Raw genomic sequence first — 43,053 nt, 5'->3', positions numbered from 1 at the left:
GGTACCACCAGCCAACGCCTAAAGCGGAACGCTCGTTGTGCTGGTATTCCTCATGCATGTCTTGTCGTTCTTTATCGAAGGTGTGACGGCCTTCGTAGGGGGCTTTGCCAGGACAGAACTCCGGTCCTTTTTCCATATAGACACGTATGGCTTCCCATTTGCCCAAGCCATGAGCAGGAGTCATTACGCCTTGTCTCACAAAGTGCACTACGTCAGCTCTGGAATCGTCGAACGCCATACCAAAGGTATAGGCGCTTGTTACCCCCACTCCAGTCACACCTGTACTGATTGAGAGCCAAGATACTGTCTCTTCCCATGGTTGAATGACAGGAGCGTCAGAACCTTCGGGGAAAAAGCAGACTTCACGACGTTGGCGGTTGAATCGAATTGGACGGGTACGGGACTTCGCTCTGGTAGTGCTCAAGATAACGTAAGTACCCAGAAGCGCGGCTATTCCTCCTCCCCAAAGACTAAAGGTCACACCGAAATGGAACATACCTGCAGCTCTGTCCCAAAAGGATTCGGAAAATGGATTTCCCCAAGTAGTAGATCCTGCAAGCAACGGCAGAACAATCAGACATGAGAAGATGAACATCATACCGAGCCCAATCATTGCCCTGGCTTGGAAAGCCTTGCCGAAATTACTACTGCCCAAGTCGAGGAATGTCTCGTTGACTTCAACGAAGCTTCCGCCGAAATCCATGGGGATTTGCCCGGTAGGCACCGGCAGTGGCGACAAAAATAGAGCCTCTCCAGTAGCAAAACAACGAGTTTCACCGGCGGCAGGGCGCTGCTGTTTAATATCGAACTCGTCGTGCTGCGCAGAGATAGGTGTCATTCGGAAAACCATAAAGGGTGTTCGGCCTAGGACGCGCCCACTGTGGGCTCTTTAGCCGGTTCGGAAAATTTCACCTTGAAGTAATCCAGCAGGTTCTGGCCTTTCGCAAATGCTTTTCTGATCTCAGCACTTTCCTTCATCAACTCATCGCTAGGTACCGCATGTTCTTCAATATGACGTGATAGTGACCAATCCAGTACTTCCTTGGGGAATCCTGCTTTGGGGCGGTTATTGATCCAGGCTGCGATGTAGCAGGGTATCGTCCAGCCACTGAAAAACTGAATTGTCAAAAAACCCCATATATATCGAAGGAATGAATGATGAGAACGATATCCTTGTCTGCACATATGGAAATAGGCGACTGAGCCTGCTTCGAATTCATCTGTTTGCCCCTTGGGTAATGCTTGAGGCCCTTCTTCCATATAGACACGTATGGCCTCCCACTCAGCTATGGCTTGGTTCAAGTTCCCGCTCGGAACGCTGACCCAAAGCACATCGCCATTTTTGTCACGAAGTCCGATCATTAGTTTGAATTCGGGGATTGCAGCATATTGAGTGATCAGTTTGCTAACTGAAACGCTTGCAATTACTTCTTCCCACGCAACATAACGAGGGGACATTCCCTTCTTGGGAACAAAAACAACTTCCCGACGCTGGCGATTGAAACGTATTGGAGGTTGATTGCTGACTTGGTGAATGGCAAATAAAAACACGCAAAGGTAAAGACTGGCAAGCGCACCCACAAAACCCCAAACCGCAATGCTTGTAAAGAAATCCAGCCAGCTACTCCAGAACGGCTCTACATCTCTTCTTATCCAAGATCCAAGCCCCGTTGTAAAAAAAAGAAAAATCAACAGGAACATCACCGCCCCGATTCCAGCTCGGGCCATAAACTCAAAGCTTCCTCGAGAAATAGCAAAGTCTAAAAAAACTTCATTGGCATAGCGGTGCAGTTGGCGCGCACTGAAAGGCAACAGCCCTGTAGGGACGGGCCTAGGTGATAAGTAGACAATCTCCGTGCCGGAGTCACTTTCAAAGTCTCCGGCATGAGGTAGTCGGTCGTATTTATGCTTCAAGGACGTGGCTCATCGTTTCCATTCAGTTATTTATCGATTCTTCTGTCTTGTTTACGTTTAGATTTGCCTTGAAATAAGTCATGAAATCTTGTCCCTGAGCAAAAGCCTTCTCGATCTTGGCGCTTTGCTCTTTCAAAGCTTGGCTTGGCTTCGCCCACTGCTCAGGCGGAAGAGATTTCGACCACTCAGAAATGGATTCAGGTAGAGATTTCATACTGAAACGATGGTCCCATTCCGCTACCCAGTACGGAAAACGCCACCAGGTGATCAGGTGTGTCAGGTACCACCAGCCAACGCCTAAAGCGGAACGCTCGTTGTGCTGGTATTCCTCGTGCATGTCTTGTCGTTCTTTATCGAAGGTGTGACGGCCTTCGTAGGGTGCTTTGCCAGGGCAGAACTCTGGACCTTTTTCCATGTAGACGCGTATGGCTTCCCATTTGCCTAGTCCATGAATAGGAGTCATGACCTCCTGTGTAAGAAAGTGCACCGTATCGGCCTTGGGATTATCTATGGCCATGCCAATGGTGTAGCTACTGATTACGCCTACTCCTGTAAACCCGGTGCTGACTGAGATCCATGCAACCGTGTCTTCCCAAGGCTGGATCACTGGTTCGTCGGAGCCATCCGGGAAGTAACAGACTTCTCGGCGTTGACGGTTAAATCGGATAGGTCGGGTACGGGCTTTGCGTCTGGTGGTGCTGATAATCGCGTACAGGCCGATCAGCGCTGCTCCCCCTCCACACCAGAGCGCTAGTGATAGTCCAAACTCAAAAAAATCGTTGAAGTAAAACCAAAAGCTTCTACCGAATGGGTTTATGAATGCTGCGAAGCCCATCAAGGTTGGGAGAACAAATAGACAAACGATAACTACCACTGTAGGGAGCGACACAGCTAATCGTGCTTGGAAAGACTTGGTGAGATTGCTACTGCCCAAGTCCAGGTAGGTGTCGTTGACTTCAACGAAGCTTCCGCCGAGATCCATTGGGATTTGCCCGGTAGGAACAGGTCGCGGTGAAAGGAACAATGCTTCGCCATTGAGGACGCGACGAGTTTCACCAGCGACAGGGCGTTGCTGTTGTATATCGAACTCGTCGTACTGCGGAAAGGTTGGTGGCATGCGGAAAGCCATGAAGGATAATCGACCTAGGACGCGGTCACTGTTGGCTCTTGAACCGGTTGGGGAAATTTCACCTTGAAATGTTTGCTTTGAAGTACGACATGAAATCTTCTCCGTTGGAGAAGGCTTTTTGAATTTTCAAGCTTTCTTCTTGTAGTTCTGTACTAGGTTTCGACCAATGCTCAACTGGCAGGGCTTTAGACCATTCAGTAATACTTTCCGGCATAGCCTTCATGCTGTATTGATGATCCCACTCTGCTATCCAGTACGGTATTTTCCACCAAGAAACAATGTGTGTGAGTAGCCACCAATATTTTCCAATTAAGCTTCTTTCTCCAGCGTTAACTTCTTCTTGCATGGTGTTGCGTGCTTGTTCGAAAGTATGTCGGCCTTCATGGGCTGCTTTTTCCGGGCAATGTTCAACGCCATGTTCCATGTAGCTTCGTATGGCTTCCCATTGTCCTAGCCCATGAAACGGAGACGGAATAGTATCGTTAATGTAGTAGGCTACCCCGTTGGCTTTATCTTCTATGGCTATTCCAAGGGTAAAGGTTTTAACGACTCCAACCCCGGTTGTGCCTGTTCCTGCCGATAGCCAGGCTATCGTTTCTTCCCAAGGGCGAATTATAGGTGTGTCCGACTTTTCTGGGATGTAGCAAACTTCGCGCCGTTGACGATTAAATCGAACTGGCGTTGTTTTTGATTTTTTAAGGGTTGTTCCCGCTATTACGTATATCGCAATTAAAGCGGTGGCTCCTGTTAATCCAAGTGCCAGATAAAAAACATAGTCAAATACGACTTCTGCTCTAGACCAGAAGGTCACTCCGTAGGGGTTTCCCCACGCTGTTGTACCCGCTAGAAACGGCGCAAATAAAAAAAAGAAAAATGCAATGAACATGGTGTTAGCTATCATGATTCGCGCTTGAAACGCTTTTCCGGAATTACTGGTTCCGATGTCAAGATAGGTGTCATTGACTTCGATAAATTTTCCACCTAGATCCACTGGCAATTGACCTGTAGGGACTGGCAGTGGTGAAAGAAACAATGCCTCTCCCGTGGACATTACCACTGTGGCTCCAGCTTTTGGGCGCTGGCTACTTACGTCGATATCACGGTGTTTGCTCTTAAAAAACATCAAATTTTACCAGTGGTGGCAGAGGTTTCCGAAAGGCTTAAAACGTCGCTTGATACTATGACCCAAGGTGCATCTGCTTTTCGTGCTCGAAACGCGATCACTTCTGACATGCTTTTGCTTTTACCCTGTTCTACAAACAGGGTTTCAATCTGGAAGCGTTTTTCGCGAACGACTTCATTTTCGCCAGGGACAGGATGATATCGCAATTCCATTGCCAATCCATGCTGTGCGTTTGATTCGTGTTGAAAAATTTCTAATCCTATCGTAAGCGGCTCGTGGGGGGCGCTCAATAATTCGAATTGATAAGACAGTTGCTCGCTCCAAGGCTCCCAATCATTTCGCTGCATATTTGTTAGCCAGTAAGCGGAAACTCCTATGCCGGTTTCATCTAGATCTCGTACAGCGATACCAGGAAACTGCAATACAACCATGGGCTTGTTTTTTATTGTCTTCAGTTCGGCTCGCGGGCTGGCTAAGTCCGCTACGCGTACTCGTTCGTCACGTAAACTGTGGTTAGCATTTTTATGCCCCCATGCGCTTTCTGATAGCCATTTGTCCAATTTGCTTTTGTTGTTGTAATTGTAGATTGCTTCTCCTGCAAGTTGCAGTGCAGTCAGTACAAAACCTATCAAGTTTACTCGCATTGCGATCGTTATTAATCGCACACCTGACGTAGTCCAGGCAACAGCGCCAGTAGCTGTTCTGATTAACTGATTCCCCGTCGCGACCGCAGACCAGCCATTTAATGCAAATTGTCCCGTATCGCCGACCAACGTCATGCTCGCACCGATCAGTGTCGCTTTGTCACCAGTCCTCAATGCTTCGGACCATCTGGCGACAGATCCTTTTTCACCGAACATGCTGGTTGCAGCGGCAGCAAAGCCAAGCGTATATGCAAATATACCGAGGCCACCAACGAGTTTACCCAGTCTTGCTGCGTTTTTTGTTTTCCCTGCGGCACTGGCGTAGTTGTCCATTACGGTAGAAATAACAGTGATGGAAATTCCTTGCGCAGCGGCAAATATTCCGCCAGTAGTTGAGGTCAGAGAGTTAATAAATGCCTGTATGTCATTGGCGTCGAGATCTGGTTTTCTTCTGAATTCTTCGTATACAGTTATAAAGCTAATAATTTGTACAACTGCAGCAGTGGTTGCAAATAAGTCGCCGCCTGCGGATAGAAAAACATTTTTTCCGAGATTTTCGAATTTTCTCTTGTTTCTGAAATCATCTACCATTCGATTGAATTCGGTTTCTTGGGCTGCAGTAAGATTTTTTATCTTGTAACCTGCTTTACATGGTCCGTCACCAATAGGGCTTATTGCAGAGCTAACACGATTCTCTAAAGCCGGGAGAGATTTTTGTAATGACTTACGTTGGGTCGAATACGGTTTGTGACTACCTGCTGGTACAAGACCTTTACGTTCCTTTGCGAGTGTTTGCTTTATTTTGTGCTTGAGCGATTTCATTTCTTTGCGAATCGAGACTAGTTTGTCTACGTCTTGCTGGAATGCGCGTATTTGATTGGCTGATGAGAATTCTAATGTGATGCCGCTTTTGCCAAATGCTTTTAAAACATCTAACCATGTCGCGCCGGGTATATGGCGTAGTACCTTTGCAGGATCTAGTGGTGCGCCATTACGCATGGCAGCCATCGCTTCATCTAATGCGTTTGCTAATCCTAATTGTTTCGCAGGATCATAAGCATTGCTGACGGCTTGACTGAAGGTTATTCCGCTTTCACTTAGTTGGAACGTTGCGGGTAGGGCAACTCTTACCAGATTGTCGAATTTTCCACTAAGCGCTTTCATATCCTCGTAGTCTTTTTTTGATAGGAATAGATCGCGAATAGACTTGGCTGCAGAGAGCATCTTTGCCTGCATGTCTTTTTGGTCGGTGCGGCTGAGTGTGTAGAATGCATTAACGCCGAAACCTGGATTTTCTTCTCGAAGTTTTGCTATAGTTTCTGTTGACTTGTCAGTTCTGCACACATCTTTGAGGCAAGCATATTCCGTGCTTAGTGCTTCGTCCATTTGATTGGAATAATTAGTATCGAAATACCAGGCGGACTTATGGAAGCGTTGGTCTTTAAGTAGACTGCTACGGTCTTCAGTAATTGCATCAAGTCGTCGGTTCCAACGCTGTAGCTGTGTTCGTTGCTGCTTTAAAAACGCCTCCATTGCGGGTCGGTCAATGAGGTCGTCAATACCATCCTGCCCCATTTTTGCGCCATACAAAGCGTCATGTGTATTATCATCCAGACTTTCAATGAAGTCTTTGTAGCGAGCATATAGTGGTTCGCCAAGGTTCTGTCGCATTCGCATCTTGGCGGCAGCTGTCGCACTTTTTAAATTGCCCGGACCGCTCCACGAAGTCTGATACTTAGCATTGATGTATTCAGAGATACTTTTTCTTTGGGTTTCATCGGTATCTTTTCTGATATTTTCAAAGCGGGGATCCTGCTTTGCAGATTCAGCAACACTGTTGCCATCAATTGTATAAAGCGACTCAATGTAAGATCCAAACACATATTTTTTCTGATTGGCTTCTGCTTCACTCCAATCAATGATCCAACTGGACACCAAATCCTGATGTTCTGCCAGATCGCGAAGCACACCCAAGTCATCTTGGACGACTAGGTACAGATGATCGTGCTCATTTTCTGCCTTAACCTGTTTTTTCAAGGTGCCCATTTGGGTCTTCTTGAACAGTTTGATCTGTTCCCAGAGATAGTCTTTGCTTTCCTCTGGTTTAGCCCCTGTAGCTGCCGGTGATTTACTCGGCTGCTCCGCCACTTCCGCAATCCATTTCTCCGCCTGACTCGGCGTCAGCAGATTAGCCGCGCCTTTCTCCGGATCAGCCTTGGTCAGGTCCACTGCCTGCATGAAGTATTCACGCTCGGACTTGTGCTTGATGACCTGCGCGCATTTGGCGGCGGTCCATTGCACTTCGGAGTAGTTGACGTAGAGCTTGCTCGAACGCGGGAAGACCAACACGGCTTCGCCTACGTTGCTTTCGCGTTTGTTGGCGGTGATCTCGCCTTTTTCCCACAGCAGTTGGGTCACGATGCCGTTCTGGATGCGGTATTCGTGCATGACGGCTTGAGGTTTTTTGTCGACGATGACGTAGAGCCAGCCGTCGCGGATCAAGCGAATGCCCAGTGGACGGGAAGTGGTCTTGTACGGCATCGCCAGTGCACTGGATGGGTCGAGCCGTTCGACGAGGCCATAACGCAGCGGGATGAGCTGGATCTTGGCCTTCATCAGGGGGCAGCCACCCAGGGAGCACTTGCCGTCGTCCTGGCTTTTTGCAACGTTGTTTGGGCTTTTGCCGGCCGATGTTGGCGTGGTCATCCTTGATTCCTGTGCAGGGTTTCGGCCCGTTCCTGGGCAATATCAGCGACCCGTTCGAGTCTCTGAGCGGGCGTTTGTTCCGACGGGGTCTTGAGTATCGCATCCAGGTCCGGATGCTCCTCCAGCGCTCGCTCGCCGAGGAACCCGTGAATGTTGGCGTAGAGGGTGATGTCGAGTTCGGTGTTGAAGCCGCGATCGTAGGAGGTCGAGGCCAGTGCGTGCAGGTGTTCCCAGCGGTGCAGCGGCATCGATTGCGCCTGATAGGACGGGAAGTATTCGTGCATGTGCTGGTCGAGACGCAGGACGATGCTGCGGAAATTCACTTCATCCAGTTGGCTGAGTTGCTCGTCGCTCAAGCGATAGCGTTTGCTGTGGTTCGGCTCAGGGGCTTTGCCCGGCCGCTGGTTGATGTGCCAGCAACCCAATGCCGCGTCGGCGGTGACGATCTGCGAGCAGGGGCCGAACAGGGTAGGGTCCTTGATGCTCTCGGCGTGACCGAGCAATGCGTGGGCCACGGCAGGGTCGGCGACGCGCAGCAGGACTTCTTCACCCTGAGGGTGCATGACGCTGGTCAGCCAGCGGAAGTGCTCGACCATTTGTGTCCAGGGTTGATCGCTGAACACCAGGTAGCCCCACTCCTGGCGGGGCTCGGCGAGAAACTTCGCGAGGATGGGATTGCTCTGTGCGTTGATCTGAACCAGGCACGGCGAGACGTCGCCCAATTCCGCCCACTGAGTGCCGAGGTAGAGCGGCTCGAACACCGGGTCATCCGACCATTGATAAAGGTGCTGGGGCAGTTTCTCGACGCTGACGCCATCCAGCAACAATCCGACGGTGCCATTCCACGGCAGGCCTTGGGGCAACCCGTTTTCCAGCGTCCAGTCGGACTTAAGCATTTTGCGCCTCCAGTTTGGCCTTCTCGCAAATCGCGCAGATCGGCTTCTTCTGCATCAACGCTTGTCGCTGCGCGGGCACCAGCAATTGCCCGGCCTTATCCGCATCCGCCTGCTTCAACGGCCCCGGCAATATCGGCGCCGCCCCCGTCCCGCTGCCCGGTCCGCCACCGGAGTTCATGTTGATCGCCGGCCCGCTCATGGTGACGCCGCCTGCATCGATCTTGATGAAGCTGCCGCCGCCGATCAGGGTCAGTTCGCTGCCGGCTTCGAGCACGATTTTCATGCCGCTGCTCAGGTGGATTTCCTGGCCCGCGTCGATGAATTGCCCGGTGCCGATCTTGATGTGCTGGTTCACGCCCACGGTCAGGTGGTCGTTGGCGCGGGCTTCGACTTTGCGGTCTTCATAAACGGTGTGGTGTTCTTCGGCCTTGAATTCGCTGTAGCTGTTCTTCTCCACGGTGTCGTGGCGTTCGTTGCCGACGCGGATCTTCTGGTCGTGTTCGACGTTTTCATCCCAGTCGCGCTGGGCGTGGAGGAAGATCTGTTCCTGGCCTTTCTTGTCTTCGATGCGCAGTTCGTTGAAGCCTGCGCCACCCGGTGAACTCAGGGTTTTGAAGGTGGTGCGGGTCTTGTTCGCCGGCAGGGCGTACGGGACGACGTTTTCCTTGTGGTACAGGCAGCCGCTGATCAGCGGTTGGTCGGGGTCGCCTTCGAGGAACGTGACGAGCACTTCCATGCCGATTCGCGGGATGGCGATGCCGCCGTAGTGAGCGCCGGCCCAGGCGGAGGAGACACGCAGCCAGCAGCTGGTCTTGTCGTCGGCCTGACCTTCGCGGTCCCAGTGGAATTGCACTTTGACGCGGCCGTACTGATCGCAGTGGATTTCTTCACCTTTGGGCCCGGTGACCACGGCGCTCTGGCTGCCGAGAATGCGCGGTTTTTTCTGCGTCAGCGGCGGGCGGTTCGGCACGTCCCACGGGGTGGCCTGGAAGCGGTTGCGATAACCCTGATGGAAGTCGTCTTTCAGGTTGGTCGTGCTGCTGGTGACCGACTCTTCCAGCACTTGCGGCTGTTTGCCTTCGTGCAGGACTTCGGTCAGCAGCCACAGGTCGTTCCATTTAGCTTTCGGGTGTTGGGTCAGGGCCAGGAAATGGCCGCTGACCAGCAACGGCTGATCGCTTTTGCCTTCGGCCAGCTGGAAGTCGCTGCGGTGACGTTCGAGGGCACGTTTGGCCAGGTGCTTGCCGCGTTCGCGGTCGATGAAGCGACCAGGGTAGTCGTAGTCTTCGAGGTCGGGCAGGGCGTCGCCACGGTGTTCGCTTTCGAGGTTGATGCGCGGTTTTTCGAAGTCGTAGTCGCGGCGGGTGATGCGGCTGGTGCGGGTTTCCAGGCGCAGGTCGAAGCGCTTGATCACCGGGTCGCTGGCGACCATGCCGGAGTCTTGCTGATAGGCCACGGGCGCGAGTTTCGGGAATACCGTCTGGTCATCGCCGAACACCAGTTTGTGGGCCGTGGCGCTGTGCTCGTAGTGGTAGTGGATACCTTCTTCCTCGCACAGGCGCTGGACGAATTGCAGGTCCGACTCATCGTACTGAACGCAGTAGATGCGCTCGGGATAAATCGCCCCGACTTTGAACTGGTAGGCATTGCTCTGGATGCCGTGCTCTTCGAGGACGAGGCCGATGATTTTCGGCACGGTGAGGTTCTGGAAGATGCGCTGGTTGATGCGGTGCGCGAGGTAGGACAGTTGCGGGCGCAGGGTCACCGCGTAGCGGGTCAGGCGTTTGCCGGAATCACCCTGGGCGGCGCGATAGATCTGGCCATGAATGCCGCTGCCATCGGGCGAGAGCTGCAAAAAGGCCGGTTTGTGCAGCAGGCTTTCGAGGTCCAGGGACGGCTTTTCACTGACCAGTTCCACCTCAAACACAAACGGCTGGCTGATGGCTTCCCGACCTTGCAGGGAAAGCACCTGGAAGTCGTTGGGGAGACCTTCGATGGTCAGGGCAAAGTGAGTCTGATTGGCCGGCGCGAACATCCCTTGTTCCTCGTGCTGTGGAGCGGCGTTCGTCGACAACCGCAAGGCGGATCAACGCACGCGAAATTCTGGAGGGGCGTAAACAACATCGACCAGCAGAGCTGGCCGATGCTTGTAACGATCAGCCGTAATTAAACGACTGGAGCACGCCAGTCATCGGAACCCGAAGTACCGGATACTTCGTGGGTCCAGGTGATTTTGCGGTAGGTGAACTGCACTTCTTCCAGGTGGGTGAAGTGCGAGTTGCCTGGATCCTGGCAGTTGTGCATTTTGTTGTTGATGGCGACGATGATCGCGTCTTCCAGTTTGGTGGTGTAGTAGTGCTCTTGAGTACCTTGAGCCGAAGTACGGTACCACTGGATAACGATTTCGCTCATGCGCTCGCCGGAGGTCAGAGCCGCTTGCAGCAGAGGCGAAGCCTTGTCGTAGACCTTGGTGATCACGACTGGCTTGTGTACGCGCTGACCGGTCGGTTGGCCGGATTGCGGGTCACGCGGGATGATCACGTCGTGGGTGAACGCCTGAACCATGACCTGGTCTTCGTGACCTTCCTGGTAGGTGTTGCCAACGGAGTCGGCAGTGAAGGCGCCGGCAGTGATCAGGCCTTGTTTTTCGCCAGTGACGGACATGTACGCTGGTGTTGCCATGGATGCTCTCCTTGCTGAATAAATTAAGGTGCCCGGGAGGCGGTATCGCCCGGTGGGTGCATGACTGTTATCAAGGTCCGTGCCAAAAACTATAAAAGACATATAAAACAAAGCGTTGAGATGGTTTTGCGACTGTTTTTAAAACCCCGCGCAAGGATCTACGCGTAATGTGCGCAAGAACTTGCGCAGCACTGCGCAACTTCTTGCGCACTCGGCTGGAGGCCCTGATTAGCCGGATGTTGTGCAGTGAAACCGGAGGATTTGCTCGGTCGATTGCGCAACTTCTTGCGCATCAAGGCGGTTGGCCATCACTGAGAGAACCCGTGTAACAAGTGCAACGAACTGCGCAGCCGGGTGGTCAAATCTGCGCTGAGATAACCGTACATTTCCCACATTCAAGGAGCGCGACATGAAAATCCTGATGGTTTTGACGTCCCACGATCAATTGGGCAATACCGGTAAGAAAACCGGCTTCTGGCTGGAGGAATTCGCGGCACCGTATTTCGCTTTCAAAGACGCCGGCGCTCAGCTGACGCTGGCGTCGCCCAAGGGAGGCCAGCCGCCACTGGACCCCAAAAGCGATGAGCCCGATGCGCAGACCGCTGCGACGGAGCGTTTTCGCAAGGATCCGGCGGCCCAGTCTGCATTGGCGTCCACCGCGTTGCTCGGCAGCGTGCGAGCCGAAGATTGCGATGCGGTTTTCTATCCGGGCGGACATGGCCCGTTGTGGGATCTGGCTGAAGACAAGGTTTCGATCGCATTGATCGAGGCGTTTTACACGGCGGGTAAACCTGTCGCTTTGGTCTGCCATGCGCCGGGCGTGTTGCGTCACGTCAAGGGCGCGGATGGCCAACCGCTGGTCAAAGGCAAGCGTGTGACTGGCTTCACCAACTCCGAGGAGGAGGCGGTGCAACTGACCGACGTTGTGCCGTTTCTGGTGGAGGACATGCTCCAGGAGAAGGGCGGGATTTATTCCAAGGGGGATGACTGGGCGAGTTATGTGGTGACCGATGGCCTGCTGCTGACCGGGCAGAATCCGGCGTCGTCCGAGGCAGCGGCTGAAGCGCTGCTAACGAAGCTGAAATAACCACGAACCTTGTAGGAGCCGGCTTGCCGGCGATAAGGCCCTAAAGAGCAATACAAATCCAAGGGCCCCATCGCCGGCAAGCCGGCTCCTACAAGGGGGGGGGGGATTAACGGAGCGTTGCGAAGCATTCCTCGATCGAGCGCCGTTGCGTCTCGGCATACAACCCCAACTCATCGATGGTCGATCGTCCCAGGGCTTGCTCGAATGCTTGCCGGTTCGAATGCTCGCCGTAGTGGGTTTGCGCGGCATCCCCCAGGTTTGACTGGAAAATCCCCGCCGCGCTGACCGGCAGGAAATCTTCGTAGACCAGCGGTTCAACCCGCAAATAGCCACCGCTGAGCAGATCTTCCAGCGACAAGGATTTAAGCGCCGGCGCTCCGACGCCTTTCTCCGTCACGAAATAGCGAAAGTACGCCAGTTCCTGTAGGCGCATGCCCTCGACGGTGTCAGGGAATTCGCTGAAGTGCTGCGTCATCAGCGCGTTATAGCGTGCGGCGTTGCCTTCGTTGGGGAAGTCCCCGAGTTCGTCGCGAGCAGCATTGAGCAAACGGTCATACAGCGCTCGTCCTTTAGGTGTGAGCGCCGCGCCGCGCTGCTCGATTTCACCGAAACGGGCGCTGTGGCTGCCGCGAGTTTCGGCCTGATCGGTGAAGGCGACAGGCTCGTCCAGCGCCTTGAAACTGGTCTGACGCAACAGGATCGGGCACTGCCGGCGGGGCGGGCCTTCGATCACCGCTTTAGGGGTAATGCCGTGGGCCGGCATTTGCGCCTGCACGATGTCGATGTCCAGCGTGCGCGGCGTCAGGTGATTGATGTGCGGGCCCTTGAACGCCACCACGTCGGCGATCAGGCGATGCTGGGCGCTGAGTTTCTGGTACTGCTCGGCGGTGACCGTCGCGCTGTGGTGCCAGCGGAAGGTTTCCAGCGCTTGCTCGACGAAGTCCTGGGCCTCGGGCTCGGTGAGGCCACCTTCGGTTTCGGCACGATCAATGAGGTTCAATGCTTTTGGCGTGAAGATCGAGCGCTTATTCAGCACCGATTGCGCAAAGGCGCGCAGCCCCAGGTCTTCGATCAATTCCAGACGCAGCAACGAGGTGAACACTCGAAACGGGCTGACTTGCAGTGCGGCTTCATGCACCGCGCGGAACGCCGTGGAATGCACCGGCACGCCGGCCGGGGTCAGGTCGTAATAGCCGACCGGTTGCATGCCCATCACCGCAAACAGCCGGGCGAGGGTGGCCAGTTCAGCGGCGGTGCCGACGCGGATGGCGCCATGACGCTCCAGGTCCAGACGCTGGATTTCGCCGGTGCTGTTCAACTGTCGGGCGATCTGCGGGTCGCTTTCCAGTACATGGCGGTTGGTCTGTTCCACCAGTTCCATCAGCGCGCCGTACAGCGGCACTTCTTCGCGGTACATGTCGGACATCGCTTTGGAGAAGCGTTGGCGGATCAGGTCAGGGCTGACAAAGCTCGGGTGGCTCATGAAAAAATTCCTGGCGCGGTGACGTAAAGGATGCGGAAAAGATCGCAGCCTTCAGCGTCGCCGACAAACGAAGAATCTTACGGACTTCATTCTTCCAAGGACTGCTTGCTCAATGCATCCTCTGGTCCTGAGGGCTTTCCGAGCGTTGGGATGCCAAAAACTCCCGATATAACCGCGCCGTACTCCCTGGCTCTTCGACCATCGGCATATGGCCGATGCCGTCCCAGATTTCTACACGCAGATCCTCGATGCCTTTGCTCCAGATCGCCACGCTGCTGACATCGATCAAGCGGTCCTTGCGCCCCCACAGCAGCAGCGCCGGGCACTTGATGTCGGGCAGTTTTGGCTCCATCGGCGGGCTGGCGCGAAAATCGCTGAAGATTTCTGCCAACTCATCCCGGGACTGTTCATAACGCTGGGCGATGGCGTCGAGCACCACGCCGGGCACCCACGGTGGTTCGGCCATGGTCATGGCGTAGAAGCGCCGGAATTCTTCTCGGGAGTGAACCAGGAACGGGTTGTGCCCCTGGGCCAGGTGGCGTTCCAGGTCACTGATTTCGGGGGCGGTGACACCGGCCGGGTCGATCAGGGCGACCGACGCGATGCGCTCCGGGTAGGTGGCTGCGAGCCAGGCCGCCATGTAGCCGCCCATCGAGTTGCCGATCACGTGGACCTTCTCGACGCCGCAGACGTCGAGCAACTGGATCATTCGTTTGGCCTGCAAGGGAATGTCATAACCGCCGCCGGCCTTGAAGCCGGTTTCGCCATGCCCCGCGATGTCGGGAATGATCACCCGGTATTTGCCGACAAAGTGCCGGGCGAAACGCAGCCAGATGTTCTTGTCGGCGCTGTAGCCGTGGAGCATCAGCACACTGCTTGACGCTTCATAAGGCCCGCCTTGCCAGGTCGAGACGGTCATTTCGGCGATGGGCACGACGATTTTGTGTAGCCGATACAGCTTGGCTTCGGCCGCCATGTTCAAGTCATAGAGCCAATAACCGATGGCCGGGTAGCTCAACCAGCTCCAGGCCGCGAAAACTGCGATAGCGACAACCAACAAAAGCATCAGGCGTCTCCCTTCTCTCTGATCAGGACAGCATGTGATCGGCGGGTTTCAGTGCCCGGGTCAATCGGTGGTAGCTGAAACTGAACCCCGGAAACATGGCGATTACATGACCGCTCTTGCTTTGATACCAACTGTGGCAGCCTCCTGACTTCCATACAGTGCGTTCCATCTCCCGGTGGATCATTTCAGTGTAGGTACGTTCTGCCTCGGGGCGTACTTCGATGCTGCGCAAACCCTGTTCTTTTAACGTGCGAATGCAGTCGAGGATGTAATTCATCTGCGATTCGATGATGAACAGCGCCGACGTGTGGCCGATGCCGGTGTTGGGACCGGTGACGATAAACAGGTTGGGGAAGTCCGGCAGGCTGGTGCCGAGGTAGGCGCGAGGGTAGGTCGCCCAGAAATCCCTGAGTTGCTTGCCGTTTTTTCCGCTGACCGGGTAGGAAATGACCCCGTCAGTGGCGTCGTAACCGGTGGACCAGACGATCAGGTCCACGTCGATATGCTGCCCGTCCTGCATGACAATGCCGGTTTCGTCGATGGCGGCAATGCCTTGCTCGCGGCTGTGCAAGGTCACGTTGTCGCGGCCGAGTGCCGGGTACAGGGTGCTTGAAACAATGACCCGTTTGCAGCCGATGGCGTAGTCCGGTGTCAGTTTTCGTCTGAGTTCAGGGTCGGGCACTTGTCGTTTGAGGAAGCGCAGGGCGTGTTGCTGGACCATGCGGATGGCCGGTTTCGAATATTTGAAGGCAATCACCCGGGTTTCGAATTGCCAGTAGATCATCCAGCGCAGCAGCTTGTAGGCGGGTTTGAGGCCGAGCAACCAGCGCTGGAAAGGCCCAAAAGTGCGGTCGCCCCGTGGCAGCACCCAGTGCGGTGTGCGCTGGAATACATGCAAATGCTCGACGTCCGGAGCAATCGCCGGGATCACCTGGGCCGCGCTGGCGCCACTGCCAACGATGGCGACGCGTTTATGCCGATAGTTGTAGGCGTGATCCCAATGGTTGGTATGAAAAGTCTTGCCCTGAAAGCGCTCCTGGCCCTCGAAGCGTGGGACGACGGGCTGGCTCAGCGGCCCTGTGGCGTTGATCAGGAACTGCGCGTAGAACGTGCCTTTGCTCGCGGTGTGCACTGCCCAGCGTTTGGCGTCGTCGTCCCATTCGACGCGTTCGACGTTCGCCTCCAGTTCCACCCTGTCGCGCAGGCCGAATTGCTCCACCACGTGCTGCGTGTAGCGGTGCAATTCGGCTTGTTCGGCGAACATTTGCGTCCAGCGATAGGGTGCAAAGGACAGCGAATACAGCGGCGAGGGCACATCGACGGCGGCGCCGGGGTAAGTGTTCTGGCACCAGGTGCCGCCGAAGAAGTCCCGACATTCCAACAGACGAAAATCATCGATGCCGGCCTTGAGCAAATTGATCGCCGCGCACTGGCCGCCGAAACCGCTGCCGATGATCAACACTTGGAAAGTCTGCATGGGCCTCCTTTTTTCTCGTTATTTGTCTCTTCAGGTATAGCCAAACATTCGGGGCTCGCCTCCTGTCTATACCGCGGTATTCAGACTGCTGGCCGGTGATGGCTATTTGACGTTGCCCTGTTAGACTTCGAGCACACCCGCAACCCCAGGTGTGATCAGGTTCCGTTCAGCGGTACAGAGGCCTTATGGGAAAAACGGGAGGAAAAGGACTTTCACTGGCCAGGAGGCTCTATGCATCGCGAAGCCTGGGGCTAGCCGCGGGACTGGTGTGTGTGGCCGCCGCGATGTACCCGCTCGATCCGCCATTGTGGGTCTGGGCGATGATGCTCTTCAACGGAATCTTCTGGCCACACGTGGCCTACCAATGGGCGCGTCGGGCGAAGGTTCCCTACCATGCCGAACACCGTAACCTGCTGGTCGACGCCTTTCTCGGCGGCTTCTGGGTCGCCGCCATGCAATTCAATCCGCTGCCCAGTGCAACCACCATTGCCATGATGGCAATGAACAATGTGGCCATTGGCGGTTTGCGATTCCTGCTGGTGGGCACGGTTGCGCAACTTCTGGGTGTTTGCGTCGGATACTTTCTGTTTGCGCCAGCCTTCATTCCTGAAACCAGTCAACTGCAGCTGTACGCCTGTTTACCCTTGCTGTGTCTTTATCCGTTGGCGCTGGGCTGGATCTGCTTTCGCCAGGCCACCACGCTTGGCCGGCAAAAGCGCGAATTGCTTGCCCTGAGTCGCACCGATAGCCTCACCGGCCTGCTCAACCATGGTGCCTGGAAGGACCAGTTGGAAGTCGAATTCCAGCGCTGTAAACGACAAAATCGGGGTGGGGCTATTGCGTTGATCGACGTCGATCACTTCAAAGCCATCAACGACACCTACGGGCATGTCGCCGGCGATATCGTCTTGCGGCAGTTGAGCAAGGTGCTCAAACAGAACCTTCGGGCGACTGACGTGGCCGGCCGCTACGGCGGTGACGAGTTCTGTGTGATTCTCCCGGACCTTGCGCTTGGCAGCGCCGCGGCGGCCATGGATGCCCTGCGGGATCGTTTCGCCACCCTCAGTTACGAACAGAGCCCGGCGCTGAAAGTCAGTCTGAGCATCGGCCTTGCGGCTTTCACTCAGGCGCACACAGACGCGACGCTCTGGCTCAACGACGCCGATCAGGCGCTCTACCAGGCCAAGACTACCGGTCGCAATCGGGTCATCTGTAGTGGCGAGGGCGAGCCTCGTCACGAACTGTTCGACCCAGTCTGAAAGACTGCACAAATCCCTTGTAGGAGCCGGCTTGCCGGCGAAGAGGCCGTCAGCGTTACATCTTCATTGGCAGTTCACCGCTATCGCTGGCAAGCCAGCTCCTACAGGGTTTTGCACTGTCCTTGCTGGCGATGGCGTCAGAACGGCTCACACTGCAATTACTCTTTAACGCTCATAAACTCTTCTGCCCAACGGATGTATTCCTCAGGCTGCGTATAGGTATGCGTCAGTTCCGTAGCGCTCAAGTCCGAGGTCTGGGTGAGGATCTGCCGCTGCTCGCGCAGGCTGTCGTAAGTCGCCTTGATCGCAGCAAAGTAAGCGCCATGACCGTCGATGGTGACCCGCACGCCCAGCTCCGCCAGACGTTTGTCGTCGCGCAGCAGCGGGTTGCCGTAAGTGACCAGCATCAGTGGCACGCTCAGGTGTTCGGCGATCTGTTCGAGGTGGTCGAAGTCCCGCACGCCCACCATGCAAATCCCGTCCGCACCGGCCTTCTGGTACTGCTGGGTGCGGCTGATGATTTCCTGCACCGGCAGGATGCCCGCGTGGGTGCGGGCGATGATGGCCATTTCCGAGTCAACCCGGGCTTCCAGCGCTGCGCGGATCTTGCCGACACCTTCGGCGACGCCGATCAGGTCGGTGGACTTGCGGCCGAATTGCGCCGGCAGCAGGGTGTCTTCGATGGTCAGGGCGGCGATGCCGGCACGTTCGAGTTCGACGATGGTGCGCATCACATTGAGGGCGTTGCCGTAGCCATGGTCGGCGTCGGCGATTACCGGCAATTGGGCGACACGGCCGATGCGAGTGGCCTGCTCGGCGAATTCACTGAGGGTGATCAGGGCGAAGTCGGGTGCGCCCAGCACTTGTAGCGACGCGACGGAACCACCCAGGATCCCCACTTCAAAACCCAGGTCCGCGGCAATGCGTGCCGACATCGGGTCGAAAACCGACGCGGTGTGATAGCAGGTTTTGGAAGCGAACAGTTCACGGAAATTACGGCGCAAATCTTGATGTGAAAGCCTGGACATATGAGTTCCACCAATGGAATGGAAGGGCTTGAGCAAAAGTGTCAACGCCGAAAAAACAAAAGGCTATCACGCAAAGGGGGGAAGAATGATGACGAATTTGCAGAGCGGGCCTGATCGAAACCGCCATTGAGAGGCGTGAGGTTGCTTCAAGCCGCCGCAGCCTGCTGCTGTTGATTGAGCAGCGGCACCGCGCGTACCGAGTTGCCGGGTTGCAGTTGCAAGCGTTTGGCGGTGAGCCGGTCGACGATCAGGCTGTTGCCCACTCGCCTGGCAGGGGCGGCGGTGATGCGGCAGTTTTCCAGTCGGCGGTTGTGGATCAGCCAGACCGGCGCCTGGTCGTCTGGCGTGCCGATGACCAGCGATAGCGCCTGGCTGTCGCGCACCGTGCGGATTTTCGACAGCGGTGCTTCGATGACCGGGCCGGCGTCGAAGATGTCGATGTAACCCTTGTGCGTGAAACCTTCGGCGGTGAGGATTTTCAATGCCGGTTCGGTATTCGGGTGAGCCTTGCCGATCACGGCCTGGGCCTGTTCGGTGAGCAGGCAGGTATACAGCGGTTGGCGTGGCATCAGTTCGGCAATGAACGATTTGCTGCCCAGCCCCGACAAGTGATCGGCATGGTTGAAATCCATCTTGAAGAAGTGCCGGCCCAGGCTGTCCCAGAATGGCGAGCAGCCTTGCTCGTCGGCGCTGCCACGCAGTTCGGCGATGAGCTTCTCGCCGAACAGGTGCGCAAACTCGGCAGCAAACAGCAAGCGCGCCAACGACAACAATCGACCATTGCTGCCGTGGCGTTGATCGTGACGCAGGAACAGGGAGCAAATCTCCGATTGCCCGGTCATTTCGTTGTTCAGGAACAGTGTCGGGATTTGCCGCCGGATGCCCAGATCCGGTGACGCACTGACTGTCAGTCCCACTCGATAGTTGTACCAGGGCTCACGCAGGCCAACGGCCCCCGTCAGGGCGCTGACACCCACTACTTGCTGATCGTCGTCTTCGAGCACGAACAGGTAGTCGGCATCGGCGCGTTCAACCTGCTCCGCGAAAGTTCGTTGCGCCCAGCGCACCCGGTGCGCCAGGCGGTCCTCGCTGGCGGGCAGGGTGGTAAAGCCGGGGCCGGCCTGCCGGACCAGCGCCAACAGGGCGGGCAGGTCGGTGATCTGGACCGGACGGACAATCATTTTGCAGCTCCTTCTACACGCAGGTTCGAGCGCTGTCGTTGGGCACTGGACGCGATGATGCTCACAGCGCGATCACCCGGATCGGGCTGCCGTCGGTGACATTCAGTGCCTCGCACATCTCGGCGCTGAGGACCACGGGTTGCCCGGCGGTGTAGTCCAGATCGGCGACGATGGCGCGATAGTTTCGCAGTGAATCGTTGCTCACCAGGTAGCGTCCTCGGGCATCGATGGTCGAGCCCGGTGTGGCGGTGCCATTCTGGCTTTGCGCGATAGAGCGGATGTTGGCGAGACGTGCATACAGGGTCGGGCCGCCGTCGAACAGGTCGATGTAGCTGTTGGTCTCGAACCCCTCGCGTTCAAGGATATCGAAGGCCTCCTGGCCGTCGGGGTGAATACGGCCGATGCAGTCCCGCGCGGCCTGGGGCAGCATCGGCACGTAGATCGGATATTGCGGCATCAGTTCGGCAAGAAATGTCCGGCTCTCCAGTCCGCAAAGCCGCTCGGCCTCGGTGTAGGGCAGGTCGAAGAAGTGTTTGCCCAGCGCATCCCAGAATGGCGACCGTCCTTCTTCATCGCTGAAGCCGACGATTTCGGTGATGACCGCTTCGGCAAAGCGCGGCAGGTGCGCGGCGATGAACATCAGGCGCGCCCGTGACAGCAATTCGGAGGACGGTGTGCGCACCAGTGCCGCATCGATGTGAAACCCACGCAACAAGGTGTGGCCACTGAGGTCGTGGCACAACGAAAGCGCCGGCACGCCGTGCTCGATGTTCAGCTCCCGCGAGGCGCTGGTGAAGTGCCGGTTGCGCAGGCTGTAGAAGGGTTCGCCGAAACCGGCAGTGGCGAGGATTTCCGAACAGCCCGCGAGGCGCCGGGTGGTCAGGTCCTCCAGCACGAAGAAGTAGTTTTCCGGGCCATGCTGTTGCACGTTTTTATCGAACGAGGCGCAGGAGTCGAGAATCCGCTCGCGCAAGCGTTCGGTGTTGTCCGGCAGGGACGTCACGCCGACCAGGCTTTCTTGCGCCAGTCGCTGCAACTGGGGCAGGTCGGTTAACTCCACTGGGCGTAAGACCAGCATGGATGCACTCCTGTATCAAAGGGTTCGGCGGTTGGCACGAACCTGACTATCACTGTCGGTTTCCACGCATTGAATCGGCGGTCGCTTGATGCTGTTTGCCAGGCGCCACTCTTTTTCTTATCCAGTCAGTCGCTGCTGGCCGCAGGCAGCGTCATGCTGACACTGTCGGTCGGGTTCTGGGTGCGGAGGCGGTGGTGCATGTTGCTGGAAGCGGGCATCCGGGCTCCTGCTGGATGAGGGTGTTGTTTAGATTAGCCGTTACGGCAGTATTTATGGAACGATCGCCCCATGTCTAGTGAATTTTTGCTCGGCCATTTCTGGCCCTAAAATGGGGCGAAATGCCCGTATGTCGGGGGCTACACCAAAGTCGCTCAGCCTTGTAGGTCCTCGCTTACAGGGGTGTCGGAGATAGCGGTTTTTTAAGGGCGACAAGCGTTGGCAAGGGCTAAAACGAAACGCCCCCAATCGTGTTTCTTACGGCACAATTGCGTGATTGTTGGCGGCGTGACGCTGTTTTCCTTTCCTTTTACCGAGTGATCCTTCGTGCAGGCGACCCGTTTGACCCTGATGTGCCACGCTCGAACCGTCGCACAGAAATTGGCGCGTTTTCCTACGGATGAGCCGGTGGAGATGGATTGGCAATCGGCAAGAGGTTCGTTGGGTTCCCGACTCAAGAAGGCATCGCGCCTGTTCTGCGGTCCGGAATTGCGGACCCGGCAAACCGCCGGGTTGTTCGCCGATGACGTGGAGATTGTCGAGGCGCTGAGGGAGTGTGATTTCGGACGCTGGAATGGCGTGCGGATCGACGACCTGCAGCGTTCCGAACCCGAGACCTTGCAGGCCTGGCTCGATGATCCGCGTTCGGCGCCTCACGGTGGCGAGTCGGTAGCGCAACTCGGCGAGCGGGTGGCCGCCTGGCTGAAAACGCTGGAGGCAACACCGGGGCACTGCGTTGCCATCACCCACCCTTTTGTCATTCGCGCGGCGTTGACCCATGTGCTGCAAAGTCCCGCGTTCAATCTGATCGATGTCGAACCGCTGTCAGCCATCGAATTGCGCTTCAATGGTCGCTGGCGCTTACGTGTGTTGGGCACAGACCTTGAGGGAGCCTGTTGATGAAAAAACTGATGGTCATCGGCATCGGTGCCGGCAACCCCGACTACATCACGATGCAGGCCGTGAAGGCTCTGAACCTCGTCGATGTGTTTTTCCTCATGGAAAAGGGCCAGAGCAAAGACAAGCTGATCGACCTGCGCCGTGAGATTTGCCAGCGCTACATCACTGATCACACCTACCGTTTCGTTGAAGCCCACAGCCCGGAGCGCGAGCGCGGAGAGGTGGACTACAAGGCCAGTGTGGAAGACCTGAACCTTGCCAAGCAGATGACCTTCGAACGGCTGATCAATGAGGAAATGTCCGACGGCCAGTGTGGCGGATTTCTGGTGTGGGGTGATCCGGCGTTGTACGACAGCACCATTCGGATCTTGCAGGCTATTCTGGCGTCCGGCCGCTGCGTCTTCGAGTTCGACGTGATCCCCGGTATCACCAGCGTTCAGGCATTGGCAGCCCAGCATAAAGTGCCGCTGAACCGGATTGGGCGCTCATTCGAAATCACGACGGGCCGCCGGCTGGCGGCAGGGCAGGTGAGCGATGCCGACAGCCTGGTGGTGATGCTCGACGCGGAAGATTCCTACCATCAGGTGGCTGATCAGGAGACAGAGATTTACTGGGGGGCTTACCTGGGGACACCGGATGAAATCCTCATCAGCGGCAAGCTCAAGGACGTGGCGGATGAGATCGAGCGAGTGCGCAAGGCGGCGCGGCTGGCTAATGGGTGGATTATGGATACGTACCTGCTGCGCAAGCCTTGAGAGATTCGGTGTCTGACCTGACGTCATCGCGAGCAGGCTCGCTCCCACAGTAGATCTCCAATATCCACGGTCCCCTGTGGGAGCGAGCCTGCTCGCGATGAGGCCCTTGAGTGCACCTCAAACCGTCGTGCTGGCCTCCCGCCCAAACCGCTCCCGATACACCGACGGCGGCACGCCGACCACGTTGCGAAACGCCACCCGGAAACTTTCCACCGAGCGATAACCACACTGCTCGGCGATCTGGTCGGTGTTTCTGCTCGTGCTCTCCAGCAATTCACGGGCCCGCGCCAGGCGTTCATGCTGCAACCACGCTTTGGGCGGCATGCCTGTGGCTTCGGTAAACCGACGCAGGAATGTCCGTTCACTCATGGCCGCCTCGCTGGCCAGGTCGCGGACCTCCAGCGGTTCATGCAAACGCTCCCGAACCCACTGCATCACGCGGGAAAGATCGCTGCGCGGCGTAGGACTGACCGGCGTCGGAATGAACTGCGCCTGGCCGCCGGTGCGTTGCGGCGACATCACCAGCCGTCGTGCCACCGAGTTGGCCACCTGAGTGCCGAAATCCCGTGCCACCAAATGCAGGCACGCATCGATACCAGCAGCACTGCCCGCCGAAGTGATCAGTTGGCCCGAGTCGACGTAGAGCACGTCAGGGTCCACCAGGATGTTCGAGAACCGCGCCGCCAGTTCCGAGGTGTAGCGCCAATGCGTGGTGGCACCGTGACCGTTGAGCAAACCGGTCGCTGCCAGGACGAACACGCCTGAGCAGATCGACAGCAACCGTGCGCCTCGCGCATGGGCCTGGCGCAGGGCGGTAATCAACGCTTCAGGCACCGCAGCGTTGCGATCACGCCAACCGGGAATGATGATGGTTCGGGCGTCGCCGAGCAGTTCCATGCCGCCATCGGCCAACACCTGAATGCCGCCCATGGCGCGCATCGGGCCCTGATCCACGGCGACGATCCGGTGTTCGTACCACGGGAAATCGAACTCCGGTCGCGCCAGGCCGAATATCTCCACGGCGATGCCGAATTCGAAGGTGCAGAGGCCGTCGTAGGCCAGAATCGCGACTAATCCAGGGCTGAGCTGCATTTGGCGGAAAATTCCCGGTAGGTGTCTTGTGCGCCACTTTAGCCGCAAGCGCACGGCGGATAAAGTCTTCTCACACCCACCCAAACGTTGGAGTACCGCTCATGACCAGCCTGGTCCGCAACATTCCCGCCGCCCCATCGGCCATTGCCCTGATGCATTTCAGCAACCGTCTGACCTTTGAGACCGATTGTTCCGACGTCCACGGCAGCCAGCAGGCAGGTGAAGTGGATTTTGTGCTGGTGGACGTGCGCGGTCCGCTGGCGTTCGAGCGTGGTCATGTGCCGGGCGCGATCAATCTTCCGGGGCGACTGCTGACTGCTGAGCGGGTGGCTGGCTATGCCAAATCCACGCTGTTCGTGGTTTATTGCGCCGGGCCGCATTGCAATGGTGCCAACAAGGCCGCGGTGAAACTGGCGGCTCTGGGCTACCCGGTCAAGGAAATGATCGGCGGAGTGACCGGGTGGCTGGATGAAGGGTTTGAGTTGAGTACTGAGGTGCAACGGCCAACCGCCATCGGCTGCGAATGCTGAAAACGCAGTTCCGACATGAAATGCATTCCCTTGTAGGAGCTGGCATTCCCTTGTAGGAGCTGGCTTGCCAGCGATGGCGGCCTCAGGATCGACGTAAGTTTCCAGAGCTTTCGCCAGCAAGCTGGCTCCTACAGTTTTGGGGTGTTCTTGCGATCTTTGGCTACCGCCCACCACTCATCCAGCGTCGCCTGCAACCAGTCAAAAACGGCGGCATGGGCGGCGCTGTCCGGTGCTCCTCGTGGCAGCGGCGATTCATCGGCAAAGTGCGCATTGAGCGTTGCCACCGATTCGGCATTCCACTCCGGATGAAACTGCAAACCCACCCGCGCAGGCCCTGCGCGATACATCTGCTGCTTGCACTGCGCGCTGCTGGCCAGTAGCTGCGCGCCAGGCGGCAAGTCGATGGCGTCTTCGTGCCATTCCAGCACCTTCAATACCTGGCCATCGGCAAAGCGCACTGGCGTCCAGCCGGTTTCGGTCCGATCCATTCGCCGCACATTCCCGCCCAGACTCAGCGCCAACAGCTGCGCCCCCAGACAAATCGCAAACACCGCCGCGCCCTGTTCCAGGCTGCGCGCGAGCCACTGGCGTTCAGCCTCCAGCCATGCGGGGCCGGCGTTGGACTCATAGGGCCCGCCCAATAAAACCGCCGGTTCCGCGCTGACTGGCGGCAATTGACCGAGGTCGGCGCGGTAGACGTTCAGCGACAATCCCCGGGAGGCAGCCCAGTCGGCAATTGCACCCGGTCCTTCGGCGGGGTGGTGCTGGATCAGGTTCAAGGTGCGAATCTCATCGTTCATTCAGCTCGCCTTTTTTATAAGTATTTGTCGCATATGCACAATTTACGCGCCTGAAGCCGCTCTAGACTGCCCGCCACTTCGGTTTTCTCCAACAAAAAAGCGCTGACCGAACGCTACCAATCGAACGCTGCCAATAAAAGCCTCCGCCCACAGGAGTTATAAATGAAGAAGCTAGTGATGTTCGGTGCCCTGGCACTGTCGATGTTGTCCCTGACCGCTGTGGCCGATGACGCCAAGCCGATCCGCATCGGTATCGAAGCCGGTTACCCGCCATTCTCGATGAAAACCCCTGACGGCAAACTCACCGGTTTCGACGTCGATATCGGCGACGCGCTGTGTGAGCAGGCGAAACTGAAATGTACTTGGGTCGAGCAAGAGTTCGACGGCCTGATCCCGGCCCTGAAGGTCAAGAAAATCGACGCGATCCTGTCGTCCATGACCATCACCGACGACCGCAAGAAAAACGTCGATTTCACCATCAAGTACTACCACACCCCGGCGCGCTTCGTGATGAAGGAAGGCACCGACGTCAAGGATCCGCTGACCGAGCTCAAGGGCAAGAAAGTCGGTGTGCTGCGCGCCAGTACTCACGACCGCTTCGCCACTGAAGTGCTGCAACCGGCCGGTATTGTCCTGGTGCGTTACGGCTCCCAGCAGGAAGCCAACCTGGACATGGTCTCCGGTCGCCTCGACGCGATGCTGGCCGACTCGGTCAACCTCGACGACGGTTTCCTGAAAACCGACGCAGGCAAGGGCTTCGCTTTTGTGGGTCCAACCTACGAAGACGCCAAGTACTTCGGCGGCGGCGCCGGCATCGCTGTGCGCAAGGGTGATAAAGAGCTGGCGGACAAATTCAACACCGCCATCACTGAAATCCGTGCCAACGGCAAGTACAAGCAAGTGCAGGACAAGTACTTCAATTTTGATGTTTACGGCGAGTAATCCAGCCGTATAAGAAAGTGGCAACCGTGTAGGCGGTTGCCACTTTTTTTATGTGCCGGTGTTTTTTTTTGCCAACATATTTTCCTGTAGGAGCTGGCTTGCCAGCGATGACGGCCGCACATTCAACATCAATGTGACTGTTGGATCGCCTTCGCCGGCAAGCCAGCTCCTACAGGTTTCGTGATCCTGAGCGTCGGTTTCGACAGGAGTTTTTATGCAACGCATCGACCACCCATTGCCCTGGAGCCACCTGGGCTCCGAACGCACCCTCAGCGTATTTCGTTACGGCACGGGCTCGCGCAAGGTCTACATCCAGGCCAGCCTGCACGCGGACGAACTGCCGGGCATGCGCACGGCGTGGGAGCTGAAAAAACGCCTGGCCGAACTCGAAGCCCAAGGTCAGTTGCAAGGCGTGATCGAGTTGGTTCCCGTGGCCAATCCCATCGGCCTGGACCAGCACCTGCAAGGCAGCCACATGGGCCGTTTCGAACTCGGCAGTGGCAAGAATTTCAACCGTTCGTTCGTTGAACTGAGCTCGCCGGTCGGCGAGCTGATCGGTGATCAGTTGGGCGCCGATGCCCAGGCCAACATCGCGTTGATTCGTCAGGCCATGGGCCAGGTTCTCGACGGTTTGCCTGCACCGAAGTCGCAGCTGGAAGCCATGCATCGCTTGCTGCTGCGCCATGCCTGTGACGCCGACATCACCCTCGATCTGCATTGCGATTTCGAAGCGGCGATTCATATTTATGCGCTGCCGCAACACTGGTCGCAATGGAAGTCCCTGGCGGCTCGACTGAAGGCGGGCGTTGCGCTGCTGTGTGAGGATTCCGGCGGCAGTTCTTTCGATGAATCCTGTTCTTCGCCATGGCTGCGCCTGGCAAGGGCATTCCCCGAGGCGGCGATTCCACCGGCCAACCTGGCGACAACACTGGAGCTGGGCAGCATGGGCGATACCCGGGTCGATCAGGCCCAGGCCAATTGTGAAGCCATTCTCGGGTTCCTTGCCGAACAGGGTTTTATCAAAGGCACCTGGCCGGCGGCACCGAGTGAATGTTGTGAAGGCATGCCGTTTGAAGGCACGGAATACCTGTTTGCGCCGCATCATGGCGTGGTCAGTTTCCTGCGCGAGGCCGGTGAATGGGTCGAGAAGGGCGATGCACTGTTTGAAGTGGTTGACCCGTTGAGCGACCGGGTGACCACCGTACGCGCCGGCACCAGTGGTGTGTTGTTTGCGATTGATCGCGGGCGGTATACGCAACCGGGGACGTGGCAGGCGAAAGTCGCTGGGCGTGAGGCGATTCGGGTTGGCAAACTCATCAACGACTAACGCCGATACACTTGTAGGCGCTGCGGGCGGCGTTCCGACTTGCCAGCGATGAGGCCCTTGAATTTGGCAGTGCCCTTGCGGCCGCCATCGCTGGCAAGCCAGCTCCTACAGGGGGGCGTGTGTTGCTTGAAAGAGATGTTAGGCTCAACCCCGAATCCTGCGCTCTGTGAAGGAAGGTTTATGTTGAAGGTTCTCGCTCTGCTGACACTCCTGGCGTCCGCCGCCGTCCACGCTGAAACCCCGCTGCATACCGATCTGCCGCTCAAATACCTGGAGCAGGCCAACCCCGAATCGGTCAATCAACCCCTGGTGATTTTCCTCCACGGCTACGGCAGTAACGAACAGGACTTGTTCAGCATCAAGGATGAATTGCCTGTCCACTACAACTACCTGTCGGTGCGCGCACCGATGGTCATGGAGGAGGGCAGCTATCAGTGGTTTCGCAAGAAGGGAGAAGGTGCCTACAACGGCGAGACGGATGACCTGAAGGCCAGCGGCCCGGTGTTGCTGGATTTCGTCGCACAGGCTGCGAAGAAATATCACACAGTACCGAACAAGGTTTACCTGGTGGGCTTCAGCCAGGGCGCGATCATGTCTTACGAGGTCGCGTTGCGTCATCCCGAAGCCGTGGGCGGGATCGCGGCGTTGAGCGGGCGAATTTTGCCGGTGCTCAAGTCCGAGCTCAAACCCGATGAAAAACTTCAGAAGCTGGCGATTTTCATCGGGCATGGCACGGCGGACAAACGCCTTCCCTTCAACGACGGCACCGAGGCGAACAGCCTGTTGCAGAGCCTGTCACTCAAGCCCGAATTTCATGCCTACCCAGGCGTTGGCCACAACATCAGTGCCGCCGAAATGCAGGATTTGAGCGCCTGGTTGCAGCGCCTCAACCCCTGAGCCTTACTTGCCGCTGACGATCTGTTTAACCAGCGCTTCGTGGCCGGCATTGTCGCTGAGACGGGAAATCACCTTTACCAGCGCCATGCGCGTGCCCGAGGCGGCCATCAGCGTGGTATCGAGGGTCTTGCCGCCGCCCTGGGTGGCGATGCTGTCGATCTCCCGCAGACCGAGGCCGGTGCCTTTCTGGGTCAGGCTTTTCTCACTGAGCTTGGTGAAATCCGGCAGTGCCTTGGCTTGTTGAGTGGCGAAGTCGGACGCCGTGGTATCGAGGAATTCACCGTCGTTGTCCTTGGCGTTGACGCCACCAGGAATGGTGTTTTCAGCGGCAATCACTACGGTTTTCGTGGTTGCGTTGGTGTACATGGTGCCACTCGCACCGGTCGCGTCCGCCGGCAGCGGGTTGGCAACGAAGCCCTTGGGCAGGTTGAATTTGAATTTTCCGCCCAGCATCGAGACGTTCTGCGCGGGCGCTGTCTCTTTAGCCGCCTGTGCATTCAAAGCCCCCAGGCTGGCAGCCACTGCCAGCAGCAGGACAACGGCTTTTTTACTCAACAGTGACATTCAAAATCTCCAGGGTGGTCTCGCGGTGGGGGCGATCATCCCATGGAGGTCGTGGAGCATTCCAGTGTGGGCTAACGGGTGGTCGGGTTCTGGTGAGCGAAAAGCTTTTGAACCTCGCGTTTACGGCTAATCAACGTATTTACGAAGGCTTGTTTAACCGCGCGCAGCGTTACTTCATGAAAGCTACAACACCTTGCGTCGTTGCCTACAGGTACGTAAGAATCCGCCGGCTTGTGCGCTTTTGGGGTGGGTTCTATTGTTTTCCGGTCGCTGAAAACACAGTGATCGGGTTTGGTAGACCCTCAGCATCGACGCATAGCGTCACCTTGTTCGGCCCTTTCTCAGGGCTGTGCTTTATGGTGGCCATGCGCAGGGCTCCTTCGGGGGCGCCGGTTCCGATGCCCGGTCTACCAACCTTCGTATGGCCGCCACCCTCCGTTTGGTAGCGAGAGGTTGATGGCTCCTTCTAAGTAGCATCGGAGCTCCATCTATGCCCAAACCAACACCCAATCCCCCCAACCCGGACCTGTCCGCTCCACCCCAAAGCACTGACCAAGAGAAGCTCGAAGAGACCATCAAACTCGGCCTCGACTTTTACGCCAATCCTGCCGCGCACATTGCCATGATCAACGCCACGCCAAGGCAACTCCACAGCATGTTCAGCGTCAATCCGGAGCTCGATGTCCAGACCCTGCTCAGCCATGCGTGCGAGTCGCTGGCATCGGCCAATGTCATGGCCATGGACCTGGCGGATCATATGGAGGGGACCCGTCGCAATTCGCTGTTGGGTATTGCGCAGGTCATCATGCTTGGGGAGCTGGCGGTGAACCAGGCGCTGGATAAACTCGACGCCGCCGAGTAATAGGGATGCCCGTGGTGAGAGGCTGGCCCTCACCACGGGGATTACGCTGTTACACGTCGCGGCGCACCGGGTAGCTCTCGATCACGTCCAGAAACTCGATCCGACGGTCGCTGGCCAACAGCTCCGGCAACAGCTTTTCATAGTCCTGGCGATACGGCTTGCTCAGGTGACGCGTGATGAAGTCATCCTTGCTGCAGTTCCAGGTTTCGTAGAGCACCAGAGTGTTCGGCTCGTCCTGCAATTGGTGGACCCAGGTGTTGACGAAGTCCGGCTCGGCCGACATCTGGTGCACCACATCCAGCAGGCGCTCCTTTGTTTCGGCGAAGCGTTCCGGTTTGGCTGGCAGGTAAACGATAAACGCGACTCGATCACTCATTTCATCACCTTCGCATGCGGGGGAATGGATTACTGCGCCTGGTTCTGCGGGAACAGATTGCGACGGGTTTCTTCGTCGAATTCCGCTTTCAGTACCAGCTTCTCTTTGAGGCCGTGAGCACGTACGGCCGCCGGGCGAGCGCTGATTTCATCGAACAGGCGCTTGACGTTCGGGTACGCCGCCAAACCGTTTTCGCCGAGGATGTATGGCGCGTAATTGGCCCAGCCCCACAGCGCCATGTCGGCGATGCTATAGGTGTCGCCGGCCAGGTATTGATGGTCGGCCAGGCGCTGATCGAGCACGCGGTAATGACGCTCGACTTCCTTGAGGTAACGGTTTTTTGCGTAGGCCAGGTCTTCCGGGGCGTGGTGCAAGAAGTGCACTGCCTGACCCGAGAATGGCGACAGGCCGGTGGCGATGAACATCAGCCACGACAGCAGTTCGGCCTGGCCGGCAACGGAGGTCGGCAGGAAGCGCTGATGTTTTTGCGCGAGGTGCAACAGGATCGCCTGGGAGTCGAACACGGTGGCGTCGCCATCGACCAGCGCTGGCACTTTGGCGTTCGGGTTGATCGCCAGAAAGGCTGGCTGGTGTTGCTCGCCCTTGAAGGTGTCGACGCCGATCAATTCGTACGGCGTTTGCAGTTCTTCAAGCAGCAGGGCGACTTTCATCGGGTTTGGCGAAGGGTGGAAAAAGAATTTCATGGTGTAGGCCTCAGTCAGTGGTTGGTCAGGAACTGAGGCTGATAGTGGGCGAAACCCGTTCGATTGACGTACGGGGTTGTTGTTCTACTCGTTCGAAATAGTTGAACGGGTTGCGGGCGTTGCCACCGGTTTGGCCAACAGGCGCCGGGTGACGCCGAGCATGGCGACCGACACCGCGACGCCCAGGCCAAAAGCCTTCAGGCCCATGCCCGGCAAGGTCAGCGCCAGGACCAGGCAGAACGCGCTGAACGAATACATGCCGGTGGCCGTGGCGCGCAACAAGGCGGCGGTAAACGCCGAGCCACGGGTTTGCTGGGAAAACACCGCCATCACGCTGCCCAGCACCGGGAACACCGCGAGCAGGCCGCTCCAGCGTTCGCCGACGGTGCTGGCGAGCCAGGTGACCGCGAGAGTGAGAAGGGCGCCGGCAATCATGCGCAGCAGCAATTTGTCGGACTTCGGTGCCGGGCCGGAGACGATCGGCTGCACCTTGGGAAACAGGTAAGGCGCCGCCAGCAGCGCGGTCGCGGCGGCGATCACCGAGAACACCAGGGACGGTGGAATCACCGACAGCACCACCGCCGCTGTCGCCCAGACCAGCAGCGAAACCGTCAGCGCCCAAGGCCATCCCGCGCGTTGGGCGACCTGGGCGTAGGTTACGCAGAAGGCAATCATCGCGAACATCGCGGATAACGCGGCGGTCGCCGATTGCGCGGCAAACACTTCGCCTTGTTCGATAGCGAGGAAAAACAGAATCGGCCCGACTACCACCGGTAACCCCGACAGCCAACCGGCAACGCTCGGGCCCCAGCGTTTGCCCGCGAGGGAGATCAGTAAGAGAAACCCGGGAATGACCAGCAGTTTGAGCAGCAGCACGTAGGCGCCTCCGACCTTAGCGAAGCGGCAACGTTAGCATTGCGACAAGTAGATTGCTCTAAGGATTGGCTGTTTTTGTATACAAAGCTGAAAGCTTGTACAGCAACACTTTATGCGTATAAGTAACAGAACCCATACGCGCTGAATCGAGCCGATCATGACCCGACCACGATCACCTCTGCGTCATACCCTGTGGCTGTTGGTATTGCTGGGCAACCACGCGTTGGCCAATTGGCAGGAGTCTTTACCCGGTGCTCAAATCATTGGCACCGGTGAGTTCCGGATGTTCGGTTTCGATATCTACAACGCTCGTCTGTGGAGCGCCACTCAGCCATTTGCGAGCGACCAGCCGTTCGCCCTGGAGCTGATTTATCAGCGCAGGATTTCCCGGGACGATCTGGTCCAGGCCAGCGTCGAAGAAATCAAACGACTGTCGGGCGCATCGGTGAGTGCCGGACAACTCGCGGCATGGCAGGCGCAGATGCAGCAGGCGTTTGTCGATGTGCAGGCCGGGACCCGACTCATCGGGGTTTACTTGCCAGGGCAGGGCGCACGTTTTTTTGTCGGCCCGCAGTTGCAGTACGAGGTGACGGACCCGGTGTTCGCCCGGGCGTTTTTTGATATCTGGCTCGACCCGCGCACGAGCAATCCCGGATTGCGGGAGCAGTTGTTGGGTATTGCCAAGCCCTGAACATCACCCGCCGTTGTTTTTGCTTTTGTAGGAGCAAGCTTGCTCGCGATGGACGTTAACGATAACGCGTGCTTCCTGATTAAACGCGGCGCCCTTGAATCCATCGCGAGCAAGCTTGCTCCTACAAAGGCAAAAGCAACGGCGGCGATCTTTGCGTTTTGTCTGTACACCGAAAAGCGCGAAACGTCTAAGCTGCGCCCTCCCGCCTGTTTTCTGGAATGTTTGCGTGAAATTCAGTTTGCCCAAAGTCGCCACTGCGCCGTTTTGTCCGCCGGAAGTGGCGGGCAGCGTTGCCGTTGACCCTCGCGCGTCATTTTTCAAGCGTGTCCTGCGTTTCGCCGGCCCGGGCTTGCTGGTGTCCATCGGCTACATGGACCCGGGCAACTGGGCCACTGCCATCGAGGCCGGTTCGCGGTTTGGTTACAGCCTGTTGTTTGTGGTGTTGTTGGCGAGTCTGGCGGGGATGGTGGTGCAGTGTTTGTGCTCGCGTCTGGGCATTGCCACCGGGCGCGATCTGGCGCAGTTGTCCCGCGAGCGCTACAGCACGCGGACCGCACGGACCCAATGGGTGCTGGCGGAAATCTCGATCATCGCCACCGACCTCGCCGAAGTACTCGGCTGTGCGTTGGCGTTCCATCTGCTGTTGGGCTGTTCGCTGAGCGTCGGCATCGCCCTCACGGCGTTCGACACGCTGCTGGTGCTGGCCCTGCAGAACCGTGGCTTCCGCCGACTGGAAGCGATCATGCTGGTGCTGGTGAGCACCATCGGTGTGTGTTTCTTCGTTGAATTGTTGTTGATCAAGCCTTACTGGCCGGACGTCGCACGGGGTTTCACGCCGTCTCTGTCGGCCATCGGCGATGCGGCGCCGCTGTACCTGGCCATCGGGATTCTCGGGGCCACGGTGATGCCGCATAACTTGTACCTGCACACCTCGATCGTACAGACCCGGATGATCGGCAAGGACTTGGCCAGCAAGCAGGACGCGGTGAAACTGGCGCGCATCGACACCATCGGTTCCCTGGCGCTGGCACTGCTGGTGAACGCGGCGATCCTGATCCTCGCGGCTGCGGCCTTCCACAAGACCGGGCACACCGATGTGGTGGACATTCAGGACGCCTATCACTTGCTCGACCCGCTGGTGGGCGGCGCGTTGGCCAGCGTGCTGTTCGGCGTCGCGTTGCTGGCGTCCGGTCAAAGTTCGACGTTCACCGGCACCATCGCCGGGCAAGTGATCATGGAGGGCTACCTCAACCTGCGGATTCCCTGCTGGCAGCGGCGGTTGATTACCCGGGGGCTGGCGTTGATCCCGGCGTTTATCGGTGTGTGGCTGATGGGGGATAACGCGATCGGCAAGCTGCTGGTGTTGAGTCAGGTGGTGTTGAGTTTGCAGTTGCCGTTTGCGTTGTATCCGTTGATTCGCATGACCAATGATCACAAGTTGATGGGGCCGTTTGTGAATCGATTGCCGACGCGGGTGTTGGCGTGGGGGTTGTTTGCGGTGATCAGTGGGGCGAATAGTTGGTTGATCTTCCAGTTTTTTGGGTGACAGGTCTGGCCTCATCGCCGGCAAGCCGGCTCCTACAGGGTTCACCATTTTCTGTAGGAGCCGGCTTGCCGGCGATGAACGATGACACGGTCTACCGCTGAAACGCCTCAACCACAAAATCAATGAACACCCGGGTCTTGGCCGGCATCAGCGTCCGGCTCGGGTAATACAGCGAGATCGGTCCCGCATCGGCGTGCCAGTCCGGCAGCAGGCGCACCAGTTCCCCGCGCTGGATGTGTGTGACGACATCCGGCAATACCAGCAGCGTCACCCCCAGCCCCAGGAGCGCTGCCTCACGCATGGCGGCGGGATCGTTGAGCACGATGCTTTCGTTCAGACCGGCGCTCTCTTCATGGCCCGCTCGATCGTGCATCACCCACTGGCGAATCCGCCCGGTGCGAATGCCGCGCATCACAATGCCGGTGTGTCCGATCAGGTCGGCCGGCGTGCGCGGCAGCGTGCGTCCTGCCAGGTAGGCCGGTGAGGCCACCGCGACGATATCCGCCGCCGCCAACGTCCGTGAGATGACCCCAGGCGTGAGTTCGAAGCCGCCGCCGATGGCCGCGTCATAGCCTTCAGCAATCAAGTCCACCTGGCGATTTTCGAAGTGCCATTCCGGGCGAATCAACGGATAACGCGCCAGGAACTGCGGCAACAACGGCAACACATGACCGATGCCAAACGTCGGCGCCAGGCTGACCTTGAGCACACCGGCCGGCTCCCCGCGATCGCTGCTCACGGCACTGATCGCCGCTTGCAACGCCTCCAGGTTGCCGCCGATGCTGGCCAGAAAACCCTCACCAGCTTCAGTGAGCGACAGCTTGCGGGTCGAACGCTGAAACAACCGCACACCCATATTGCGCTCCAGCATCGCTACGTTGCGGCTGACCGCGGCGGGTGTCAGCGCCAGCAAACGTGCCGCGGCGGAAAAACTGCCCGTTTCAGCGCTGCGTACAAAAGATTCGAGGTTGGCGAGGGTTTCCATGTCTGGTACCTGCTATGAATACTTGAAAATCATTCAAGCCATTACCCGCTAATCAAGGGCTAATGACAAGCGCAGTATTCACGCCAACGACAACCCCTTGGAGTGAATCACCATGAGTACTATCGGCATCATCGGCGCTGGCGCCATTGGTTCAGCGTTTGCCAGAGCCTTGTCCCGTCAGGGCATCGAAGTCGTCATCGCCAACAGTCGTGGACCTGAAACGCTGGCATCGCTGGTAGCGGAGTTCGGCCCGACGGCGCGCGCCGGCACCCGTGAAGAAGCGGCCGCCCAGCCAATCGTTCTGGTGGCGGTCAACTGGTCGAAGTTGCCGACAGCACTCGCTGGTCTGCCGGACTTCGGCGGGCGGATCGTGATCGACGCCAATAACTCGATTGAGGCGCCGTCGTTCAAGGCGGTGGATTTGCACGGCCGTACATCCAGCGAAGTGTTTGCTGAATGGGTGCCGGGGGCGAGGGTGGTGAAGGCGTTCAATCACCTGGCGGCGCGCTTGCTGGAGAGTGATCCGGCGGCGGAGGGCGGTCGGCGGGTGCTGTTTGTGTCGGGCGATGATGCCGAGGCGAAAGCTCAGGTGGTTGCGTTGACTGAGCGCTTGGGCTTCTTCGGGATTGACCTTGGGGAATTGAGTGTCGGCGCGCGGTTGGCGCAGTTTCCGGGTGGGCCGTTGCCGGTGTTGAATCTCGTGAAGTTCGCCTGACACACGGTTCCTGTAGGAGCGAGCCTGCTCGCGATGGACTTCAACGATAACGCGTGCCGTTTGAATGAACGCGTTGTCCTGACGTTTTTCGCCGGCAAGCCGGTCTCGCTCCTACAGGGTTTTGCCGGAACCCGGTGCGACGTGTGTCACACCGGGGTTGTTGCCGGATGGCGCGGATCTTCGTGGGTCCCCGCGCCGTCCGTTGAACGCGTTAAGCCCGTTCGATCGCCAGTGCCACGCCCTGACCACCACCGATGCACAGGGTGGCGAGGCCTTTTTTGGCGTCGCGCTTGATCATTTCATGCAGCAAAGTCACCAGCACACGGCAACCCGACGCACCGATCGGGTGACCGAGGGCGATGGCGCCGCCGTTGACGTTGACCTTGTTCAAGTCCCACTCCAGGTCCTTGGCCACCGCCAGGGATTGCGCGGCAAAGGCTTCGTTGGCTTCGATCAGGTCCAGTTGGTCGATGGACCAGCCGGCTTTGCTCAGGCAACGGCGAGTGGCCGACACCGGGCCGATGCCCATGATCGCCGGGTCCACGCCCGCGTTGGCGTAAGCCGCGATTTTTGCCAGCACCGGCAGGCCCAGGGCCTTGGCTTTGTCCGCGCTCATCAGGATCACGGCGGCGGCGCCGTCGTTCAGCGACGAAGCGTTACCGGCGGTCACCGAACCGTCCTTCTTGAAGGCCGGTTTCAGTTTGCCCAGGGCTTCGGCGGTGGTGCCGGCGCGAGGCTGTTCATCGGTGGCGAAGGACAGCGGATCGCCCTTGCGCTGCGGAATCAGGATCGGCGTGATTTCATCGGCAAAACGCCCGGCTTCGATGGCGGCCGTGGCTTTCTGCTGCGAGGCCGCAGCGAAGGCATCCTGTTGCTCGCGGGTCAGGCTGTACTTTTCAGCCAGGTTCTCGGCGGTGATGCCCATGTGGTAATCGTTGAACGCATCCCACAGGCCGTCGCTGATCATGGTGTCGACGATTTGCGCGTGACCCATGCGCAGACCGGTGCGCGCACCGGGCATGACGTAGTTGGACAGGCTCATGTTTTCCTGGCCGCCGGCAATGATCACGTCGGCGTCGCCGCAGCGAATCGCCTGGGTGGCCAGGTGCAGGGCCTTGAGGCCGGAGCCGCAGACCTTGTTCAGGGTCATGGCCGGCACGGTGAACGGCAGGCCCGCCTTGATCGCGGACTGACGCGCAGGGTTTTGCCCGGCGCCGGCGGTCAACACCTGGCCCATGATCACTTCATCGACTTCAGCCGGGTTCAGGCCGGTTTGCGTCAGCAACTGACGGATCACCGCAGCACCGAGGTCTACGGCGGACACATTGGCCAGCGAGCCCTGGAAGCTGCCGATGGCAGTACGGGTGGCGGCGACAATGACGACTTCTTGCATGGAATGATTCCTCACTGGGCAGCGAACTGCATTTCCGGAACGTGGTCCGGCACGATCAGTTTACCGGCAGTCTTGGCGACGATCTCTTCGACGCTGACGCCCGGCGCACGCTCTTTGAGAATGAACGCGCCGTTTTCGATTTCAAGATACGCAAGGTCGGTCAGTACGCGCTTGATGCAACCGGCGCCGGTCAGCGGCAGGCTGCATTGGGACAGCAGCTTGGACTCACCGTCCTTGGAAGCGTGGGTCATGATGACGATGATGTTGTCTGCGCCGGCCACCAGGTCCATGGCGCCGCCCATGCCCTTGACCAGCTTGCCGGGGATCATCCACGAGGCGATGTTGCCTTGCACGTCGACTTCAAACGCGCCGAGCACGGTCAGGTCGACATGACCCCCGCGAATCATCGCGAAGGACTCGGCGGAGGAAAAGATCGATGCGCCGGTACGCGCGGTCACGGTTTGCTTGCCGGCGTTGATCATGTCGGCATCGATGGTTTCTTCAGTAGGAAAAGGACCCATGCCGAGCAGGCCGTTTTCCGACTGCAGCATGACTTCCATGCCTTCGGGAATGTAGTTGGCGACCAGGGTCGGAATGCCGATGCCCAGGTTCACGTAGAAGCCGTCCTGCATTTCGCGGGCGACGCGTTGAGCCATTTGTTCGCGGGAAAGTGCCATTGTTGTTATTCCTTCATTCGGTCCGGGGGCAGGGGATCACTTACGCACAGTGCGCTGTTCGATGCGCTTCTCGAACGTGCCGCAAATGACCCGGTCGACGTAGATGCCAGGGGTGTGGATCTGCGCCGGGTCCAGCTCGCCGGGTTCGACGATTTCTTCGACTTCGACCACGGTGATCTTGCCGGCGGTGGCGGCCAGCGGGTTGAAGTTCTGGGCGGTGTGGCGGTAGATGACGTTGCCGAAATGGTCGGCTTTCCAGCCTTTGACGATGGCGAAGTCACCGGTGATGGATTCTTCCATCAGGTACTTGCGACCGTGGAATTCGCGCACTTCCTTGCCTTCGGCGACCGGGGTGCCGACGCCAGTAGCCGTGAAGAATGCCGGGATGCCGGCGCCGCCCGCGCGCATTTTTTCGGCGAGGGTGCCTTGGGGCGTCAGGACGACTTCGATTTCGCCTTTCAGCAGTTGGTCTTCGAACAGCTTGTTTTCGCCGACGTAGGAGGCCACTACTTTTTTGATCTGCCGGTCTTCCAGCAGCACGCCAAGACCGAAACCGTCGACGCCGCAGTTGTTGGAAACCACGGTCAGGTCACGGGTGCCTTTGCGCTTGATCTCGGCGATCAGGTTTTCCGGAATGCCGCACAGGCCGAAGCCGCCGGCAATCACGGTCATGCCGTCTTCAAGACCTGCCAGAGCTTCCTCGTAGGAACTCACGCGCTTGTCGAAACCTGCCATATGCACCTCTTTTATTCTTTGTGGGCGGCTGGCTAGCCGTATGGGATGGAGTGTCGCGCTGGAGGATTTATTTGTTAAGTTGATTTTTAAGGTTGATTGATAGATAAAACTCACCAATAAATCCTGTAGGAGCATGGCTTGCCCGCGATGACGATCTCCAGGACGCCATCGCGGGCAAGCCATGCTCTTACAGAGAGTACCTGAGCTCATTACTGGAGCAGTTAGCCTATGACAGTCAAGCAGATCCGCGCCTTTCTGGCCGTGGCCCAGAGTCTGAGCTTTGCCGTCGCCTGCGAACGATTGCACCTGTCGCAATCGGCACTGAGCCTGACCATCAAGGCGCTGGAGGAGGGCCTGGGAGGGCGGCTGTTTACCCGCAATACGCGCAATGTTGCGCTGACGCCCGAGGGGGAGTCCCTGGTGCCGTTGGCCCGCCGATTGATCGCGGACTGGGACAATGTCGAGGACGAACTGCGCCAGCGTTTTACCCTGCAGCGCGGGCGCGTGACGCTGGCGGCGATGCCGTCGTTTGCCGGGAACCTGCTGCCGCCGATCCTCAAGACGTTTCGCGCGCGGTATCCCAAGGTCAACGTCACGGTGAATGACGTGATCAACGAGCAGGTGCTGGAAATGGTGCGCGATCGGCAGGTCGAGTTGGGCGTAGCGTTTGAACCGACGCAAAGTTCGTCGCTGCAATTCACGCCGTTGTACCGGGACCGGTTTGTGGCGGTGGTGCCGTTCGATTCGCCTTTTTCAGAACGCGAAGACATTGATTGGCAGACGTTGCTTGAAGAGCCTTTCATTACCTTGCAGCGACCGTCGACGGTGCGGGTGATGCTGGAGGAGCACTTGCAAACGCGGGGGATGAAGTTGCCGGTGGAGTTTGAAAGCCATCAGTTGGCGACAGTCGGGAGAATGGTCGCCAGCGGCCTGGGGGTGAGCGCGGTGCCGGCGTTGTGTGCCGGGCAGATGCGCGAGTTGGGCGCGCGGTGCATTACCCTGCGTGACCCAGTGGTGGAACGGGCGATCGGGGTATTGACCAAGCCTGGGGTGGAGTTGTCGGCAGCGGCGCAGGCGTTGTTCGATATTCTCAAGGAAGAAAACTTCGACCAACGCCTTGCCCTGTGAAATCGCTCGGTTCTACTTTTTAGCGACCGACAACGGTGGGGTTCGAGGCGGGATCATGCGCTTGGTCCCCGTCGACTCGAATGCCGAGGCGAAGCGCAGCAGCGTCGAATCGTCGTAGGCGCGGCCGGCAAACGTCAGCCCGACGGGCATGCCGATGTCCGGCATCACGCCCATCGGCACGGTGACCGTTGGCACACCCAAATGCCGGATGGCGAGGTTGCCGTTGGCCACCCAGATGCCGTTGCTCCAGGCGATGTCCGCAGAGGCCGGGTCGATATCGGCATTCGCCGGTGCAACGTCGGCCACCGTCGGGAACAGCACCGCATCGAGCCCCAGCCGATCCATCCAGTCTTCCAGGTCGATTCGACGGGTTTTTTCCAGCCCACGCAAGCCATCAGGCACTGTGGAAATCTGATCCCACGGGGTGATGCCGCGCTCAGCCATCCGCACGTATTCGTCCATGCCGGCGACCAGGTCGCCCTCACGGTTGGGCAGGGTTCCCGGGTCGTGCGGGAAAATCAGCGGCCCGTCTACATCGACCAGACGGTTCAATTTCGGGTCGCCGTTGGCCTGCAGGAAATCATCGAATGCCCAGGCCGTCAGGTCCCACAACTCATGATGCAGGAACTCTTTCGACACCAGGCCTCGGGTAAACACCGTCGGCGCACCCGGACGATCACCCTCGCAATTGGAGACCAGCGGGAAGTCGACTTCAATCACTTCGGCACCCGCCGCTTCGAGTGCCTTGCGGGCCTCTTCCCAGAGCCCGATCACCGATGGACGCGTGTTGATGCGCTGCCCCGTCGGCCCACCGATGCCCGGTGCGTCGCTCGTGCCCGCGTCGGGATCGGCGTTGATGTACATGCGCGGAACGCCGAGGCGTTTGCCGACGAGTGCATCGGTGTTCGCCGCAAGTTCGGCATAGGATGCCGGGCGCACCGAGGCGACGCTCGGAATCGGCACCCAGGGTTGCAGCCGCCACAGATCGCCGCGGGTGTCGGGATCTTCCGCCACCACCACGTCGAGCACTTCAAGCAGGTCGGCCATGGTTCTGGCGAAGGGCACGACGACGTCCATGGTCGGCGTCAGCGGCCAGTTGCCGCGCACCGAGATCACCCCGCGCGACGGCGTGTAGGCGCACAAACCGTTGTTCGAGGCCGGACCGCGACCGCTCGACCAGGTTTCTTCCGCGAGACCGAAGGCCGCGAAACTGGCGGCGGTCGCCGTCCCGGCGCCGTTCGACGAACCCGAAGCGAAAGGAGCGGTGAGGTAGTCAGCGTTGTACGGGCTTTCGGCCCGGCCATAGACCCCGCGCTGCATGCCGCCGTTCGCCATCGGCGGCATGTTGGTTTTGCCCAGGCAGATCGCACCCGTGGCGCGAAGCCGTTCGATGGTGAACGCATCGCGATAGGCAATCAGGTGGGCGAAAGCGGGGCTGCCAGAGGCGGCGGTCAGCCCTTTGACCAGATAACTGTCTTTGGCGGTATAGGGAATGCCATCGAGCGGCCCCAGCGTTTGACCTTTGGCCCGACGGGCATCGGACGCCCGCGCTTCATTGAGCGCCTCGGGATTGCGCACCACCACGGCGTTGAGCGCGGTGGCGGTGTCCGGGCCATCGTAGGCATCGATCCGGGCCAGGTAAGCCTGCACCAGTTCGACGGCGGTGGTCTGCCCGGATTCGAGCGCCGCGCGCAGTTCGGCAATGGACACTTCAGTGACTTCGATCATGCGCTTACCACCGGCTGCTGAGGGGTGACGGGTTGAATGTTTCCATCACGCGGGAGCGTTGGCTCAGGGGCATCACTTTTCTCAAAATGGGTTCTCATATCCGTTCTCGTTGCACTGCATTACGCGACAGCGTGCTATTTAACACCAAGTTGGGCCCGATAGAGTTGTCGATACGCGTCAACCAGTTGATCCAGGGTGAAGCGAGCAAGTTGCTGGCAACTTCAATGGCTCGCTGGGTAGAGTCGATGCTAGGTGTTTATGGCTTGGCCATATATTGGTCGACCGGACAAACACTGTTGTCGGATTTCACATGAATCCTGAATCGGCAGGCTCAGGCCGCCTGCTTTCGCTCTTGAGTTTTCAGCGGCTTTCAGACTCAAATGATCCTTTTCGGGACGGTGACGATATGGAACATCGGTGTGAAGTAGCGGTGCTCGGACTCGGCGCGATGGGCGCCGCGACGGTGTATCAACTGGCGAAATCCGGGGGCAGGGTCATCGGCGTCGACCGCCACCATCCTCCCCACACGCAGGGCTCCAGCCATGGGGACACGCGCATCACTCGGCTTTCGGTCGGCGAAGGTGCGGCGTACGTGCCCATTGTCCGCAACTCGCATCGGATCTGGCGAGAGCTCGAAGCGCTGTCCGGCGAGTCGCTGTTCGAGCAGTGCGGCGTGCTGGTGTTGAGCTCCAGCCCCGGCTATGACGCCGACGATGCCAACGACTTCACGAACCGCACCCTTCAACTGGCGAACACCTATGGCATCGAGCATGAGGTGTTGTCCGCCGAACAGATTCGCCAGCGATTCCCGCAGTTTTCCCAGGTGCTGGACACTGCCGTCGGCTACTTCGAGCCGAGTGGCGGTTACGTCCGGCCGGAACGCTGCATCGCGGTGCAATTGCAGCTCGCCGAGGAACACGGCGCCACGTTGTTCAAGGGCGAAACCGTCACGCACATCCGCTCGGACGAGCAGGGCGTCACCCTCACCACCGACCAGCGCACGATCCGCGCCGACAAAGTCGTGGTCAGTGCCGGTATGTGGTCCCGGGATTTGTTGGGGCAGCCGTTTGACCGCTTGTTGCGGGTGTGTCGGCAGAAGTTGTTCTGGTTTGAACAGGAAGAGCACGCGGAGTTTGCCGAGGTGTCACCGACGTTCATCTTCAGCCACGGTCCGGCACAGTCCTTCTACGGCTTCCCGCCGTTACCGGGCGAGGGCAGCGTGAAGGTCGCGACGGAGCAATACACTGAAGAATCCTCGCCAGACATGCTGGACCGGACCGTCAGCGCCGCTGAAGAACACGACATGTACGAACGTCAGGTGCGCGGCCGGATCGCGGGCGTGACTTCGCGTGTGGTCAAGTCGGCGGTGTGCACGTACACCGTCACGCCGGATTCGCACTTCATCATCGACGAGCATCCGTCACTGAAAAACACCCTGGTGGTGTCGGCCTGCTCGGGACATGGTTTCAAGCATTCCGCGGCATTGGGCGAGGCGGTTGCGCAGTGGTGCGTGCGTGGCAGCAGTGACCTGGACCTGTCGGCGTTTTCGTTGAAGCGGTTTGCCTGACTTGCCGATCCCGGCCACCCCGCGATCCGTAGGAGCCAGGCTTGCCGGCGAAGGCGCCCGTGAAATCGCCATCGCCGGCAAGCCGGGCTCCTACAGGTTTGGTGTGAATCCCCAATCCCGAACATCCCTCAATCCGTAGGAGCCGGCTTGCTGGCGATGGCGTCCATGAAATCGCCATCGCCGGCAAGCCGGACTCCTACAGGTTTGGCGTGAATTCCCAATCTCGAATATCCCCGCGATCCGTAGGAGCCGGCTTGCTGGCGATGGCGTCTGTGAAATCGCCATCGCCGGCAA

At 58.3% G+C, this 43,053-nt stretch carries 39 protein-coding genes; 14 read left to right on the top strand and 25 right to left on the bottom strand.

All coding sequences use genetic code 11. From position 1 onward, the window contains the following. From PMI32_RS0128720 to PMI32_RS21160, 8 genes are all read right to left on the bottom strand, one after another. Positions 1 to 838: hypothetical protein (locus PMI32_RS0128720; RefSeq protein WP_081501755.1), on the bottom strand; the 838-nt coding region annotated here is incomplete at its 3' end. A 26-nt stretch (positions 839 to 864) separates the two neighbouring features. Next, on the bottom strand, positions 865 to 1,914 hold the full coding sequence (locus PMI32_RS30590; protein ID WP_081501754.1) for a DUF6708 domain-containing protein: 1,050 nt from the start codon (positions 1,912 to 1,914) through the stop codon (positions 865 to 867). Positions 1,915 to 1,936: 22 nt separating this feature from the next. After that, positions 1,937 to 3,043: a DUF6708 domain-containing protein gene (locus PMI32_RS21140; protein WP_338010006.1), complete on the bottom strand. Its 1,107-nt coding sequence runs from the start codon at positions 3,041 to 3,043 to the stop codon at positions 1,937 to 1,939. Between the two features lie 58 nt (positions 3,044 to 3,101). After that, on the bottom strand, positions 3,102 to 4,166 hold the full coding sequence (locus PMI32_RS29605) for a DUF6708 domain-containing protein (protein WP_008026754.1): 1,065 nt from the start codon (positions 4,164 to 4,166) through the stop codon (positions 3,102 to 3,104). After that, positions 4,166 to 7,516 (bottom strand): toxin VasX, encoded by a 3,351-nt coding sequence (locus PMI32_RS21145; RefSeq protein WP_008026753.1) that lies wholly within the window; start codon positions 7,514 to 7,516, stop codon positions 4,166 to 4,168. Before PMI32_RS21145 ends, PMI32_RS29605 begins: the two co-directional genes overlap by 1 nt. After that, a complete protein-coding gene (locus tag PMI32_RS21150; protein ID WP_008026751.1) occupies positions 7,513 to 8,412 on the bottom strand; it encodes a DUF4123 domain-containing protein in 900 nt (299 codons plus the stop codon). The genes PMI32_RS21145 and PMI32_RS21150 overlap by 4 nt, the downstream gene beginning before the upstream one ends. Continuing rightward, positions 8,405 to 10,447: a type VI secretion system Vgr family protein gene (locus PMI32_RS21155; RefSeq protein WP_008026750.1), complete on the bottom strand. Its 2,043-nt coding sequence runs from the start codon at positions 10,445 to 10,447 to the stop codon at positions 8,405 to 8,407. The genes PMI32_RS21150 and PMI32_RS21155 overlap by 8 nt, the downstream gene beginning before the upstream one ends. Positions 10,448 to 10,578: 131 nt before the next feature. After that, positions 10,579 to 11,094 (bottom strand): Hcp family type VI secretion system effector, encoded by a 516-nt coding sequence (locus PMI32_RS21160; RefSeq protein ID WP_007918282.1) that lies wholly within the window; start codon positions 11,092 to 11,094, stop codon positions 10,579 to 10,581. A gap of 409 nt (positions 11,095 to 11,503) precedes the next feature. Between PMI32_RS21160 and PMI32_RS21165 the strand changes: the two genes are divergently transcribed. Then, complete coding sequence (locus tag PMI32_RS21165) at positions 11,504 to 12,181, top strand: type 1 glutamine amidotransferase domain-containing protein (RefSeq protein WP_008026749.1); 678 nt, start codon at positions 11,504 to 11,506, stop codon at positions 12,179 to 12,181. A gap of 106 nt (positions 12,182 to 12,287) precedes the next feature. Here the strand turns inward: PMI32_RS21165 and hglS are convergent, their stop codons facing one another. From hglS to PMI32_RS21180, 3 genes are all read right to left on the bottom strand, one after another. Then, on the bottom strand, positions 12,288 to 13,664 hold the full coding sequence (hglS, locus tag PMI32_RS21170; RefSeq protein ID WP_008026748.1) for a 2-oxoadipate dioxygenase/decarboxylase HglS: 1,377 nt from the start codon (positions 13,662 to 13,664) through the stop codon (positions 12,288 to 12,290). A gap of 109 nt (positions 13,665 to 13,773) precedes the next feature. After that, positions 13,774 to 14,730 carry an alpha/beta fold hydrolase gene (locus PMI32_RS21175; protein WP_008026747.1) on the bottom strand — a complete coding sequence of 319 codons (957 nt, stop codon included), beginning with the start codon at positions 14,728 to 14,730 and terminating at the stop codon, positions 13,774 to 13,776. 22 nt (positions 14,731 to 14,752) lie between these two features. After that, positions 14,753 to 16,207, bottom strand: a complete 1,455-nt coding sequence (locus PMI32_RS21180) for a flavin-containing monooxygenase (RefSeq protein WP_008026746.1) — start codon at positions 16,205 to 16,207, stop codon at positions 14,753 to 14,755. 185 nt (positions 16,208 to 16,392) lie between these two features. On the opposite strand from PMI32_RS21180, the gene PMI32_RS21185 reads away from it, so the two are divergent. Beyond that, positions 16,393 to 17,466 (top strand): diguanylate cyclase, encoded by a 1,074-nt coding sequence (locus PMI32_RS21185; protein ID WP_008026745.1) that lies wholly within the window; start codon positions 16,393 to 16,395, stop codon positions 17,464 to 17,466. 158 nt (positions 17,467 to 17,624) lie between these two features. Here PMI32_RS21185 and PMI32_RS21190 read toward each other — a convergent pair whose 3' ends face one another. From PMI32_RS21190 to astA, 3 genes are all read right to left on the bottom strand, one after another. Next, positions 17,625 to 18,494 (bottom strand): oxaloacetate decarboxylase, encoded by an 870-nt coding sequence (locus PMI32_RS21190; protein WP_008026744.1) that lies wholly within the window; start codon positions 18,492 to 18,494, stop codon positions 17,625 to 17,627. 146 nt (positions 18,495 to 18,640) lie between these two features. Continuing rightward, positions 18,641 to 19,675 carry an arginine N-succinyltransferase gene (gene aruG / locus PMI32_RS21195; RefSeq protein ID WP_008026743.1) on the bottom strand — a complete coding sequence of 345 codons (1,035 nt, stop codon included), beginning with the start codon at positions 19,673 to 19,675 and terminating at the stop codon, positions 18,641 to 18,643. 61 nt (positions 19,676 to 19,736) lie between these two features. Beyond that, positions 19,737 to 20,753 carry an arginine N-succinyltransferase gene (gene astA / locus PMI32_RS21200; protein WP_008026741.1) on the bottom strand — a complete coding sequence of 339 codons (1,017 nt, stop codon included), beginning with the start codon at positions 20,751 to 20,753 and terminating at the stop codon, positions 19,737 to 19,739. A 543-nt stretch (positions 20,754 to 21,296) separates the two neighbouring features. Between astA and PMI32_RS21205 the strand changes: the two genes are divergently transcribed. Both PMI32_RS21205 and cobF read left to right on the top strand, forming a co-directional pair. After that, on the top strand, positions 21,297 to 21,869 hold the full coding sequence (locus PMI32_RS21205) for a histidine phosphatase family protein (protein ID WP_008026739.1): 573 nt from the start codon (positions 21,297 to 21,299) through the stop codon (positions 21,867 to 21,869). After that, positions 21,869 to 22,624, top strand: coding sequence for a precorrin-6A synthase (deacetylating) (cobF, locus tag PMI32_RS21210; protein WP_008026738.1), 756 nt, complete (start codon positions 21,869 to 21,871; stop codon positions 22,622 to 22,624). Before PMI32_RS21205 ends, cobF begins: the two co-directional genes overlap by 1 nt. A gap of 117 nt (positions 22,625 to 22,741) precedes the next feature. Here the strand turns inward: cobF and ftrA are convergent, their stop codons facing one another. Then, positions 22,742 to 23,716 (bottom strand): transcriptional regulator FtrA, encoded by a 975-nt coding sequence (gene ftrA / locus PMI32_RS21215; protein WP_008026737.1) that lies wholly within the window; start codon positions 23,714 to 23,716, stop codon positions 22,742 to 22,744. 101 nt (positions 23,717 to 23,817) lie between these two features. Here ftrA and PMI32_RS21220 point away from each other — a divergent pair, with 101 nt between their 5' ends. After that, entirely contained in the window at positions 23,818 to 24,246 is a 429-nt protein-coding gene (locus PMI32_RS21220) for a rhodanese-like domain-containing protein (protein WP_008026736.1), read from the top strand. 128 nt (positions 24,247 to 24,374) lie between these two features. On the opposite strand, the gene PMI32_RS21225 is transcribed toward PMI32_RS21220, so the two are convergent. Next, positions 24,375 to 25,034 carry a type 1 glutamine amidotransferase gene (locus PMI32_RS21225; RefSeq protein WP_085989734.1) on the bottom strand — a complete coding sequence of 220 codons (660 nt, stop codon included), beginning with the start codon at positions 25,032 to 25,034 and terminating at the stop codon, positions 24,375 to 24,377. 174 nt (positions 25,035 to 25,208) lie between these two features. Here PMI32_RS21225 and aotJ point away from each other — a divergent pair, with 174 nt between their 5' ends. The 3 genes from aotJ (at position 25,209) to PMI32_RS21240 (ending at position 28,212) form a co-directional block, all read left to right on the top strand. Further along, the gene (gene aotJ, locus PMI32_RS21230; RefSeq protein WP_008026734.1) at positions 25,209 to 25,988 is read left to right on the top strand and encodes an L-arginine-binding protein AotJ; all 780 of its coding nucleotides are present in this window, start codon (positions 25,209 to 25,211) and stop codon (positions 25,986 to 25,988) included. A 214-nt stretch (positions 25,989 to 26,202) separates the two neighbouring features. Then, positions 26,203 to 27,315 carry a M14 family metallopeptidase gene (locus PMI32_RS21235; RefSeq protein WP_008026733.1) on the top strand — a complete coding sequence of 371 codons (1,113 nt, stop codon included), beginning with the start codon at positions 26,203 to 26,205 and terminating at the stop codon, positions 27,313 to 27,315. 180 nt (positions 27,316 to 27,495) lie between these two features. Beyond that, positions 27,496 to 28,212, top strand: coding sequence for an alpha/beta hydrolase (locus PMI32_RS21240; RefSeq protein ID WP_008026732.1), 717 nt, complete (start codon positions 27,496 to 27,498; stop codon positions 28,210 to 28,212). 3 nt (positions 28,213 to 28,215) lie between these two features. Here the strand turns inward: PMI32_RS21240 and PMI32_RS21245 are convergent, their stop codons facing one another. Then, positions 28,216 to 28,776, bottom strand: a complete 561-nt coding sequence (locus PMI32_RS21245; RefSeq protein WP_008026731.1) for a DcrB/PsbP domain-containing protein — start codon at positions 28,774 to 28,776, stop codon at positions 28,216 to 28,218. Between the two features lie 490 nt (positions 28,777 to 29,266). Here PMI32_RS21245 and PMI32_RS21250 point away from each other — a divergent pair, with 490 nt between their 5' ends. Then, on the top strand, positions 29,267 to 29,638 hold the full coding sequence (locus PMI32_RS21250) for a DUF6124 family protein (protein WP_008026728.1): 372 nt from the start codon (positions 29,267 to 29,269) through the stop codon (positions 29,636 to 29,638). A 49-nt stretch (positions 29,639 to 29,687) separates the two neighbouring features. On the opposite strand, the gene PMI32_RS21255 is transcribed toward PMI32_RS21250, so the two are convergent. The 3 genes from PMI32_RS21255 to PMI32_RS21265 all read right to left on the bottom strand — a co-directional run bounded on the left by PMI32_RS21255 (position 29,688) and on the right by PMI32_RS21265 (position 31,594). After that, positions 29,688 to 30,014 carry a putative quinol monooxygenase gene (locus PMI32_RS21255; RefSeq protein ID WP_008026726.1) on the bottom strand — a complete coding sequence of 109 codons (327 nt, stop codon included), beginning with the start codon at positions 30,012 to 30,014 and terminating at the stop codon, positions 29,688 to 29,690. Between the two features lie 29 nt (positions 30,015 to 30,043). Beyond that, positions 30,044 to 30,718 carry a glutathione S-transferase family protein gene (locus PMI32_RS21260; protein WP_008026724.1) on the bottom strand — a complete coding sequence of 225 codons (675 nt, stop codon included), beginning with the start codon at positions 30,716 to 30,718 and terminating at the stop codon, positions 30,044 to 30,046. A gap of 84 nt (positions 30,719 to 30,802) precedes the next feature. Beyond that, positions 30,803 to 31,594: a hypothetical protein gene (locus PMI32_RS21265; RefSeq protein ID WP_008026723.1), complete on the bottom strand. Its 792-nt coding sequence runs from the start codon at positions 31,592 to 31,594 to the stop codon at positions 30,803 to 30,805. A 157-nt stretch (positions 31,595 to 31,751) separates the two neighbouring features. Between PMI32_RS21265 and PMI32_RS21270 the strand changes: the two genes are divergently transcribed. Both PMI32_RS21270 and PMI32_RS21275 read left to right on the top strand, forming a co-directional pair. Then, positions 31,752 to 32,285, top strand: a complete 534-nt coding sequence (locus PMI32_RS21270; protein WP_008026722.1) for a chalcone isomerase family protein — start codon at positions 31,752 to 31,754, stop codon at positions 32,283 to 32,285. A gap of 226 nt (positions 32,286 to 32,511) precedes the next feature. Further along, on the top strand, positions 32,512 to 33,831 hold the full coding sequence (locus PMI32_RS21275) for an Nramp family divalent metal transporter (RefSeq protein WP_008026721.1): 1,320 nt from the start codon (positions 32,512 to 32,514) through the stop codon (positions 33,829 to 33,831). 91 nt (positions 33,832 to 33,922) lie between these two features. Here the strand turns inward: PMI32_RS21275 and PMI32_RS21280 are convergent, their stop codons facing one another. Then, positions 33,923 to 34,816: a LysR family transcriptional regulator gene (locus tag PMI32_RS21280; RefSeq protein WP_008026720.1), complete on the bottom strand. Its 894-nt coding sequence runs from the start codon at positions 34,814 to 34,816 to the stop codon at positions 33,923 to 33,925. A 112-nt stretch (positions 34,817 to 34,928) separates the two neighbouring features. Here PMI32_RS21280 and PMI32_RS21285 point away from each other — a divergent pair, with 112 nt between their 5' ends. Then, positions 34,929 to 35,531 carry an NADPH-dependent F420 reductase gene (locus PMI32_RS21285; RefSeq protein WP_008026719.1) on the top strand — a complete coding sequence of 201 codons (603 nt, stop codon included), beginning with the start codon at positions 34,929 to 34,931 and terminating at the stop codon, positions 35,529 to 35,531. A 211-nt stretch (positions 35,532 to 35,742) separates the two neighbouring features. Here the strand turns inward: PMI32_RS21285 and PMI32_RS21290 are convergent, their stop codons facing one another. From PMI32_RS21290 to PMI32_RS21300, 3 genes are read right to left on the bottom strand one after another with little or no spacing between them, the layout of a single operon-like run. Continuing rightward, positions 35,743 to 36,924, bottom strand: a complete 1,182-nt coding sequence (locus PMI32_RS21290) for an acetyl-CoA C-acetyltransferase (protein WP_008026718.1) — start codon at positions 36,922 to 36,924, stop codon at positions 35,743 to 35,745. Positions 36,925 to 36,935: 11 nt separating this feature from the next. Beyond that, entirely contained in the window at positions 36,936 to 37,601 is a 666-nt protein-coding gene (locus PMI32_RS21295) for a CoA transferase subunit B (RefSeq protein WP_008026717.1), read from the bottom strand. 36 nt (positions 37,602 to 37,637) lie between these two features. Further along, positions 37,638 to 38,336, bottom strand: a complete 699-nt coding sequence (locus PMI32_RS21300; protein WP_008026716.1) for a CoA transferase subunit A — start codon at positions 38,334 to 38,336, stop codon at positions 37,638 to 37,640. Between the two features lie 228 nt (positions 38,337 to 38,564). Between PMI32_RS21300 and PMI32_RS21305 the strand changes: the two genes are divergently transcribed. Next, a complete protein-coding gene (locus PMI32_RS21305; protein WP_008026715.1) occupies positions 38,565 to 39,464 on the top strand; it encodes a LysR family transcriptional regulator in 900 nt (299 codons plus the stop codon). 12 nt (positions 39,465 to 39,476) lie between these two features. Here the strand turns inward: PMI32_RS21305 and PMI32_RS21310 are convergent, their stop codons facing one another. Continuing rightward, a complete protein-coding gene (locus PMI32_RS21310) occupies positions 39,477 to 41,192 on the bottom strand; it encodes an amidase (protein WP_008026714.1) in 1,716 nt (571 codons plus the stop codon). A gap of 406 nt (positions 41,193 to 41,598) precedes the next feature. Between PMI32_RS21310 and solA the strand changes: the two genes are divergently transcribed. Continuing rightward, on the top strand, positions 41,599 to 42,759 hold the full coding sequence (gene solA / locus PMI32_RS21315) for an N-methyl-L-tryptophan oxidase (protein WP_008026713.1): 1,161 nt from the start codon (positions 41,599 to 41,601) through the stop codon (positions 42,757 to 42,759). Positions 42,760 to 43,053 lie beyond the last annotated feature (294 nt).

Source organism: Pseudomonas sp. GM60, assembly GCF_000282415.1.
GTDB lineage: Bacteria > Pseudomonadota > Gammaproteobacteria > Pseudomonadales > Pseudomonadaceae > Aquipseudomonas > Aquipseudomonas migulae.
Note: the sequence above shows the minus strand (reverse complement) of the source record. Positions and strands in the feature narration are given on the sequence as shown.

What these genes read in the sequence shown, in the direction of transcription:
- PMI32_RS21270 (WP_008026722.1), top strand. Translation starts at nt 31,752, where the DNA reads ATGACCCGACCACGATCACCTCTGCGTCATACCCTGTGGCTGTTGGTA.
- ftrA (WP_008026737.1), bottom strand. Translation starts at nt 23,716, where the DNA reads ATGCAGCTCAGCCCTGGATTAGTCGCGATTCTGGCCTACGACGGCCTC.
- aruG (WP_008026743.1), bottom strand. Translation starts at nt 19,675, where the DNA reads ATGATTGTCCGTCCGGTCCAGATCACCGACCTGCCCGCCCTGTTGGCG.
- astA (WP_008026741.1), bottom strand. Translation starts at nt 20,753, where the DNA reads ATGCTGGTCTTACGCCCAGTGGAGTTAACCGACCTGCCCCAGTTGCAG.
- PMI32_RS21180 (WP_008026746.1), bottom strand. Translation starts at nt 16,207, where the DNA reads ATGCAGACTTTCCAAGTGTTGATCATCGGCAGCGGTTTCGGCGGCCAG.
- PMI32_RS21165 (WP_008026749.1), top strand. Translation starts at nt 11,504, where the DNA reads ATGAAAATCCTGATGGTTTTGACGTCCCACGATCAATTGGGCAATACC.
- PMI32_RS21160 (WP_007918282.1), bottom strand. Translation starts at nt 11,094, where the DNA reads ATGGCAACACCAGCGTACATGTCCGTCACTGGCGAAAAACAAGGCCTG.
- aotJ (WP_008026734.1), top strand. Translation starts at nt 25,209, where the DNA reads ATGAAGAAGCTAGTGATGTTCGGTGCCCTGGCACTGTCGATGTTGTCC.
- PMI32_RS21285 (WP_008026719.1), top strand. Translation starts at nt 34,929, where the DNA reads ATGAGTACTATCGGCATCATCGGCGCTGGCGCCATTGGTTCAGCGTTT.
- PMI32_RS21150 (WP_008026751.1), bottom strand. Translation starts at nt 8,412, where the DNA reads ATGCTTAAGTCCGACTGGACGCTGGAAAACGGGTTGCCCCAAGGCCTG.
- PMI32_RS21310 (WP_008026714.1), bottom strand. Translation starts at nt 41,192, where the DNA reads ATGATCGAAGTCACTGAAGTGTCCATTGCCGAACTGCGCGCGGCGCTC.
- PMI32_RS21140 (WP_338010006.1), bottom strand. Translation starts at nt 3,043, where the DNA reads ATGGCTTTCCGCATGCCACCAACCTTTCCGCAGTACGACGAGTTCGAT.
- PMI32_RS21220 (WP_008026736.1), top strand. Translation starts at nt 23,818, where the DNA reads ATGACCAGCCTGGTCCGCAACATTCCCGCCGCCCCATCGGCCATTGCC.
- PMI32_RS21260 (WP_008026724.1), bottom strand. Translation starts at nt 30,718, where the DNA reads ATGAAATTCTTTTTCCACCCTTCGCCAAACCCGATGAAAGTCGCCCTG.
- PMI32_RS21280 (WP_008026720.1), bottom strand. Translation starts at nt 34,816, where the DNA reads ATGGAAACCCTCGCCAACCTCGAATCTTTTGTACGCAGCGCTGAAACG.
- cobF (WP_008026738.1), top strand. Translation starts at nt 21,869, where the DNA reads ATGAAAAAACTGATGGTCATCGGCATCGGTGCCGGCAACCCCGACTAC.
- PMI32_RS21295 (WP_008026717.1), bottom strand. Translation starts at nt 37,601, where the DNA reads ATGGCACTTTCCCGCGAACAAATGGCTCAACGCGTCGCCCGCGAAATG.
- PMI32_RS21290 (WP_008026718.1), bottom strand. Translation starts at nt 36,924, where the DNA reads ATGCAAGAAGTCGTCATTGTCGCCGCCACCCGTACTGCCATCGGCAGC.
- PMI32_RS21255 (WP_008026726.1), bottom strand. Translation starts at nt 30,014, where the DNA reads ATGAGTGATCGAGTCGCGTTTATCGTTTACCTGCCAGCCAAACCGGAA.
- PMI32_RS21300 (WP_008026716.1), bottom strand. Translation starts at nt 38,336, where the DNA reads ATGGCAGGTTTCGACAAGCGCGTGAGTTCCTACGAGGAAGCTCTGGCA.
- hglS (WP_008026748.1), bottom strand. Translation starts at nt 13,664, where the DNA reads ATGAGCCACCCGAGCTTTGTCAGCCCTGACCTGATCCGCCAACGCTTC.
- PMI32_RS21155 (WP_008026750.1), bottom strand. Translation starts at nt 10,447, where the DNA reads ATGTTCGCGCCGGCCAATCAGACTCACTTTGCCCTGACCATCGAAGGT.
- PMI32_RS21240 (WP_008026732.1), top strand. Translation starts at nt 27,496, where the DNA reads ATGTTGAAGGTTCTCGCTCTGCTGACACTCCTGGCGTCCGCCGCCGTC.
- solA (WP_008026713.1), top strand. Translation starts at nt 41,599, where the DNA reads ATGGAACATCGGTGTGAAGTAGCGGTGCTCGGACTCGGCGCGATGGGC.
- PMI32_RS21305 (WP_008026715.1), top strand. Translation starts at nt 38,565, where the DNA reads ATGACAGTCAAGCAGATCCGCGCCTTTCTGGCCGTGGCCCAGAGTCTG.
- PMI32_RS29605 (WP_008026754.1), bottom strand. Translation starts at nt 4,166, where the DNA reads ATGTTTTTTAAGAGCAAACACCGTGATATCGACGTAAGTAGCCAGCGC.
- PMI32_RS21235 (WP_008026733.1), top strand. Translation starts at nt 26,203, where the DNA reads ATGCAACGCATCGACCACCCATTGCCCTGGAGCCACCTGGGCTCCGAA.
- PMI32_RS21175 (WP_008026747.1), bottom strand. Translation starts at nt 14,730, where the DNA reads ATGCTTTTGTTGGTTGTCGCTATCGCAGTTTTCGCGGCCTGGAGCTGG.
- PMI32_RS21245 (WP_008026731.1), bottom strand. Translation starts at nt 28,776, where the DNA reads ATGTCACTGTTGAGTAAAAAAGCCGTTGTCCTGCTGCTGGCAGTGGCT.
- PMI32_RS21185 (WP_008026745.1), top strand. Translation starts at nt 16,393, where the DNA reads ATGGGAAAAACGGGAGGAAAAGGACTTTCACTGGCCAGGAGGCTCTAT.
- PMI32_RS21145 (WP_008026753.1), bottom strand. Translation starts at nt 7,516, where the DNA reads ATGACCACGCCAACATCGGCCGGCAAAAGCCCAAACAACGTTGCAAAA.
- PMI32_RS21250 (WP_008026728.1), top strand. Translation starts at nt 29,267, where the DNA reads ATGCCCAAACCAACACCCAATCCCCCCAACCCGGACCTGTCCGCTCCA.
- PMI32_RS21190 (WP_008026744.1), bottom strand. Translation starts at nt 18,494, where the DNA reads ATGTCCAGGCTTTCACATCAAGATTTGCGCCGTAATTTCCGTGAACTG.